The organism is Pirellulales bacterium (genome assembly GCA_019694455.1).
In the GTDB taxonomy this organism is placed as follows: domain Bacteria; phylum Planctomycetota; class Planctomycetia; order Pirellulales; family JAEUIK01; genus JAIBBY01.
Window position 1 is genome coordinate 57672 of sequence record JAIBBY010000008.1, and the last position, 49802, is coordinate 107473.

44 protein-coding genes (1 of these 44 only partly in view) are annotated in these 49802 nt (G+C 62.1%); 25 read left to right on the forward strand and 19 right to left on the reverse strand.

Translation table 11 applies throughout. The annotated features are described in order from the left end of the window. The 15 genes from K1X71_05325 to K1X71_05395 all read left to right on the forward strand — a co-directional run. Window positions 1-23, forward strand: partial view of an NADH-quinone oxidoreductase subunit D gene (locus K1X71_05325; protein MBX7072547.1) — the final stretch only. The gene continues 1186 nt to the left of window position 1, outside the view; only the last 23 of its 1209 coding nucleotides appear in the window; its start codon lies off the left edge, out of view; its stop codon occupies window positions 21-23. Between the two features lie 311 nt (window positions 24-334). Beyond that, window positions 335-1600 carry an NADH-quinone oxidoreductase subunit NuoH gene (gene nuoH, locus K1X71_05330; protein MBX7072548.1) on the forward strand — a complete coding sequence of 422 codons (1266 nt, stop codon included), beginning with the start codon at window positions 335-337 and terminating at the stop codon, window positions 1598-1600. Continuing rightward, window positions 1601-2278, forward strand: coding sequence for an NADH-quinone oxidoreductase subunit J (locus K1X71_05335; protein MBX7072549.1), 678 nt, complete (start codon window positions 1601-1603; stop codon window positions 2276-2278). Window positions 2279-2281: 3 nt separating this feature from the next. Then, window positions 2282-2626 (forward strand): NADH-quinone oxidoreductase subunit NuoK, encoded by a 345-nt coding sequence (gene nuoK / locus K1X71_05340; protein MBX7072550.1) that lies wholly within the window; start codon window positions 2282-2284, stop codon window positions 2624-2626. After that, entirely contained in the window at window positions 2626-5097 is a 2472-nt protein-coding gene (gene nuoL, locus K1X71_05345; protein MBX7072551.1) for an NADH-quinone oxidoreductase subunit L, read from the forward strand. Before nuoK ends, nuoL begins: the two co-directional genes overlap by 1 nt. Before the next feature lie 58 nt (window positions 5098-5155). Continuing rightward, a complete protein-coding gene (locus K1X71_05350; GenBank protein MBX7072552.1) occupies window positions 5156-6904 on the forward strand; it encodes an NADH-quinone oxidoreductase subunit M in 1749 nt (582 codons plus the stop codon). Between the two features lie 48 nt (window positions 6905-6952). Continuing rightward, entirely contained in the window at window positions 6953-8695 is a 1743-nt protein-coding gene (locus tag K1X71_05355) for an NADH-quinone oxidoreductase subunit N (GenBank protein MBX7072553.1), read from the forward strand. A gap of 29 nt (window positions 8696-8724) precedes the next feature. Further along, complete coding sequence (locus K1X71_05360; GenBank protein ID MBX7072554.1) at window positions 8725-9153, forward strand: hypothetical protein; 429 nt, start codon at window positions 8725-8727, stop codon at window positions 9151-9153. Beyond that, on the forward strand, window positions 9150-9926 hold the full coding sequence (locus K1X71_05365) for a TatD family hydrolase (protein ID MBX7072555.1): 777 nt from the start codon (window positions 9150-9152) through the stop codon (window positions 9924-9926). The genes K1X71_05360 and K1X71_05365 overlap by 4 nt, the downstream gene beginning before the upstream one ends. Window positions 9927-10083: 157 nt before the next feature. Further along, a complete protein-coding gene (locus tag K1X71_05370; GenBank protein MBX7072556.1) occupies window positions 10084-10980 on the forward strand; it encodes a TIGR03000 domain-containing protein in 897 nt (298 codons plus the stop codon). Window positions 10981-11043: 63 nt separating this feature from the next. Beyond that, entirely contained in the window at window positions 11044-12474 is a 1431-nt protein-coding gene (locus K1X71_05375; GenBank protein MBX7072557.1) for a glycosyltransferase family 4 protein, read from the forward strand. Beyond that, window positions 12471-12938 carry an acyl-CoA thioesterase gene (locus K1X71_05380; GenBank protein ID MBX7072558.1) on the forward strand — a complete coding sequence of 156 codons (468 nt, stop codon included), beginning with the start codon at window positions 12471-12473 and terminating at the stop codon, window positions 12936-12938. The genes K1X71_05375 and K1X71_05380 overlap by 4 nt, the downstream gene beginning before the upstream one ends. Window positions 12939-12971: 33 nt before the next feature. Next, complete coding sequence (locus K1X71_05385; GenBank protein ID MBX7072559.1) at window positions 12972-13643, forward strand: ABC transporter ATP-binding protein; 672 nt, start codon at window positions 12972-12974, stop codon at window positions 13641-13643. 61 nt (window positions 13644-13704) lie between these two features. After that, window positions 13705-13971, forward strand: a complete 267-nt coding sequence (locus K1X71_05390; GenBank protein ID MBX7072560.1) for a hypothetical protein — start codon at window positions 13705-13707, stop codon at window positions 13969-13971. 107 nt (window positions 13972-14078) lie between these two features. Further along, the gene (locus K1X71_05395) at window positions 14079-15230 is read left to right on the forward strand and encodes a PEP-CTERM sorting domain-containing protein (protein ID MBX7072561.1); all 1152 of its coding nucleotides are present in this window, start codon (window positions 14079-14081) and stop codon (window positions 15228-15230) included. Between the two features lie 60 nt (window positions 15231-15290). Here K1X71_05395 and K1X71_05400 read toward each other — a convergent pair whose 3' ends face one another. The 5 genes from K1X71_05400 to K1X71_05420 form a co-directional block, all read right to left on the reverse strand. Then, window positions 15291-15884, reverse strand: a complete 594-nt coding sequence (locus tag K1X71_05400; GenBank protein ID MBX7072562.1) for a LemA family protein — start codon at window positions 15882-15884, stop codon at window positions 15291-15293. A gap of 66 nt (window positions 15885-15950) precedes the next feature. Beyond that, entirely contained in the window at window positions 15951-16727 is a 777-nt protein-coding gene (locus tag K1X71_05405; protein ID MBX7072563.1) for a TPM domain-containing protein, read from the reverse strand. Between the two features lie 10 nt (window positions 16728-16737). Continuing rightward, window positions 16738-17460 carry a hypothetical protein gene (locus K1X71_05410; protein MBX7072564.1) on the reverse strand — a complete coding sequence of 241 codons (723 nt, stop codon included), beginning with the start codon at window positions 17458-17460 and terminating at the stop codon, window positions 16738-16740. A gap of 127 nt (window positions 17461-17587) precedes the next feature. Continuing rightward, on the reverse strand, window positions 17588-17797 hold the full coding sequence (locus tag K1X71_05415; protein ID MBX7072565.1) for a TOBE domain-containing protein: 210 nt from the start codon (window positions 17795-17797) through the stop codon (window positions 17588-17590). 91 nt (window positions 17798-17888) lie between these two features. After that, window positions 17889-18950: a helix-turn-helix domain-containing protein gene (locus tag K1X71_05420; GenBank protein ID MBX7072566.1), complete on the reverse strand. Its 1062-nt coding sequence runs from the start codon at window positions 18948-18950 to the stop codon at window positions 17889-17891. Window positions 18951-19016: 66 nt separating this feature from the next. Here K1X71_05420 and K1X71_05425 point away from each other — a divergent pair, with 66 nt between their 5' ends. Beyond that, window positions 19017-20024 carry a DUF1559 domain-containing protein gene (locus tag K1X71_05425; GenBank protein ID MBX7072567.1) on the forward strand — a complete coding sequence of 336 codons (1008 nt, stop codon included), beginning with the start codon at window positions 19017-19019 and terminating at the stop codon, window positions 20022-20024. Window positions 20025-20084: 60 nt separating this feature from the next. On the opposite strand, the gene K1X71_05430 is transcribed toward K1X71_05425, so the two are convergent. Then, complete coding sequence (locus K1X71_05430; GenBank protein ID MBX7072568.1) at window positions 20085-20984, reverse strand: right-handed parallel beta-helix repeat-containing protein; 900 nt, start codon at window positions 20982-20984, stop codon at window positions 20085-20087. Window positions 20985-21131: 147 nt separating this feature from the next. Between K1X71_05430 and K1X71_05435 the strand changes: the two genes are divergently transcribed. After that, window positions 21132-23348 carry a molybdopterin-dependent oxidoreductase gene (locus K1X71_05435; GenBank protein ID MBX7072569.1) on the forward strand — a complete coding sequence of 739 codons (2217 nt, stop codon included), beginning with the start codon at window positions 21132-21134 and terminating at the stop codon, window positions 23346-23348. After that, window positions 23348-23950, forward strand: a complete 603-nt coding sequence (locus tag K1X71_05440) for a DNA-3-methyladenine glycosylase I (protein MBX7072570.1) — start codon at window positions 23348-23350, stop codon at window positions 23948-23950. Before K1X71_05435 ends, K1X71_05440 begins: the two co-directional genes overlap by 1 nt. On the opposite strand, the gene K1X71_05445 is transcribed toward K1X71_05440, so the two are convergent. From K1X71_05445 to mdh, 3 genes are all read right to left on the reverse strand, one after another. Further along, window positions 23947-25242 carry an SH3 domain-containing protein gene (locus tag K1X71_05445; protein MBX7072571.1) on the reverse strand — a complete coding sequence of 432 codons (1296 nt, stop codon included), beginning with the start codon at window positions 25240-25242 and terminating at the stop codon, window positions 23947-23949. The genes K1X71_05440 and K1X71_05445 overlap by 4 nt on opposite strands. Before the next feature lie 175 nt (window positions 25243-25417). Further along, complete coding sequence (locus tag K1X71_05450; protein MBX7072572.1) at window positions 25418-26170, reverse strand: dienelactone hydrolase family protein; 753 nt, start codon at window positions 26168-26170, stop codon at window positions 25418-25420. Window positions 26171-26564: 394 nt separating this feature from the next. Further along, the gene (gene mdh, locus K1X71_05455; GenBank protein ID MBX7072573.1) at window positions 26565-27509 is read right to left on the reverse strand and encodes a malate dehydrogenase; all 945 of its coding nucleotides are present in this window, start codon (window positions 27507-27509) and stop codon (window positions 26565-26567) included. Between the two features lie 453 nt (window positions 27510-27962). Between mdh and K1X71_05460 the strand changes: the two genes are divergently transcribed. Next, on the forward strand, window positions 27963-31022 hold the full coding sequence (locus K1X71_05460; GenBank protein ID MBX7072574.1) for a hypothetical protein: 3060 nt from the start codon (window positions 27963-27965) through the stop codon (window positions 31020-31022). 17 nt (window positions 31023-31039) lie between these two features. After that, window positions 31040-32113: a hypothetical protein gene (locus tag K1X71_05465; protein ID MBX7072575.1), complete on the forward strand. Its 1074-nt coding sequence runs from the start codon at window positions 31040-31042 to the stop codon at window positions 32111-32113. Here the strand turns inward: K1X71_05465 and K1X71_05470 are convergent. Beyond that, window positions 32086-33645 (reverse strand): ABC transporter permease subunit, encoded by a 1560-nt coding sequence (locus K1X71_05470; GenBank protein MBX7072576.1) that lies wholly within the window; start codon window positions 33643-33645, stop codon window positions 32086-32088. The genes K1X71_05465 and K1X71_05470 overlap by 28 nt on opposite strands. Before the next feature lie 221 nt (window positions 33646-33866). Between K1X71_05470 and K1X71_05475 the strand changes: the two genes are divergently transcribed. Both K1X71_05475 and K1X71_05480 read left to right on the forward strand, forming a co-directional pair. Beyond that, the gene (locus tag K1X71_05475) at window positions 33867-34559 is read left to right on the forward strand and encodes a HEAT repeat domain-containing protein (protein MBX7072577.1); all 693 of its coding nucleotides are present in this window, start codon (window positions 33867-33869) and stop codon (window positions 34557-34559) included. 273 nt (window positions 34560-34832) lie between these two features. Continuing rightward, a complete protein-coding gene (locus tag K1X71_05480) occupies window positions 34833-36659 on the forward strand; it encodes a hypothetical protein (GenBank protein MBX7072578.1) in 1827 nt (608 codons plus the stop codon). Between the two features lie 20 nt (window positions 36660-36679). Here the strand turns inward: K1X71_05480 and K1X71_05485 are convergent, their stop codons facing one another. The 3 genes from K1X71_05485 to murE form a co-directional block, all read right to left on the reverse strand. Then, entirely contained in the window at window positions 36680-38071 is a 1392-nt protein-coding gene (locus K1X71_05485; protein ID MBX7072579.1) for an aspartate aminotransferase family protein, read from the reverse strand. Window positions 38072-38205: 134 nt separating this feature from the next. Next, window positions 38206-39369: an undecaprenyldiphospho-muramoylpentapeptide beta-N-acetylglucosaminyltransferase gene (gene murG, locus K1X71_05490; protein ID MBX7072580.1), complete on the reverse strand. Its 1164-nt coding sequence runs from the start codon at window positions 39367-39369 to the stop codon at window positions 38206-38208. 479 nt (window positions 39370-39848) lie between these two features. After that, a complete protein-coding gene (gene murE, locus K1X71_05495; protein MBX7072581.1) occupies window positions 39849-41321 on the reverse strand; it encodes a UDP-N-acetylmuramyl-tripeptide synthetase in 1473 nt (490 codons plus the stop codon). A gap of 327 nt (window positions 41322-41648) precedes the next feature. Between murE and dapA the strand changes: the two genes are divergently transcribed. Beyond that, window positions 41649-42575, forward strand: coding sequence for a 4-hydroxy-tetrahydrodipicolinate synthase (gene dapA / locus K1X71_05500; GenBank protein ID MBX7072582.1), 927 nt, complete (start codon window positions 41649-41651; stop codon window positions 42573-42575). Between the two features lie 6 nt (window positions 42576-42581). Here dapA and K1X71_05505 read toward each other — a convergent pair whose 3' ends face one another. From K1X71_05505 to K1X71_05520, 4 genes are all read right to left on the reverse strand, one after another. Continuing rightward, window positions 42582-43142 (reverse strand): hypothetical protein, encoded by a 561-nt coding sequence (locus K1X71_05505; GenBank protein ID MBX7072583.1) that lies wholly within the window; start codon window positions 43140-43142, stop codon window positions 42582-42584. Next, window positions 43139-43531 (reverse strand): hypothetical protein, encoded by a 393-nt coding sequence (locus K1X71_05510; protein ID MBX7072584.1) that lies wholly within the window; start codon window positions 43529-43531, stop codon window positions 43139-43141. Before K1X71_05510 ends, K1X71_05505 begins: the two co-directional genes overlap by 4 nt. Window positions 43532-43647: 116 nt before the next feature. Continuing rightward, window positions 43648-44436, reverse strand: a complete 789-nt coding sequence (locus K1X71_05515) for a CAAX prenyl protease-related protein (protein ID MBX7072585.1) — start codon at window positions 44434-44436, stop codon at window positions 43648-43650. A gap of 127 nt (window positions 44437-44563) precedes the next feature. Continuing rightward, window positions 44564-45706, reverse strand: coding sequence for a YihY/virulence factor BrkB family protein (locus tag K1X71_05520; GenBank protein MBX7072586.1), 1143 nt, complete (start codon window positions 45704-45706; stop codon window positions 44564-44566). A gap of 141 nt (window positions 45707-45847) precedes the next feature. Between K1X71_05520 and def the strand changes: the two genes are divergently transcribed. Together def and fmt are read left to right on the forward strand one after the other, a co-directional pair. Further along, on the forward strand, window positions 45848-46429 hold the full coding sequence (def, locus tag K1X71_05525) for a peptide deformylase (protein MBX7072587.1): 582 nt from the start codon (window positions 45848-45850) through the stop codon (window positions 46427-46429). Between the two features lie 15 nt (window positions 46430-46444). After that, entirely contained in the window at window positions 46445-47407 is a 963-nt protein-coding gene (fmt, locus tag K1X71_05530) for a methionyl-tRNA formyltransferase (protein ID MBX7072588.1), read from the forward strand. Here the strand turns inward: fmt and K1X71_05535 are convergent. Together K1X71_05535 and K1X71_05540 are read right to left on the reverse strand one after the other, a co-directional pair. Beyond that, window positions 47397-47825, reverse strand: a complete 429-nt coding sequence (locus tag K1X71_05535; protein MBX7072589.1) for a universal stress protein — start codon at window positions 47823-47825, stop codon at window positions 47397-47399. The two genes, fmt and K1X71_05535, sit on opposite strands and share 11 nt — an antisense overlap. A 54-nt stretch (window positions 47826-47879) precedes the next feature. Beyond that, window positions 47880-49802, reverse strand: a 1923-nt coding sequence (locus K1X71_05540; GenBank protein MBX7072590.1) for a glycoside hydrolase family 32 protein, incomplete at its 5' end; no start/stop codon positions are given.

Below are 49802 nucleotides of genomic sequence, written 5' to 3' on the forward strand. Positions count from 1 at the left end.
TGATGGGCGAGATTGACCGCTAATTCGCGCCATCCGAAAGACCACTCGTTTCAACGTTCGAGCCATCGGCTCACTTACGTCAGTCGCCAGTCAGTTACCGGGGGCGCAGGTCCCTGGTTCTAAATTGGCGTGAGTCCCCTGGGGCTTGAAGACGGCGCCAGCTCCTGATCCCGAAGGCGCGCCCTGCTTACTTTTTGTCCCCAGGGGCTTGTAACGCGGCTGGCCTTTGTGCCATATTTCACGATCTTGTTGGGAGCCGCCGACGCGACTCCCGCGACGATTTCGCCCCGTCGGGCCGCGCTTGCCCGTCGGTTCTTGTTGAAAGACCGAGTCTGTGGCTGATTTCTTCGCCAATTCCGTGGGGTTGCCGTGGTGGCTGGCCTATCTGGTCACCGGCGTAATCCAAACGCAGTTATTGCTCATCGTGCCATTCGTGGGCGCGATGACCTTTGTTTGGATGGAGCGCAAAATCTCCGCCCGCATTCAGGATCGGTTGGGGCCGACCCGCACTGGTGGCAAGTTCGGCTGGCTTCAGCTACTTGCCGATGGCATCAAGCTACTGAACAAAGAAGACCTGATGCCCGCTGACGCGGACAAGCTGATGTTTCGCGTGGCGCCATACATCAGCTTCACCGCGTCCTATGTGGCCCTCCTGGCCTTGCCGTTCGCCTCCGGTTGGGCGGCTCAGCGGATGAATGTTGCGATCTTCTTTGTTCTGGCCGTGTTGGGCCTGGAGGTCTTTGGCGTCATCCTGGGCGGCTACGCTTCGGCCTCGAAATGGTCGCTATTCGGCGCCATGCGCGAAGCGGCGCAAGTCGTCAGCTATGAGGTGCCGCTTGGCATGTGCGTGGTCGTGCCGGTCATGATCGCTGGCACCATGGACTTGGTGGCCATCGCCGACATGCAGCGCGGTTTGTTCACCAACTGGTTTGTCTTTCACGACCCCTTCACATTCATCACCTTCTGGGTCTATTTCACCTGCGCGGTGGCTAGCGTCAATCGCGCTCCGTTCGACTTGGCCGAGGCAGAGAGCGAGCTTGTCGCCGGGTTTCATACGGAGTATTCCGGATTCCGCTGGCTGGCCTTCTATATGGCTGAGTACGGCTCGATGTTCACCGTCAGCGGTTTGGCCACGATTCTTTTCTTCGGCGGTTGGAATGGGCCCATTCCCTTGGTCGGCTGGATCGACGCCGAGCCGGACACGTTTCTGCACTGGTTCGTCAACTTCCTCGGTTTCGTCAACTTTGTCGCCAAGGCCGTGCTGGGCGTAACTGTGATGATCTGGGTTCGCTGGACCCTGCCGCGACTGCGCATCGATCAGGTGATGAAGACCTGCCTGAAATACTGCACTCCGATCGCGGCCGTCATGTTTTTGGGCGCCACGATTTGGAATGGCTTCTTGTTTCCCGGCGGAATGCCGTGGCAGAACGTGGTGCTTGGCACGGTGCGCGAAGCCGAATTGCTCGAACCGGCGCCCGTTGCCGCCCCTGCGTCATCGCAAGACCATGTGGCTGGCGGCGATCGCAATTCAAATCGGCCGTTGTCGATCGCCGCACGCGTTGCGGCCAATGCCGGCTCTCAACTCGAGGGAGGCAAGTAAATGCTGGCCGCGATCGTTTGGCAATCGTTCTTCTTCCTGCTGTTCGCCTTGGTCGCTTGCGCCTTTGGCGTGGCGGTGGTCATCTCGTCCAATATCGTGCGGATGGCCTTTTATCTCATCTTGTCGCTTGGGGCCACCGCCGGCCTATTCTTTCTCGCGGGCGCCGATTTTGTCGGCTCCATGCAATTGATGATCTATGTCGGCGGCACTTTGGTGCTGTTGGTGTTTGGCGTCATGCTGACCGCGCAAAGCCCTTTCATTTCGATGAAAACTCGCGGTGGCGAGTGGATTCTGGCGGCAATTGTCGGTGGATCGCTGTTCGCGGTGCTTGTCAACCGCATTGTCACAGTTGCCGATTGGTACGGACCGGCGGTTGCGACAGCAGCAGCGACTCAGACTGCGGCGCGCCCAGCGGCCATGCGGCGCAACAATCAAGAGCCTGCGGAGGCTTCGCCTGTTGTCCTGCGCGACGCGCGCACAGCGACCCGACTTGGCATGGCATTGTCAGGGCCGCGTGTCGACCGGCTGGATCAGCCCAATCCGATCTTGCGCCGCGGCATGTCGAGCTATCTGCTGCCGTTCGAAATCGTATCGGTGCACTTGTTGGTTGTGTTGGTGGGCGCCGCCTATTTGGCCCGCACCAAGAAGCGTGCCCGTGGCACGCTGGGAGAAACCTAGTTCATGGACTTGCTCAGCCAACCTGTCGGGACCATGCACTTCTTGTTGGTCGGCGCCGTGCTGTTTGTCTGCGGCGCCGTGTGTATGGCCACCAAGCGCAACGCGCTCGGGGTGCTGATGGGCATCGAGTTGGTGCTTAACGGCGCCAACATCAACTTTGTCGCGTTCGCCAACGATACGTTCCGCGCCGACACCAGCTTCGCCTTGGGCTTGGACGGCCACTTGATCGCGCTCTTCGTCATCGTGCTGGCGGCGGCCGAAGCGGCGGTGGCCCTCGCGATCACCCTCAACTACTACAATAATCACGCCACGATCGACGTTGATCACGCGGAAGAGCTGAAGGGCTGATGGAAACTCTCGAGCACCTCCTGCCACTGCTGTTAGGCGCCGCTTGGCTGCTGCCGTTGGCGTCGTTCGTCATCATTCTGTTCTTTGGCCCCCGGCTCGGCAAAGCGGGTGTGTTGGCGGGCTATCTGGCCACCGGCGCCATTCTCACATCGTTTGTGCTCTCGTTTGCGTCGCTTTGTCTTTGGTTGTCACACCACCCACCGCATGCGCCGGCCGTTCACCATGCGGCGCAGCGGAGCGAGTCGCCGGCCTTGACGAATGCCGATGTGGCCGCGCCCGTAGAATTGGCCAACTTTGCCGAAGAACCGGCCCACGAGTCACATCCCGATGCGGAGCACAATGACGCTGACCAGCATGCCGCCAAGCCGCCAATCTACTATGGCGGCAGTTGGTACTCGCTCGCTACGTTTGGGCCGCTGGTGATCGAAATCGGCTACTACATCGACGCCTTGACCGTCTGCATGTTCACGATGGTCACGCTGATCGCCACGTGCATTCACTTCTTCGCCACGGGCTACATGCACGAAGAGTTGCACGACGTGACCGATCATGAGGTGACGCTGGCCAATGGACATCACCTGCATCGCAAAGGCCGCTTCTACCGCTTCTTCCAATACCTGTCGCTGTTCTGCTTCAGCATGTTGGGCCTGGTCATCTCGGGCAACGTGCTCATGACATTCGTATTTTGGGAGCTGGTCGGCGCCTGCTCCTACTTTCTGATCGGCTTCTATATCGAGCGCCACAGCGCATCGACCGCGGCCAACAAGGCCTTCATCGTTAATCGCGTTGGCGATTTCGGCATGATCATCGGTCTGATGGCGCTTTGGGGCAGCTTGGGCACCTTCTCGTTCGGCGATCACAAGACTACTGAAGGTCTGACGCCTGGCCTCTTTTCCTTGGTCCGGCCCGCGTCGATGGGCCTGTCGCAAACTATTCCCGATGGAATGGTCAAGGCGGGCGCGCGCTACGAAATCGCCGCTGGCGTCCAACCCACCGCTACGCAAATCAACGACTGGCGTTCGCAGAAATTTGGTTATGGTCTGCTGATCGTCGCTGGTATCGGCATCTTTTGCGGCTGCGTGGGCAAGAGCGCGCAGTTTCCGCTGCACGTCTGGTTGCCAGACGCCATGGAAGGCCCCACGCCGGTTTCCGCCTTGGTGCACTCGGCCACGATGGTCGCCGCGGGTGTTTTTCTCGTGGGGCGCTTCTATCCCGTCTTCACCCCCGAGGTTCTGCTGGTCATCGCGTATGCCGGCGCGATCACTCTGTTTATCGCGGCGACCATCGCTATCACCGCCACGGACATTAAACGTGTGCTGGCCTACTCCACTATCAGCCAACTCGGCTACATGATGTTGGGGCTCGGTGTTGGCGCTTGGCTCGCTGGCCTGCTGCACCTGTTTACGCACGCGTTCTTCAAGAGCCTGTTGTTTCTCTGCTCCGGATCTGTGATTCACGCTGTCCATACCAACGACATGCGCGAGATGGGGGGCTTGCGAAAAAAGATGCCCTTCACCGCCTACACCATGCTCGTTGGTTGCATGGCGATCGCTGGCTTCGGAATTCCCTTTATCGGCGCCGGCATCGGCTTCAGCGGTTTCTATTCCAAAGACGCAATCATCGCGCAGCTCGCCGCCTTCCGAAACTCCAACGACGGCACGGGCCTCAACGGCTTGCATGCGTGGTTGTACTACGCGGCCGCTGGCGGCGCCGCGATGACGGCTTTTTACATGTTCCGCTTGTGGTATCTGACCTTTGCTGGCAAGCCGCGCGATCACCACAAGTACGAGCACGCGCACGAATCGCCGCCGGTAATGTTTGTGCCGCTTTTGGTGCTGGCATTTTTCGCGATCACGGTCGCCTGGACGTTGCCATTCACCAATCTGAGCCTGTCCAACATCCTGGAGCAGGCGCGGCCCGTGGGAGCGATCGATCCGGGCTTGGTGTGGAATCAGTTGATTCATCCCGACGAGCATGCCTCGCACGCCGGCGCCGCGCATATCGAAGCTAGCCTCGTGGCCACCGCCACGGCGTTGTTAGGCTTCTTTCTGGCCACCATGTTCTATGCCGTGGGAGCGCTCAACCCCAACGAGGTCCGCGCGCAGTTTCCTCGCATCTACCGCTTCCTGGTCAATAAGTGGTGGTTCGACGAGTTGTACGACAATCTGTTCGTTAAACCGGTCCACGTTGTCTCTCGCGCGGTCGCCAATTTCGACAAACTCGTGATCGACCGCTTGATCGACGCGCTGGCGCGCGGAATTCGGACGATCGCCACCTTCGACGATCTCATCGACCGCTATGTGGTCGATGGACTGGTCAACATTGTGGCCGGGTGGATTTACTCATTCGGCCTGACGATTCGCGGAATACAAACCGGACGGCTCCGCGAATATGTGATGTATATCGTGATTGGCACGGTGGCCTTGTTCGTGCTGGCTAGCTTTGCCCTGCGCTACGCGGTCGCCGGATAGACCGCCCCCGACAAATTCCCAACGCACACCGACTTCAAGTCTGCTGGAACTTTTTGCGATGCCTACCGAATTCAGTCCCGCCGGCACTCTGCTCAGCCTGATCATTTTCTTGCCGGCATTGGCTACTTTGCCTTTGATGCTCTTCCCGCGCGAAAAGCCCGAGGCGATGAAGCTCTTTTCGTTGTTCATCACTGCCGTGGTTTTCTTGATTACGGCTTGGATGGCTATTCCCGGTGGCGGCAATGTCGACACGTTGCAGTTCGAAATCGGTCAAGCCGGCATGCAAAACGTCTATTCCCATTCGTGGATCAAGACGTTCAACATCTATTACCTGCTCGGCATCGATGGCATCAGCTTCCCGCTGATTGTCTTGACCACGCTCATCAGCATGCTCGCGATGTGGGCCAGTTGGCCCATCACAAAGAACGTGAAGGCGTATTGCATTCTGTTTCTGTTGCTTGAGACCGGCATGCTCGGCGTCTTCGTCTCGCTCGATTTCTTTTTGTTCTACATCTTCTGGGAAGTGATGCTCCTGCCGATGTACTTCCTGATAGGCGTGTGGGGCGGCCCGCGGCGGGAGTACGCGGCGATCAAGTTCTTTCTGTACACGCTGTTTGGCAGCGTGCTGATGCTGATCGCGATTCTCATGCTGTACTTCACGAGCGATATCAGTCAACTCTCGCGCGAGCAATTGACCGCCGCGCATGTGGCGCCTGCCGTGATCGACATGATCGAACAGGCTAATCCCGAGCATCCTGTCCACACGTTCAATATCTTGGCGCTGTCGCAGCTTGGCCAAAACACCAACTTGTTCAGCCAGGAACTCTGGCTCGGCAAGTCGCTGCAATGGTGGGCCTTTATCCTGCTGTTCATCGGCTTCATCATCAAAGTGCCGAGCGTGCCGCTGCACACCTGGCTTCCCGACGCGCACGTTGAGGCGCCGACCCCCATCTCCATGATCCTTGCCGGCGTGCTGCTCAAACTCGGCGGCTACGGTATTATCCGCATCTGCTACCCCATCTGCCCCGAAGCGGGCTACGATTTGGCTTGGTTTGTCACCGGACTCGGCGTGCTCAGCATGGTCTACGGCGCCTTTGCCGCCATGGCCCAAAAAGACTTTAAGCGTCTGGTCGCCTATAGCTCAGTAAGCCACATGGGCTACGTGTTGCTCGGTCTGGGAGTTTGGAGCGCCACCGCCGGCAACGAGTTCAATCCTTGGTATTGGGCGCAAGGCGTAAACGGCGCCATGTACCAGATGATCGCCCACGGCATCAGCTCGCCCGGCATGTTCTTCATCGTCGGCGTAATTTACGAACGCGTGCATCACCGCAATTTGAACGAATTTGGCGGGTTGGCCACGCGCATGCCCGTTTACTTTGGGTTGTCGATCGTCATCTTCTTCGCCGGTTTGGGATTGCCCGGCCTGTGCGGATTCATCGGCGAGGTGTTTGTGACCTTGTCGGCCTGGAAGTACAGCTACTTGCTGGCCGTGATTTCCGCCGCCGTGGTGATTCTCACCGCGGGTTACATTCTGTGGACCATTCAGCGCGTCTACCTGGGCGCCGAATACAAAGGCCCGCACGGCGAGGCGATCACCCCCATCACCCCGCGCGAAGTGGCGATCGTCGCGCCGCTGTGCGTGCTCTGCGTGTTGTTGGGCGTGTATCCGCAGGCCGTCTTCAACTACATGGAGCCGAGCGTGAACCAACAGGTGGCGCAGCTCACCGATTGGACCAAAATCAATCACCCGACCGATGGTGTGACCGTTCCCGACGCGACGACAGAAACCGCCGCGCTCTCGCGCTAGCCGTAACTCGCAAGGCGTCTCCCACACATTGGACGCAGGACAGCCGCAGTGAATTTTGTCGAACTAATTCAAAATCTGGTCCGCGACACAGTCGATGTCTCGCTGCCGTCGTTTTTGCCCGAGTTGATTCTGGTGGCGACGATTGTGGCGATGTTGTTGCTCCGTGTGCTTAGTTGGAACCGCGCGAGCGGCGCAGCAGCGCAATTCCTGTCGGCATGGCTTCCGCTGGCCGGCGCCGTGATTGCTTTGGTGGCCACCACACCTTGGTTCTACCTGAGCGGCCAGGCCAGCGATCCCAACCTCGGCAGCGAGATCTTCACCGGCATGCTGGTGCACGACGCTTTCACCATCTACTTTCGGGCGTTGCTCTTGTTGTTCGTCGTGTTGTTCGTGATCTTCACCCAGCTTTCGGGCATTCCCGATCGTGAAGACGCCGCCGATTTCTATACTTTGGTGCTAGGCGGCACGATCGGTATGTGTCTGATGGCCTCGGCGAATCACCTGTTAATCGTCTTTCTCGCCGTCGAAATGGCCAGCGTTCCGTCGTACGCTTTGGCCGGCATGCTCAAAGGTCGGCGGCAATCGAGCGAGGCGGCGCTCAAATACGTCGTTTATGGCGCCGGTACGGCCGGCATCATGCTGTATGGCATCAGCCTCTTGGCGGGCGTAACCGGCACTTGCCACCTGCCCACCGTCGCCACTCGCCTGGCCGAAATCCTGCAAGCTGGCCCGGCGATGGAAGATCGCTACATGGTGCTGGTGCTGGGCGGATTGATGACCATGGTTGGGCTGGCGTTCAAGCTCAGCGCGTTTCCATTTCACTTCTGGTGCCCCGACGTGTTTGAGGGCGCCAGCGCCGAGGTGAACGCCTATCTCTCGGTGGCCTCGAAGGCCGCTGCGCTGGCCCTCTTGGTGCGAGTCGGACTAGGACTTGGCTACGTCCCCGAATCACGCGAGCCGCGCTTGGTCGAACCGCCACCGGCGGAGGTCGCGGTCGCCAGCGCCGCCAAGGTGCATGTGGTGCGCTATGCCGAAGAAGGGGATCCCCCGGCCGAAGCGCCCGCGGCAAACGAGTCGCGCGCGGCGATCAACCAAACATTGGCGCCCGTACGACAGTTTGCTGTTTGGGTGGTTGGCTTCCTGGCGGCCCTCACGTGCACCTTTGGCAATCTTGCCGCCTACGGTCAAACCAATATCAAGCGCCTGCTGGCCTATTCCACAATTGCTCACGCCGGCTACATGATGATGCCCATCGCCGCCGCGCTGCAGATGGTCGGAACCAATCCCAACGGGGCGGCCGACGCCATCTCGGGCATGGCGTTTTACGTTGGCGCCTACTTGTTCATGAACCTGGGCGCCTTCGCGATCGTCGCGTTCTTGCGCAACGCGCTTCGTAGCGAGGAAATCGACGACTACGCCGGTTTGGTACGTCGCTGTCCGGGCATGGTGGTCGCATTCTCGATCATTCTGTTCAGCCTGATTGGCATGCCACCCCTCGTGGGCTTCATGGCCAAAGTGGCCATCTTCTATCCGTTGGTCGAATCGGGCCAATACGCCTTGTTGGTCATCGCCTGCTTGAATACTGTCGTCAGCCTGTTCTATTACCTTCGGGTGGTCAAAGTGATGACCCTCGATCCCGAGCCAGAGCATCGCTTGCCGGTCGAGTTTTCGATGCTCTCGTTGGCTGGCGCGTACGTGGTGTTCATCACCGCACCCGTGGTAGCGTTGGCAATCCGCAACGACACTTTGTTCGATTGGACCAAGGCGGCTGCGTCGTCGCTGTTGTCGTAAATCAGAAAGCAGGACGGTAGGCGTCGCTCATGGCTACCTCGCGCAACATCGATGTGTTGAACCAGCTCTTGATGCTCCAACGGTATTCGCTCCCTACCTATGTCGAGGGCGTCTCTCCCTGGAGCCGCGCCGGAGATGAGCGCGCCGCGGCCACCCTGGCTCAAATGGTGGCGGCGCAAAAAGCAATGGCCGCGCGCATCGCCGAACTGATCATCGAGCGTGATGGCCGCATCGCCAAAGGGGGCTTCCCCATGGAGTTCACCGATCTCAATATGCTGTCGCTCGAATACCTGGTGCGCGAGTCGATCGAACTACAGCGTCCGGTGATCGCCGAAATCGAAGGCTGTATCGAGCGCTTACGAGGCGACGCCGAGGCCCGTCATCTGGCTGAAGAATTGCTCGGTCAAGAAAAAGGGCATCTCGAGAACCTGGAAGAGACCACCAAAGTGCTCGTGTGACGCTCGTCGACACCCACGCGCATCTCGATCAGCAAGAGTTTGACTCCGATCGCGCCGCCGTCATCGAGCGCGCTAGCGGGGCGGGCGTTAAGCATGTCATCGGCGTCAGCGTCGGACTCCAGTCGAGCTTGGCCCTCTTGAAACTGGCCGGCGATTTCCCGGGTATGCATGTCGCCGTTGGAGTGCATCCCAATTACACCCACGAGGCCCAATCCGGCGATTGGGACCAGATCTGCGCTCTCGCGCGACAGCCGCGCGTCGTCGCGCTGGGCGAAACGGGTCTCGATCGTTATCGCGACTACGCGCCCTTCGCCTTGCAGCAGGACTACTTCGAGCGACATATCCGCCTTTCGCAGGAAACTGGCCTCCCCTTCATCGTGCATGCCCGTGATAGTCTGCCAGACATACTCGAAATGCTGCGCGCGGCGCGTGTTCGCGGCCCGCTCACGGGCGTGATGCACTCATACACCGGCGACATCCACACCGCCCGAGAATGTATCGACCTGGGATTGTATGTGAGCTTTGCTGGCATGCTCACTTTCAAGAAGTCGCAAGAACTACGCGCCGTCGCGACCGAAATTCCCGCGGATCGTTTGCTGGTGGAAACGGATTCTCCCTACCTCTCGCCGGAGCCATTTCGCGGCAAGCGCAACGAACCCGCGCATGTAGTCCACACGGCGGCCCGTCTGGCCGAAGCCCGCAGCACAAGTGTCGAAGTGATCGCGCGGATCACCACGGCCAACGCGCGGCGACTCTTTCGCCTGCCCGAGTGACGCAGGCACACTGGGGCGATCATCCCGCACATTCGGCATCGCTGTTGCACCCGTCGCCACGCCTACAGCATAGCGGTGGCAATCCGCGCCGCGCTCGAGGCAATGCAAGCCAACACCTCCGCATGAACTAGGCTCTCAACAGAAGGAGACCTCAATCATGCTCAAGACGATCCATTCTCGAACTTCGTGCGCCCTGGCGCTAGCGGCGGTTGCCGTTTTGTCGGTCGATGTGGCCCTGGCTCGCGGTGGGCGCGGCGGCGGACACCGCGGCGCCTCGCATGCTGGAGGCCATCGCGGCAACGCCCAACATGCTCCTCATAGCGGCGCCGCTGGCCATGGCGCCCAGCATCATGCCCCACAACACGCCGGCAACCAGCACGAAGCCGGAAAGAAACACGTCGCTGCCGATCATCACCCCAACGGACAGCATCAACAACTTCGCGGCGGCGATCATCGCGATGGCGATCACCGTTACAATCATTACGCCGGGGAGTACGCAGGTCGCAACTGGAATCAACACTATGGCTGGCGCGGACGCCACTACCTCGGTGCCAACAACTGGTGGTGGGGCAGCGTGCCATTGGGTTACGCGGCCGACCAGCCATACGGAGTGCCGGAATATTCCGAGGCGCCTTATGACGAATCGGCTGACTCCGCCGTCGACTCGACCGACGAGAACGCCAGCGCCGACGACCAAATATCCGTCGAGGGCGAGGGTTCTCCCGAGCAGCTAGCCAACAACGGCCCGTTGCCTGAAAACGAGAACGAAGCGGAGCCTCTTCCGGGCCAGGCCGATCGCGCGGCGATTCATGTGGTGCTCCCCAGCGCCAAGTCCGCGGTCGACTTGAATGGCCATCGAGTCTACGGCAATGGCGCCGACCGTGTGGTGATGACGCCGGTGATCGAACCCGGTAAAGAACTGCGCATTGAGCTGACGGCCACCTGGGACCAAGGGGGCGAGCCGCGTACCCAGACGCGCAGTCGAGTGCTGCAAACTGGCGACTACGTCACGATCGATTTTACCCAGCCGCTCGGAGAACCAGTCGCGCGGTAGGTCGTCGCTCCAAACCTGCGGCAATGAGAGCCCATGGGGTCGCCCGTGGGCTCTCCGCATTCCATGACAACGTACTTTGTCATGGAGAGGCCGCTTGCCTGGTGGCCGCCGTCGGCGGCCTCGTCTAAACTCAACGGCATGCGGATCGTTTACCTCGCCGCCGGCGCAGCCGGCATGTACTGCGGTAGCTGCCTGCACGACAACACGCTGGCGGCCGGCTTGCTCGAATTGGGCCAGGACGTCCTCCTGGTTCCCACCTACACGCCGTTGCGCACCGACGAGAATAATGTTAGCCTCGCGCGGGTCTTCTACGGCGGCATTAACGTCTATTTGCAGCAGAAGTCCAGTTTCTTTCGCAACACGCCGTGGCTTGTCGATCGCCTCTTCGATCAGCCGGCGCTGCTTGATTTCGTTGCCCGCCGCGGCGCCAGCACCGATCCCGCCAAACTCGGCGACCTCACCGTATCGATGCTCGCCGGCGAGTCGGGCAGGCAAAAAAAGGAACTCGACAAGCTCCTCGCTTGGCTGGCCGCTGAGGCCCGTCCCGATGTGGTTCATCTGTCCAATTCCATGCTGCTTGGCATGGCCGGCCAAATTGCCGATCGGCTGCGCGTGCCCGTCTTAAGCACCCTCTCGGGCGAGGACATCTTTCTCGAAAAGCTGGCGGAGCCACACTACAGCCGCGCTCGCGAATTGCTCCGTTCGCGAGCCCAGCATGTGAATGCCTTCGTCGCGCTCAACGACTACTACGCAGGCTTCATGTCCGACTATCTCGACGTGCCGCGCTCGAGCATCCACGTCATTCCGCACGGACTGCGCCTCGACGGCCATCACCTGCGCGATCATCGCCCCGCGGACGAGTTGACGATCGGCTACTTTGCGCGCGTCTGCCACGACAAGGGCTTGCACCTACTGGCCGCAGCGCTACCCCTGCTAGCCGCCGATTCACGGTTGCCCAAGCTCAAGCTGCGCGCAGCGGGCTATCTGGGCGCGGGTGACCGTGAGTACCTCCATCAGGTCCGACAGAGTCTCGCGGCCGCCGGTCTCACCGATCGCTTTCACTACGTGGGCGAAGTTGATCGTCAGGGAAAAATTGATTTCTTTCACTCGATCGATGTGATGAGCGTCCCTACCGTGTATCGCGAGAGCAAAGGCATCTCCATACTAGAAGCCCTCGCCAACGGGGTTCCGGTGGTCCAGCCGGCGCACGGCGCGTTTCCAGAAATGTTGTCCGATACCCAGGGCGGACTTTTGTTCACTCCGCACGATGCCGGCGACTTAGCCGAGAAACTCGCGCGACTGCTTACCGATCATACGTTGCGCCAGGACCTGGGTCGCGCTGGTCACTTTGCCATCAACGATCGCTATCACCATCGCGCCATGGCCGCTCGCACTTTGGCCCTCTATCAGCATGTGCTGGCGGCCGACACTCAATCCGACGACGCCGCCCGCGAACAAACCGCGGTGGCCGCGGGAAAGCGCGAAACGCAATGACCAAGACCTACCGCACCTCGCGCATCGTGCAGTGGTACGACACCGACGCCGCCGGCATTGCCCACTTCACGGCCGTTTTTCGCTGGATGGAAGAAGTCGAACACGAGTTCTTGCGCTCGCTAGGCATGAGCGTCTCGGCAACCGATTCGGACGGTCAGATCAGCTTTCCCCGCGTCTCGGTGGGCAGCGACTACCACAGCCCCGTCAAGTTCGAAGATGTGATCGAAATCGCGCTGTCGATTCACCGCCTCGGAGAAAAGAGTATCAGCTTTGAATACGCGGTGACGGCCGGCGCGCGCGACGTTGCCACAATTCGCGCCACGACAGTCTGTTGTCGCATTCCGCCATGCGGCGTTCCGAACGCCATCCCCATTCCCGCGCATATGCGCCAGAAACTTCGCGAGTACCTCACGGACGACGCCACAATTCCGGATGTAGCGGCGGACGCACAATCGCGACCGTGATTCTCCAGTTCCGTTTACCTTGCTGTTCTCCTCATGCTATCTGTCATCGACCTCACCAAGGAGTTCCCAACGCCTGGCGAACCCGTTGCGGTGCTGCGCGGCGTCTCGCTCGAACTAGCCGCCGGTGAAAACCTCGCTATTCTCGGTCCCAGTGGATCGGGCAAGAGCACTCTGTTGCAGATCATCGGCACGCTCGACCAGCCGACGTCGGGCAGTGTGCGACTTGCAGGGCAAGACCCCTTTGCGCTCGACGAACCCGGTCAAGCGCGTTTTCGCCATCACCAAATCGGTTTCGTCTTTCAAGAGCATTACCTCTTGCCGCAATGCACGGTTCTGGAGAACGTGCTGGTTCCGACTCTGGCCAATGGCGCTGGCTCGACAGACGCCGCCGCGCGCGCTCGACTCTTGCTCGACCGTGTCGGACTCGCTCATCGCTTGCATCATCGACCCGCGGAACTTTCGGGCGGAGAGCGTCAGCGGACGGCGATTGCCCGCGCTTTGATCGCGGGGCCGCGACTCTTGTTGGCCGACGAACCGACTGGCAACCTCGATCGCGCCACGGCCGCTAGCGTGGCCGATCTGCTGCTGGAATTGCACTCTACCGAGGGGACCATGCTGGTCGTCGTCACCCATAGTCAGGAGCTAGCTTCCCGGCTCCAGCGGCGGGCCGAGATCGACGCCGGGCGACTTGTCCCGCTCGCCTGATTCAGGCGACAATAGGTGGCTGCATTGGGACCACATCGGTTCACCCCTTGAGGCGTTCGCCATGACCAAGCAAGACATCAATTACGAACGATTGCCGGCCGGCCAGGATATGGACGAGACCGATATCAATCTCCGCTCTTACTTCAGCCGCATGTCCGACGACAAGCTGCGCGAGTACGATCCCGCCTGGACCGATGAGCAAGTGATCGCTTGGGACGACAATTTCACGAGCGAAGGCAATCTGTTTATTACCTGCTGCGAGCGCGACGTGGAAATTGGCGAATACCGTCGGGTGATTGACGAGCACCGCCAACTGCGCGGCGTTTAGCGGCCCTATTTCTGTCGAGTTGTCTGTTGCGCCTCGATGCATCGCTCGCGGGGCGCGGCGCCGTTGTCTCACTTTCTCGATTCGCTATTGCGTTCACAGTTGCGACCATGTTGCACACCACTACGCGTCGGCTGCTAGTTCTGCTCTTCGCGGTGGTTGGTAGCGCGACCCGTGCGCACGCCGCGGCGGTCTACCCCACCGCCTATGAGCAATACCTGGTGGAACTGATCAATCGAGATCGCGCCGACCCCGCCAATGCCGCCGCGCGATACGATGTCGATCTCAACGAGGGACTCGCGACCGGCACGATCAGCGCGGCGCCCAAACAGCCCTTGGCGATCAATCCGTTTCTCACCGACGCCGCGCAACAACACAGCGATTATCTGCTCGCCAATAGCATCCTCAGCCACACAGGCGCGGGGGGCACCACCCCCGGTCAACGCATGGCGGCCGCCGGTTACGGCGCGCTCGGCGCGTTTGGCGGCGGCGAGAATGTCGGCTATTCCGGCTCCACCGGACCAATCGACGTTGTCCCCACCATCGCCGAGCTAGATCGCATGTTCTATGTCGATACTGGTGTCGCAGGGCGCGGGCATCGCGTGGCCATGTTCAACCCTTTGTTCAAAGAGATCGGCGTCGGCATCTCCACCGGTCTCTTCACCAGTGGCGGTAACACATACAACACCGTGATGTCCACGGAGGACTTCGCCTACAAGAGCGACAATCCTTACCTCACCGGCGTCGCGTTCACCGACATCACCCCGGACGGCTATTATCAGCCCGGCGAAGGAATCTCTGGCGTGACGATCCAGGCCACCCGCGTTGCCGATGGCGCTGTCTTCACGGCGACCACCTGGGGCAGCGGCGGGTATTCGTTGCAACTAGCGCCCGGGACTTACACCATCGTGGGATATGGCCCGCCGTTGGGGGGCACGGTGCTGTTTAGCGGCATCAATCTCTCCACCGCCAACGTCAAGCGCGACTTTCGCCCCTCCAAAGTGCTCTCCCCCGGCGACGCCAATGGAGACTCAATTGCCAACGGCGCCGACTACACCATTTGGGCAGACCACTTTCAAACCTCGGGCCAGAACGGATCGACCGGCGACTTCAACGGCGACGGCCAGGTCGACGGCGCCGACTACACCATTTGGGCAGACCACTTTAATCCGGCTGCTGCCGCGCTTCCGGTGCCTGAGCCGAGCACAGGGACGCTCGTTGTGCTGGCGCTACTCTGCTTGGCTTGGCGCCTGCGGCGCTAGCCGAGCGGTGCGCTGGCGGCGGAGTGAGAGCAAAGCTACGCCGTTGTCTTCTCCAGTTGGCTATGCCTCTTGTTTTTCTTGCTTCTCGGAGAAGTCGACCTTGGGTCGCTGCCGCGCCGATTCGTCGATCTTGTAATACTCCGCCGCGCCAACGCCCGCCAGGCCCGCGTAAAAGCTTCCCGGGAAGGGGCGAATATACGCGTTGATCGCCTGGACCGAATCGTTGTACCGCTTGCGTTCCACAGCCAGGCGATTTTCGGTGCCCGCCAATTCGTCCTGCAACTTGAGGAACGATTCGTTCGACTTGAGCTCAGGGTAGTTCTCCACAATCACCATCAGCCGCGCCAGCGCCGACTCCACTTCGGTCGCCGCCTCGGCGCGTTCGGCCGTGGTCTTGGCGCCGGCATACCGCGTGCGCGCTTCGGCGATGTCGCCAAACACCTTTTGCTCTTGCTGCGTCACCCCTTTGACGGTGTTGACCAGGTTGTCGATCAGGTCGTAGCGGCGCTGCAATTGGTTCTCCACTTGCGACCAACTACTCTTCACCTGTTCGTCCATCACGATCACTTTGCGGTAGCCCTGATACGCCGAGCATCCGCCCAACAGCAACGCGACGAGCAGCACCGCCACGATCGCGCCAATTGTGCCTTTCATTGCTTCCTCACATGCCAGAACGCGCCGCCCTTGGCGCCAACCACCAAAATCGCCGCGCCGCAAATCCTACCAGCTTCCGCCCCCGCCGCCACCGCCCGAGTGCCCTCCGCCCCCAGAAAATCCACCGCCGCTCGATCGCCCGCCGCTGGTCCAACCGCCGCCGAAACCACCCCCCCAGTTCGTTCCCCAGCCTCCCCCGTAGCTGGGCCCCCACACCCAGGTTCCAGACCGCCGTGGTCGCGATCGTTGCTGAAGGATGACAAAAATGATCACTAGCGCGATCAATAGCACCACCCAGCCAGGGATTTGGCCTTCCGGCTCGGGCTGCACTTCGGGCATGCCGGTGAGCTTCACGCCGGCGTCGTCCGCCACGCGCTTGGCCACCGACAACGTCATTTGATATAGCCCCTCGCCATATCGCTTCCCTCGCATGTACTCGTCGATGATCCGCCGCGAAAGCGATCCGCACCAACCATCGGGCAATACCCCTTCCAATCCATAACCCACCTGGATCCACACATGCCGCTCGTCGACATCGACGATGACCAACGCGCCATTGTCCTTGCCCGCCTTGCCAAGCTTCCACAACTCATAATGCCGTTGGCCAAAGTCGGATATGGGTTCGCCGTCGGCGGTGCGCACGGTGAGCACCTTCACTTCAGCGGTGGTCTTTTGCTCCAGTTCAGTAAGCCACCGCTCCAGATCGGCGCGCTGCGGCTCAGAAAGAATTCCCGCCCCATCTACAACCACCGTGCGCCCCGGATCGGGCACCGTCACCTCGCCCCGCGCCGGCGCGCCCCAAAGCGACAAGGCGGCTAGGCAGACCGCGAAACGCCATCGCACTCGTGCGCCACTAGCGGCCATCGGCAAGCTTGCCCAGGGTGCTCACTTCGTCATACAACTGGCGCAGCTTGGGCCAATCGTGATCGGCCTCGGCCTCAATCGCCTGTCGCAAGGCGGGCAGGCGCGTCTCAAACTTCACCTCGGCGCGCTCCACCAGCCAAGACTCGGCCAGCGGCTGTCGCTCTCCGTGAACCCACAACAGTCCTCGCAGCACGCGCAGCATATTGGCCGCCGCTTGCTGCTGCAGCAGATCGATCGCGGCTGGTCTCCCCCCCGAGCCCAATATCCCTTGGTGGATGCCCGCCAAGGCGCCCTTGAGTTCCCGCTCGCACTCGAGCCGCAAATGCGCGTCGTCGAAATCAAGCGCGTTAAAGTAATCGCCCCCCCACAACATCAGCCGCGTCTGCTGAATCTCGAGCAGTTCCAGCGGAAAGCTGTCGAGCGACGCGCAGATATAGTCGGGCGTCATTGGCAGAGGCGTCGAGATGCACCAGGGTCCAAACTCCTCGCCGGCGGGCGCCAGCCGCCGAAGAATCTCCAAATCCATTTCCGATAGGACGATCACCGATTGCAGCCGATGGCGTCCCCCCGGCCGCGCCCCTTCGGCCACGCTGCCAAAAACTGTCACCCCCAGCAGTTTGCCCGCCCCGACTGCCGCCACATGCTCCACATAGCGCAGCGCCGGCCGGCGAATGATCTCGGGCAGTTTCTCGAAGTTGGGCGTCTGTAGCATCGGCGCGCAAGCTCAATCGATCGCCAGGGAAGCGTCAGCGGCACAGACGCTACTGTACGGCCCGCGCGTCGATAAGCAAGCGCCGGGGGTGACCAGATCGCGCGACCTCGCGGCGACCGTCGCCGCGTCAGTCGACCCCCAGCATCACGCTCGACGCTTTGATGACGGCAAACACCTCCTTGCCCGGCGCAATGCCCAGCTTGTCCGCCGATGTCTTGGTGATGATCGACGTCAGCTCAGTTCCACCGGGCAATGTCAGCGTCACCTCGGTGTTGACCGCTCCGTGCTGCACATTTTTGACTTTTCCACGGATCACATTGCGTGCGCTAAGTTGCATCGGTCGTGCTCCTCAATACCTTGTAACTGGTGCGAGAAACATTCCACGCGAGCCTTGAGCATAACGCAACTGGCGCCCGCGCGGCCAATCGTTACCCCACGGTCTCCAAGTCGCCCGTGCGCGCGGCGTCGTAGCCGGGCAACTCTCCCAGCCGCCGCCGATAGTCGCGGCCGCGCAGCGCCGCGGCCAGCGCCACAATGCGCGGATCGTCCGTCATGTGGCTGGCCACGCACAGGTCGTAAGACTCCTCGCGAACGGGAAGAAAATCGAGGCGCGCCTCCTCGCTCACCAGTCGCAGGCATACACCCACGTCGGCCCAACCGCATCGCACCGCCTCTGCCACACCGCGATGATCGTACGCGATGCGCTCCGGCGCACGTCGCCCCTCCAATAACTCGTCGAGACATTGCCGGGCGCCAGACCCCGCTTCTCGACCTACCCACGATAGCCGCCTTGCCCGCACGGCCGACTGGATGCTGTTCACTCCCGCCGTTGGCGTGATGGTCAAGCCGGCTTGCCACCGCGCGACCCGCAGCAACTGGTAACCACTGCCCAGTTGCGCTCGCACCACTTGCGCGTTGCCATGTGCCCGACCAGCCGCCGCCAGGTGAACGCCCGCCGCGTGGACCACCCCTTGCCCTAACAGATCGAGCGCTGCCTGACTCGAGCGTGGCACGACAATCATTCGCACTCCCGCGCGTCGAGCCAATGCAGCGGCCAATAGCCCAGCCGCCGGATCGCACCCAGCCACGACCAGGGTGTCGCCGGCCTGCGCCAACGACTTGCCGCCAGCGGCGCCCTTCTCCTGTGCTAGTCCGTCGTGCGCCGGGCTGCCCAGACTGCTCGATTCGGCCGGATATAGCCGCGTGACTCCGCCACACTCGGCGGCCCAATATCGCGCGGGCGAGCGCGCGGGCGCCCATGCCCAGTCGATGCCGCGCTCGCGACCACCAGCGAACAGTTCTTCCACGCTGCATTCGAATACTTTGGCCAATGCCAACGCAGCGGCGACCGATGGCGTTAATCGCTCTCCTTCAATGGCGCTAATGGCAGTTCGCGATAGCCCTGATCGCTCGGCGAGTTCCGCCTGCGACCAGCCGCGAGTCTCACGGCGACTGCGAACGCTGTTTTTCAGTTCATAGGGTGTTGACATGATCGTGACATTATATGCTACTATCCTGTCGTTTGCAAAACACGATCGCTCACGGCATTCCTCACCATGCGCCGCGCATTTACCTTGGTCGAACTGCTGGTCGTGATCGCGATTATCGGCGTACTAGTCGCCCTCTTGCTGCCGGCGGTCCAGGCTGCTCGCGAGGCTGCTCGCCGCGCCGAATGCCGAAATCATCTCAAACAAATCGGACTGGCGCTGCATGCCTATCACACCGCCGTCCGCGCGTTTCCGCCGGGCAGATTGCGCCACCCAGTCGCCGGACAAGGCCGCTGCTTTTCCGCTTATGCGCATCTGTTGCCGTATTTGGAGCAGGACGCTCTCTATCGCACGATCAACTTCAATGCCAATCCCGACTCGCCGCCCCAACCTGCCATCGAGCAGATGCTGCCCTTATTGCTCTGCCCCAGCGATTTGAATCAAAAGGTGCAGGCGTCGAGCGCGGTCCACAATTATCCGCTGAACACCGGAACCACGCTCCCTGTCTCGCCGCGCAATCCCGGCGGCAAGCAAATCACCGGTATCTTCTTCGAAAACTCGGCGGTTCGCGCCGCCGACATCCGCGATGGCTTGAGTCAAACCGTTTGCATCGCCGAAACAGTGGTTTCTGTCCCCGGCGAGGGAGAAAGCTCGCCCGGTATCTGGAGCGGTGGACCCACCAATGGCTTTGTCTTGACCCAAGGCAATGACAATAGCGCGAACGGTCCAGAGTTAACAGACTATCTGGCCCAGTGTCTGCCCGGCGGGCGCCTGCAACAGACGCGTGGCAGTCGCTGGCTCTACGGCGCTCCCGGCCATTCGATGTACAACCATCTGCGAACGCCGAACGATCCGCGGATCGATTGCCGTGGCGGCCTGCCGCATAGCACGCGCGACAACTACTGGTGGGATCGGTTGTCTCACAATGTCGCGGCGCGCAGCCGCCACCCCGGTGGAGTCCATGTTCTCTTTTGCGATGGCCACGTGGGCTTTGTTGTCGATTCCATTCAACTCGCCGCCTGGCAAGCGATGGGAAGCCGCAATCTGGGCGAAGCGGAATCAACCGCGAGCGAATAGCCAAAGTGCAAAGTGGCGCTTCTGTCGGCGATCCATGAGGCGCAATTCGCGCTTGTCAAATCATCGAGGGGCGGCCGAATCACCTTCAATTTGTGCCTCGCCACCGGACGACACGATCCGCGGCGCGGTATTGGCCAAGAGAGAGGTATTGATCAGTCGGGTATGCGAGTAGCCTTCGCTACGCAATTGGCTGGCGCCGTTGTCCCCCGAAACGCAGCCATCCAGCAGCACCCGAGACGCGTTGGCCACCGTGAATCCGCTACGGCCATTGCCACGAGACGTTACGTTGCTCAGCCGGCACATCGACACACCATCGTGCGCGTTGACGCCGTCGAGTTGATATCCCTGCACGACCAGATTCGACACCACCACATCATGCACGTGGTACAGCCCAACTCCCACTGCCAACGCGGCGATCGACAGCGGATAGTCTTCAATCAGCTTGCCTTGCTCGACACGAAACCAGATGTAACCATCGACGAGCGACCACTCCAAAGGCTCCAGCCGCGGCGCGCCATTTTGACGTTCCAGTGGTGGATGAAAGCGGGCCGGCCGCTCTCCCAAATAGAGCATGGCGCTGGCTTGCCGCGGCGGTCGAAAGCGATAGATATCGCCGCGAAACACGCTCCAGGCCTCTGCCGGAACCAAGGTCCGACCATCGAGCATCGCGCCATTGCCTTCGACGACGAACGGAAAATCGGGCAACCCGCTGTGACGCCCGCCAACTAGGGTGAAGCTCTCACGGTACGCCATGCCCGTATTCGCAATGACAATCCGATCGGCGGTGCCGCAAACCCGCAGCGCCTTGGCGATGGTGCGCACCGGCCCGTCTCCAGACGCGGGCAAGCGCAGTCGCCCGCTGAACTGGTCGTCGCCCAGACGATTATCGACATACCAATCGCGCGCATGAAGCTGCGCGACCGAGCAACATAGCATCACGAAAAACACGAGCGAGCGCATTTGTCGACCTCGATATCCATAGCCTGGCGCGTACCTGAAACTATACTCCCTCCCCCTAGAACACGCCGGCAGTCAGAAAAAAACGTGACTTTTACGCTCACATGTTACAATCGTCACCGTATTGCCCCCACCAGCGGAGGCGCACCCATGTCGCGCACGGTATATCGGGCTTGCACGCTTTGCGAGGCCGCCTGCGGGCTGGCCTTTGAAGTCGTCGACAATCGGATCGTGGCGGTCCGAGGCGATGAGGACGATCCCCTGTCGCGGGGCTACGTTTGCCCCAAGGGAGTCGCGATCGGCGCCATCCACAACGATCCCGATCGCCTCCGTGTGCCAATGCGCCGCACTGTCAGCGGCGCATTTGAACCTATTTCGTGGGACGACGCCTTTTCCATCACGGCCGACCGACTGCGCGCGATTCGCAGCCAATACGGCGCCGATGCGGTCGCCCTCTATATGGGAAACCCTATCGTCCACAGCCACGGCATTCTGCTGATTCGCTCTGGGTTGGTGAAGGCGCTTGGCACGCGCAATAACATGAGCGCCAGCTCGCAAGACACCGCGCCCCGCTTCGCCGCGTCGTACTACGTCTATGGCAACTCGCTGGCGCTGCCAGTGCCCGATATCGATCGCACCCAGTATTTTTTGTGCATTGGCGCCAATCCACGTGTGTCGAACGGCAGCGTGTTCACTGCGCCCGATGTTCGCTCGCGCCTCAAGAAGCTGCGCGAGCGCGGCGGCCGACTTGTGGTGATCGACCCGCGCCGCACGGAAACCGCCCGTGACGCCGACGAGCATATTTCGATACGCCCCGGCGGCGACGCGGCGCTACTCCTGGCAATGACTCAAACGTTGGTGGAAGAAAACTTGATTGACCGCCAGGCGATCAACCAATTGTCCATTGGCTGGCAGCAAGTCGAGTCGCGGCTCGGAGCCTTCACCCCGGAGCGCGTGGCGCCGCACATTGGCGTCGCTGCCGAAATCATTCGCCGACTGGCCCGCGAATTCGCAGCAGCGCCGAGTTCGGTCTGCTATACCCGCATGGGCGTTTGCGTCAGTCCCCATTCCACGCTGGCGACCTTTGCCACTGATTTACTTAATCTGGCGGCGGGCCGACTCGGGGCGATTGGCGGCTGGATGTTCAACATCCCCGCTTTCGATATTGCTCCCGCGCTCAAGCTCAATGGCGATGGCCACGCGCGTTGGAAAAGTCGCGTCCGTGGATTGCCCGAGACACTGGGCGAAGTCCCCACCTCCGTCTTGGCCGAGGAGATCGAAACTCCCGGCGTCGGTCAGGTTCGCGGTGTGGTCACGGTGGCCGGCAATCCGGTGCTGTCGAGCCCCAACGGACCTCGCATGGCGCGAGCGCTCGGCAAATTGGACTTCATGGTTTCGGTCGATCTCTACATCAACGAAACCACACGCCACGCCGACATCATCTTGCCGTCCGCCTGGGGCATGGTGGAAGATCACATCGACCTGATTTCTGGCTCGGTTGCCGTGCGCAACGTGGCACGCATCTCGCCGCCAGTTCTCGAACAGTCCCCGGGCGAACTCACCGATTGGGAAATTCTGCTCGAGTTATGCTACCGCCTCGGCGGGGGGCCAACTGGCATGCCGCTTCTCGACGCTGCTTATCGCGCCGCGCGACGCGTGGGCTTGCGTTGGCGTCCCGAGCAGATGGCCGATCTGTTGTTGCGACTCGGTCCGCACGGTGATCGATATCTCCCGTGGTCGAAAGGGTTGAACCTCAAAAAGTTGCGTCGCGCCGAGCATGGCCTCGACTTCGGGCCGCTTGAGCCTGGCCTTGCTCACCGCGTCACGCACAAAGACGGCAAGGCGCACCTCGACGCCGCGCCATTGTTGGCCGCGATGGACGGCCTTGCTCGCGAACTCGCAGACGCGCCGCCATCCGCCGATGAGTTGCTTTTGATTGGCCGTCGCGATCTGCGCAGCAACAACTCGTGGATGCACAATGTGCCGGAACTTGTCGCCGGCCGCGAACGCTGTGTGCTCTATGTCCACCCCGACGATGCCGCCCGTGCCAACGTGCGGGATGACGATCTGGCCGTGCTGGAGAGTCGCACGCACCGCGGCCATGTCACTGTGAAGCTAACCGACGAAATGCGCCCCGGCGTCGTCAGCCTGCCTCATGGTTGGGGACACGCCCCGGCGGCCGAATGGCAAAAGACGGCTGGTCAGCACGCGGGCGTATCCGCAAACGACTGGACCGACGATCAGCGCGTTGAGTCGGTGGTGGGGCAATCGATTCTCAACGCCGTGCCTGTGCGGCTCCGCGCCGCCGCGCGTGCCGCCAGCGACGAAGGCCAATCCGCCGCTGATCCGTTGGTGGCGACCACCTGATGCCGCGCGCGCCTCGCCAACTCACGCGCTGCCCTTGGGCGCGTACCGACAACAGCGTCCTCTATCACGACAGCGAGTGGGGCTTGCCGCTCTACGACGAGCGGCGCCTGTTCGAGTTTCTCATCCTCGAAGGCGCGCAGGCCGGGCTCAGTTGGGAGACGATCCTCGCCAAGCGCGAGAACTATCGCCGCGCGTTCGATCAGTTCGATCCGCGGCGCATTGCCCGTTACAATCAGCGCAAAATCAACTCGCTCTTGGCGGATGTCGGCATTGTCCGCAACCGGCTCAAGATCGCCGCCGCCATTGGCAACGCGCAAGCGTATTTGCGATTGCGCGAAGAAGGTCGCACATTGAGCGACTACTTGTGGCAATTTGTGGGCGGTCAGCCGCGGAGCAATCATTGGCGAACCATTCGCGAAGTCCCTGCCCAGACTTGCGAATCGGACGCGATGAGCAAGGAGCTAAAGCGGCGAGGGTTTCGCTTCGTCGGCAGCACGATTTGCTATGCGCTGATGCAGGCCACCGGTATGGTGAACGATCATCTCGTCGACTGCTTTCGTCACGCCGAAGTCGGCAGGCGCAAAATGCCGCCGCGCGGCTAACGCACCAGCGGTTGCTCCAAGGGCACGATCCGCCGCGCTGTGAGATTCTGCCGATCATGTTCCGGCATAAAGCCGATATTGCCGCTGATGCCAACTTCTTTGCCCAGATAGTGCCGCAGATTCACGCCCGGCGCCGGAGTCACAAAGCAGCGGATCTGTCCTGTAGTGTCGGTGAGCGCATACCCCGGCATACCGGCCGGCGGCGATTCGATCCGCGCCAACCGTCCCACTCCATCAAAATCGTCGCGCGTTTCGCCCAGCAACGTCCCAGCGTCCATCGCGCGCGCGCGGCCACGATCGTTGGGCGGCGCTACGGCGATCGAATCCATCCGGCGTTTGATCTCGGCGAATTTCTCGATCTTGTTGATCAATAGCCGTGCGCGCCCGCGTTCCAAGCCCGATGCGCCGCTCGCCAACAGCGCATTGGCGCGGGCGAGCGATTCGTCGAATCTCCACACGCTTGGATCTGCGACCAACATTGCCGACAAATCGAGTTCGATTGCCGCCAATTCGCGTTCGCGTTGGTCGTCACTTGAGGCGCCGATGACCTCACTCGCTGCTTCGGGCGGGGTCGTCGTCGCTGTGTCCGCTAAATTGGGAGCGACATTGGTGTCCGCTGGACTTTGCGGCGGCCTACGGCTGCGCGCTCGCCAGTCACCGCCGTCACCCTTGGCGGCGGCGCTGTCTTGAACGGTTGCGGGTATGCGCTCCGCCTCTTCATTGAACTGAGGTTGCCCAATCGTCGCCACGCGCCCCGGAATAGTCTCTTCCAGATCGCGCGCCACGAATTGCCCATGCACCCAGCGGAACTCCCCCGCCGGCGGCGCCACCTTGTACCAACCCGGCGCGTTGGGGATTGATCGCGCCGGCTCGTCATCGATCAGTTCGACCTCGTCGCCAAGCCCCAGACGCAATTGAATCACGTCGCGCACGTCGGAGAACTGACTGCCGACGCGCACGATCACGCGATCGCCCAACACCCGCGCCAAGCCGCTGTCGTCGGGCTCCAAAAACTCTTCCGAAATCCAACAAAAGCTCTTTTCGGGCGGCCGAATGGCGAACCATCCTCCCGGATCGTGGCGGTACACCTCGATCCGCGCGCCGCGCTCGAGTTTCTGCGTGGGATAGAAATTCTTGCCCGGTCCGCTGCGCACAAACACCTCATCGGCATTGATGTACGCCACGTATGGCATGCCGTCGTCCGCGCGCGCTCTATCCGCCCCCGCGCAACTCAACAACGCGGCGATGAGGATCAAGAGCGTGTTTCTGACGCTTTCCCTGCGATGCAGCACGTGCGACTCCGCAACGATGCAAACCCTTGGCCATGCGGCAAGAGCCCAAGCTGCGAGCTTCTAACGTATCCGCGCATGGAGAGACAAGATCAATTCGCCGATAAACGACGGAGCGTGTGGCGGCGGGGCAATACAGACAAAGGAGGCTAGCGCCGCCATCGGCTGATTGAGGCGGCTACACGGCGCTGGCCGCTGTTTGTGGGCCCAATATCTGCTCCATCATCCAGCGATCCATATCGGGCAGCATATGGCTGCAAATCTCGTCGCCGCCCGGATAAACTCGCAACGAGACAGTCATGCCGGCGGTGTGGAGCAACCGCAAATCCTGGCAAACCTGATCTTGCGCGTAACGGGGCGCCTCCTGACCGCACGCCAGAAAAATTGGCACGCGGCGGGCGCGATCTAATCGACTCAGCGGATTGCCCCCCTGCGGAAACGATCCGCACAAGCTCAAGACTCCGGCAAAGCGCTCCGGAAACCGCATCGCCAAGCGCAGCGCGGCGGTGCCGCCGGTCCCGAATCCGCCAATGAAGATGCGTCGCTTGGAGATGTTGGCTCGGCTCCGCGCTAGCATGATGCCTTGCCATACCCGTTGTTCCAAGCTCGCCTCGGCGCCAGCGCTAGTGGGCCACGACCATCCCTGCCGGTTCAGGGGCTCAGTGGTCACGCCGCGCGGCGCCACGGCCACGTAGTTGCGCATGCTCACCAGCGGCATAATTCGCTTGAGTTGCTGCTCGCTCTCGCCCGGGCCGTGCAGCCAAACCAATAGCGGGTAGGCGTAGTTAGGCTCGTAGTGCAGCGGCATGAAAAGCGCCGCCGGCGTCTCACGATCGGTGCTGAACTTCGCCGAACCCACCTCGCCGGCATGGGGCGCGGCCGAGGTATCTACCCAATCGGTCGATGACAAAAGCTGCGGCAATCGATTCACGGTGTATTGATCTCCTGGCGCCTACGGCGTTGCGAGAAAGGTCGAACGATGAGCGCCACGAGTTTTCGCGGCGTCCCCAGCGCAAGTTCCGCCGGGGAGCTCAGACAAGATTCTGATCTCATGCGATTCGACAATCACGCGAGGGTGTTTCCCACTTCCTGCAAAACTTGTTGCAACAGCAGGTTCCACCTCGCCGTCATCGATGCTCGAATCCATGCGTTGCCTGCCATGCGCGGCAACGCCCAATTTGACTCAATCGGTGATTCTTCGGTTTCAATCATATGGCGGCAGTCGGGCCGGACTTTATTCGAGAGCCAAAGTCGAAGTCAACGTCAGAAACCGACGATCGCGCCAATCAAGGCGCGTGAGAAGCTGGGCGAGCTACGCTAACACGCTAGGTTACCAGTTCCGCCATCTTGGCAACCAACGACTTGACCGCGTCCACGCTCTTCTGAAACGCGGCTTGCTCGCTGTCGGTGAGTTTCAATTCCACGATCTTTTCGACGCCCCCGGTTCCCAGCACCACCGGCACGCCCACATAGTAGCCGCCCACTCCATACTCCTTGTCGCAGTAGGCGGCGCACGGAATCAACCGCTTCTTGTCGCGCACAATCGCTTCCACCATCTGCGTGGTCGCCGCCGCCGGAGCGTAATACGCGCTGCCGGTCTTCAGCAGCCCGACAATCTCGGCCCCCCCGTCGCGCGTCCGCTGCACAATTTCCGCCAACCGCTCCGGCTTGATCAACTGCGTCACCGGAATGCCGCCCACCGAGGTGCAACTGGGGATCGGCACCATCGTATCGCCGTGACCACCCATGAGTAGCGCCGAAATATCTTCGACGCTGACCCCTAGTTCCATCGCCAAGAAGGTGCGATAGCGCGCTGTATCGAGCACGCCCGCCTGGCCAAGCACGCGCTGCGGCGGAAAACCACTCACCTGCAGCGCCCGCTGCACCATCGCGTCCAGCGGATTGCTGACCACGATAATCACTGCCTTGGGACTGGACTTCTTAATCTCGCTCGCCACCGAGCCCATGATCTTGGCGTTAGTCGCCAATAGGTCGTCCCGGCTCATGCCCGGCTTGCGCGGGATGCCGGCCGTGATCACCACCACATCGCTGTCGGCCGTCGGCTCGTAACTGGTGGCGCCAGTCACCCGCGAATCGAAGCCCATGATCGGCGACGCCTGCATCAAATCGAGCGCCTTGCCGGCGGGCATGTTCTCTGTCTGGGGAATGTCGACCAGCACAATGTCGCCCAGTTCCGCGGCAGCGCACCAGTGGGCCGTGGTCGCGCCGACGTTGCCAGCGCCTACAATCGTGATCTTCGCTCGCCGCATAGTTGGCTGGTCCTCTCAATCGCTGCTTGCACGGTCGTCTCGGGCTATGACGACGACTTTGGCAGCTATAGGGGTAAAGAGCTAAATATCGGCGCCTCAGCCCTGTCGTCAAGTGCCGCAAGGCTGCGATCAGACCATTGATGGCCTGTGCGCATAAGGGTTTACGCTGGCAAATGCAGGGATTCATTCCAGGCCAGCATTGCGGTCATGTCAGGCCGCTCCCGGCACGCAAGCGCTTGCCACTCCCCCGGTTTGTGCAGTTTGTGCCGAAAGTGACCAGCTCACTCGGCCGATTGCGCCTGCGTCCGCCGACCGATTGCTTGCCCCTAATCCCATGCGCCGATACCGTAAACTTTGTGCCCCTTTTTATTTAGTTCGTTCGCAAGCAAATCGAATATCGCGCGGCAGTCGGCTGCGCCTCAAAGGCTTGCGAAACCTCTACGGTACAAGCCCATGGGTTTCACGCTGGCGCGGTTGGCGATTGGGGCGGGCCTGATGCTCGCCTGTTGCCGAACCACCGTTGCTGGCGAGCCGTTTCAAGCCTTTGTCGATGGGCTACGCCGCCGCCAACTGTACGACATGGCCATGGCTTATCTCGATCAGTCGAGAACCAATCCGCGGGTCAGCGAAGCGGACAAAACTCGCATACCGTTTGAAGAAGGACGTGTGCTGCTCGACGAGGCGGGCAACCTCCGCGACTCCGCGGCCCGTAGCCGCAAACTCGACGAAGCACAACAGCGCTTAGACGCGTTTATTGCCGCGCGGGGCGATGACCCATTGGCCAGCGAAGCGCGACTGCAATTGGGCAATGTCTATATCGAACGCGCCCGCAGCGAGATCGCCGCAGCCAACCGTCCGTCGCAGGTCGCCAAACGCGCCGAATCGATGAAGCGCGCTGGCGACTGGCTACTCAAAGCCCAGCGAGTCCTTGGCGAGGCGGAAGGAAAGTTTGGCGCCGAGTTCAACAAGTTCCCCAAGGCGATCGATCCGGCCGATCGCCCGCAGATTGATGCTCGCGATCGCGCGCGCGTCAATTTGATCCAAGCGCAGATGTTTGCCGCCACCGTACTGGCCGAGCAAGCCAAGACGCAAGACTCCAAATCCGAGGCTGGCCGCAAACTGCTGGAACAGGCCGCTCTCAAGTACGGCGAGATTCACAAGAAATTCAACCAATATCTGGTCGCGCTCTACGCGCGACTGTATCAAGGCCAAGCGCTGCTCGAACTGGGAAAGCAAGCCGAAGCGCTGGCCTGTCTGGAAGAAGTGCTCCAGCAGGCGGCCACCTCGCCCGAACTGCGTCCGCTGGCAGACAAGACGCTGCCCATTGCGCTCGCCGCTTGGCTTGGCGACAAAGACCACCAGTTCGACAAGGCGATTGAAGCAAGTCAGAGATGGCTGCAGCAAGCCAGTCGCGCCGAGCAACACACCAGTGACGGGCTGGCAATCGCCTGGTATGCGGCCGACGCTCGTCGGCGCCGCGCTGCCGCGCAAAAGAAGAACAAAGACTATGCGCGCGCCAGCGACGACGACTTGAAAGAGGCCGCTCGGCTTGCCGCCGACGTTGCCCGTTATCCCGGCGAGCACCAAGACGCGGCGCGACAGTTATTGACACAACTGCGCAAAGTGGCGGCCCCTGAATCGCCAACCACGTTTGCGGATGCCCTCAACGAAGGCAGAGCGGCGCTCGACGAAGCCGGCTCGCTCGAACAACAAATTCACGAGGCGCAATCGGGTGATGCCGACGCCACCAAGCTAAGCGAGCTCCGCCGCTCGTTCGCCAGCGCCGTCCAACGCGCCGAAAGCAACTTGCGCCGCGCGCTGGAACTGCGCGACGCCGACACCCAACCAGACGGCATGGCCGAAGCCCAATATTTGCTTGCCTATAGTCTTTTTTTGGCGGAACGCCATTACGACGCTGCCGTAGCTGCGGAGTTCGTCGCGCGGCATCGCACCGACTCGTCCTTGGCTCGCTCGGCGGCCAAAATCGCGCTGGCATCCTACCTGGAAGCGTACAACGCGCAGCCAGCCAACCAGCGAGAGGCGGAACTACGCTATATGACCGCCATTGCCGAGCACATCGGCGCCACCTGGCCGCAAGAGCCCGAGGCGGCCGAGGCATGGATGATCCTCTCCGAGGTGGCGCTGCGGGCCGGCAATGTCGAAATGGCCAACACCTATCTCGCTCGCATCCCGGCCGATTCGCCCGGTCGCGCCGAGGCCGACTTAAAGCAGGGCCAAGCGCTTTGGGGACGCTATCTGGAACTGGCTGGCAAGAACGACCCGCGTTCCGCCTCCGCCGCCGAAATGGACAAGCTCCTCGCCGACGCTCAGTCGCTACTCGACAAATCCGTGACTCAAGCGCGCTCGCGGGAGGGCGCGCCGAGCTACAGCTTGCTCGCTGCTGAGCTGACGCTGGCTCAAATTCTTAATGTCCAAGGCAAATACGATCAGGCGCTGGCGATCCTCGAACGAAAAGAGACTGGTCCGCTGGCGCTGGTCGCGGCCAAAGATCCACTGGTCAGCCGTGGTCCCTATGCGGGCGAAGCGCTCAAGACGGCGCTTCGCGCATACGTCGGCGCCGAGCGTATTGAGCAGGCCGAAAAAATCATGTCGCAGCTCGATGAGCAATACGCCGACAAGCCCGACGCGGAACAATCGCTCACTGCGATCTATGTTGGTCTGGGACGCGAACTGGAGCAGCAGGTCAAGTCGCTCGAAGCGACCGGCGACAGTGTTCAACTCGCCAAAGTGTTGTCGGCTTTCCAGCTCTTCATCGACCGCGTGGTTAAGCAAGAGGCGAAGTCCCTCGCAACTCTCAACTGGATTGGCGAGACATGCAATCGACTAGGCGACGCGCTGGCGCAGAATCCCAAGAAGAGCGCCGAGGCCAAGAAGTACTATGAGCGAGGCGCCATGGCCTACGCCAAGCTGCTCGATCGCGCCACCAAGGATGACAAGCTGGCGTCCAGCATCCTGGCAATTCGGCTGCGCCTGTCGCGCTGTCTGCGTGGCGCACAGGAATGGGAAGGCGCCATCACGCAATTGCGCGAAATCCTGAAGTCCAATCCCAGCGTGCTCGATGTGCAATTCGAGGCCGCTCGCGTCTTTCAGGCCTGGGGCGCATTCGACGGCAAGCGCTATCAACAGGCGATTCGTGGAGACAAATCGCCCAATGTCCCAGAGATCTGGGGCTTCAACGGCATCGCGAGTCGTTTGCGACGCCTGCCCGCGCAAAAGGAAGCGTATGAGGAGGCGCGCTACCTTGTCGCCGAGTGCAGCTACCGGCTGGCGCTTTCGCGCACCGGCGCCGAACAGGCCGACGGACTGCTCGCCGTCGAACGCTTAATTCATTCCAACTACAGTCTCGACGCTGAACTGGGGGGACCGAACTGGCGCCCCAAATACGACCAATTGTTGCGCGATGTGCAACGCGCCGCCGGACGCACTCCAAGTGGGTTGCCGTCGCTTCCGCCAGACAGCACAGCGCGCAGCCTGCCACAATCCGCTGAATGACGATCAGAGGAACGATCATGGTGACGCGTACTACATTGCCGAATGCTCGACGAATCGTGGTCGCAACTGGTTGCGCGCTGTTGTTGGCCATGGCAAGCACGTCGCCGTGCCGCGCCCTCGACGCGATCCGCACCACCAAAGGCAACACAATCAACGGTGTGATCGAAGGCATGTCGCCGCAGCAAGTGACGATCAAGCCCGCCTCCGGCGAGCCGCAGACGATTCCATTGCACGAGATCGATTCGATCAAATTCAACGCCGAACCGCCGCAGTTGAACGTGGCCCGCGCAGCGGCCCGCGGCGGCCGCTTCGACGAAGCCCTGCGCTCGCTCGACAAGGTGCTGGCCGACACCAACCTGGCGGCAAATCCGCATGTCGAGCAAGACGCGCGCTTCTGGCAAGCCTATGCTGCTTCGCGCCGCGCGCTGGCTGGGCAAGGAGATCTGTTGGCGGCCGGAAAACAAATGCGCGACTTCGCCCAGAAATACAAAGACAACTACCACCTTCTCGAAGCGCACGAAGTGCTGGGTGATTTGCTCACCGCCATCGATCGGCCCGATTTGGCCGCGCAGCACTATTCCATGGTCGAAAAGCTGGCGACGTCCAACGAGGCGCGCATGCGCGCCCGCATCGGCAGCGCGGGGTCGCTCTTGGCTCAAGGCAAGTGGTCCGAGGCGCTGGCGGCATACGACGCTGTCATCGCGCTGGCCGTCGACGCAACTCCAAGCGTCGCGCGGCAAAAGCGGATCGCTGAACTTGGCAAAGCGGTGTGCTTGGCTGGTCTCGATCGCGCGGACGAAGGAAGGCAACTCGCCGAACAGATCATTGACCAAACCAACCCCGACCAGACGGATGTCTTGGCCCGCGCGTACAACGCCTTGGGCGCATGTCTGCGCAAGGCGGACAAACCCAAAGACGCGCTGCTCGCATTTTTGCATGTCGACGTGCTCTTTGCCGCCGAAAGCGTGCCGCATGCCGAGGCCCTCAAGAACCTCTCTGAACTCTGGTCGGAAGCCGGTGATCCGGCGCGCGCCGCCGAGGCGCAAGAAACGCTCAAAAGCCGCTACGCCAACTCGCGCTGGGCTCGTTGACTTCGCTCAGCGGTTCGCTGTCCCATCGGCGCGCTCAACAAGCGCGCCACGACCCAGCCCGCCAGGCCCACCAGGCCCACTAGCGCCAGGCTGATTCCCGCTACCTGGTCCTCGGCGCCGTAGTGCAATCGCTCGAACATCCGCAGTGCGATGGTTTCCACGCCGGGCGGCAAGACCAGAATCGTCGCGGCGAGGTCGCCCAGCGCCAGCACCATCGCCGCGATCCAGGCCGCGAGCAGCGCCCGCCACGCCCGCGGCGCGATCAAGCGAGTCAGCACCGTCCAGCGGCCCAAGCCATCTAACGCGGCTTGTTCCCAAAGCGGTCGTGGCACGCGCGCCAGTGCGTGCCACAGGATCAGCGTCACGATGGGCGTCTCCCGCACCACAAGCGCCAGCGTGGGCGGAGCAATGCTTTGATCGTACAGCCAATGCACTGCCGCCCAGCTCGGCCAGTTGAATAGCCAGATGATCGCCAGTCCCGCGGCCGGCGCCGGCGTCGCCAGGCAAATGGCCACCACGGCCAGCACGGCCCACCGCGCGCGCGGACGCCGAGCGGCCCACCAAGCCAGTGCGGCGCCCAGCGCCATCGAGATCACGCTGGATGCGATCGCCAACACCATCGACCCACCAAACTCGCGCCGAAATTGCCAGGGACTGGAGACGATTAATTGGGCACATTTCCAGGCCGACCAGCCCCGTATCCGCTCGCCAGTACTTCCCGCTTCGATGGTCAATCCGGCCTTGATCAACAAGCTCCCAAGCGGCACGCCAATCAGCAGCAGCAAGATCGCCAGCATCACCGCGGTCAACCCGCCGCGTGCTCCCCCCACGGGCCACAAAAGCGGCGTGTTTCCGGTCGCCAGCAGCGCAGGCAGCAAGCGTCGCACTGCCCACAATGTCGCCACCACCAGCGCCGTTGTGACGAGCAGCACCGGCAGGCCGGTCAGCGCAATCTCTCCCCATCCTTCGCCCAGCGACAGTTGTGTATACAGCTCTTCGCTAAAAACCCGCACTTGAAACAAATTGGTCACGGTCATCTCGCCGGCCGTGGCGATCATCACCCACAACAGTGCGATCAATATGGCTGGCCATGCGCGCCGCAGCGTGACCTGCATCACCACCCGTGTTGCCGGCATATCGAGTAGAGCGTCTTCTTCCAATTCGCGCTCGACCGACAGAAACCCGGCGCCCGCGATCAATGTCACCCAGCCCACACCTGCCACCGCGTGAATCCAAATTGCGCCAAACCAACCGGCAATAAGTGGCTGGCTCCCCACCAGCGGTAACAGTGCGCCCTGCACTCCCCATCCCGCTTGCCAGGCGGCGGCATGTAAATACAGCGGCATAAACAATAGCAACGCCGCCAGCGCCAGGCCCACACGCCGCAGCGGCAGGTCAATCCGGGTCAAGAACAACGCGAGCGGCACGCCCATCGCGCCGGCGATTACCGCGCTGCTCGCCGAAAGCGCCAGCGTGTTGATCGCCAATCCGCGCAGCCGCGGATCGGTAATCCAGAGCGGCCAGACGGCCATGGGCGCAAACGTCAACGTCAACCAAATCAATCGCCGTGATAGATAAATTGTGGTTCGCCCAATTACGTTCTTTTGTTCGATCGCGCATCGCCGACTTGCGCCGTTCCCCCATTCTGCCATATAGTCGGCCTCGCGCGCCGCCGATTCTCACTTGGCCGCCACCGCCACGATTGTTATAGTCCGCCCGCTTTTTTCTCGCAGGCGCCAGGGAGATTCCGCGCGTGGTACGCGGTATCGCATTTCGATTCACTTCCATCTCGCTGTGCGGTGGCGCGCTTTGGCTGGTTGGCTGCGCCGGCGCCGGAGAGAAATCGAATTGGAGTCTGCCTTTTGCCAAGACCTCCGATCAGGCGCAAACCCCCACCCCCGCCGAACGGATTGAGGAGCTGCGCAATCTGGCGAAACAAGCCGCCGAGATGCCGGCCGCCGATCAACAGCAAAAGTCGGAAGAGCTGGTCCGTGTTCTCAACCACGAACCCGATCTACTCGTGCGGATTGAACTGCTTCGCACGCTAGGCAACTTCCCCACGCTCCCGGCCGGCGCTGCGCTCTATGCGGCGATGCAAGATTCCGACCGCGACATTCGCATGGCCTGCTGCGAGGCCTGGGGGCGCCGTGGCGGTCCCGACGCAGCCAAGGTGCTGGGAGATGTCATCCGCGGCGAGCAGGATTCCGATGTGCGCCTCGCGGCCTTGCGCGCCCTGGCGCAAGTTAAAGACCCCGCGACAGTCGCCGCTATTGCGCCAGCCTTGGAAGATCCCAGCCCCGCCATGCAATGGCGCGCCGTGCGCTCCTTGGAGAGCGTCACCGGCAAGAGCTTTGGCGACGATGTCAACGCCTGGCGCAGCTTTGTGCAGGGAGGCGCGCCCCGAGAGGAATCAATCGCCGGTCGAATCCGCCGCTTCCTTTATTGATCTGGCATGGTGCGGATTTCGTCGCTTGCGGGGAGCTTGAGGCCGTTTCCCAGAAAAAGTGCTGTCAAACCATGACGGCATGCCCGACTGCAAGGAGCAGTCGCCGCTCAATGGAAAAGCGACGCTGGACTGACCGATACCATTGCTACTTCGGATCAATTGGTCGGTCGGGCGCCGCGACTGCGGCAGTCGTAAAGTACGGCCAAACTTCGCAGCTTTGACAGTTTCTCCATGTCGCGCGTTCGTCCGCGCGGCCAACCGACAAAATCCATCATGCGCAAGCAGCATCGCGTGTTCCGATTGACTCTAATTTGGCTGGCGGCGTCGCTTTGCCCGCTGGCGGTCGTGGCCGAAGTGAGCGATGCGGACCGCATCACGGCCCAGTCCGACGCGGTGGGCGGCCTGATCGCGCCACACATCGTGCGTGTGGCCGCGCTGCCGCCGGCAAAAGAAAACTCGGTTGGCGAACAGCTTTTGGAAGCTGCGCCCGACATCGGCGATTCGCTCGCCCCGTTGGCGTTGGAAGCGGTGGCCGAATCCGAGTTCACTCCACTTTCTGCGCCCGCCGCTGTCGATCCAGAAGATAATCTCCCCTTAGCGCCCCTCAGTTCACAACAAGAAGCGCTCCGCGAACGCGTGCGAAATGTGCTTGGCCGCTACTATTTTCGGCGGCTGAACACGCGTGATCACACTCCCTGGGAGATGATGCACGCCATCATCGCCTATGGCGACGCCACCGAGGTGCTTCACGGCGGTTCCCGGACTCGCACTACGCCTGCCATCCCTTATGTTTGCCACAATGGCGCCTGCAAAGGCCTGACCCTCTTGTTCAACGACCGCGGCCGCGTCAACGCTCGCAAGGGTCCCTACGTGCAGGGTCATTACGCGCAATTGCTGGCGATTCTTGCGCAGTGCGAAGTGCCGCTCGCACAACCGCTCACCGTTGGCGATCGCCAATACACGCTCGGCGACCTGATGGAGACTGAGAAGTGGACCTGCGACAACGGTATGGAGTTGACCTTCAAGCTCATCAGCTTCGCGCATTATTGCGACACTGACATCACCTGGAAGAACTTTCGAGGCGACACGTGGTCGCTGCCGCGCATCATCCACGACGAGATTGCATCGCCAATCTTGAGCAACGCGGCTTGCGGCGGCACGCACCGGCTCACCGCACTGGCGTACGCGGTCCGCAATCGTCGCCGCGAAGGCAAGTCGATCGACGGCGAGTGGGCCCGCGCCGAGAAATACCTCAACGACTACCATCATTACACGCTCGCGCTGCAGAATAGCGATGGCAGCTTTAGCACCGAGTGGTTCCGTCGCCGCGAGGCCAAGAACGACCTTGATCGCCGCCTGCAAACCACCGGCCATATTCTGGAATGGCTTGTCTACTCGCTCCCTTCCGATCAACTCGACCATCCGCAAGTCGTTCGCGCGGTTCACTACCTCAGCTCCATCCTGGCCGCTGGCGAGCAGCGCCAATGGGAAATTGGCCCCTTGGGCCACGCCATCCATGCGCTGGTGATCTACGATCGCCGCCGCTATAAGCCGCTCGATCCACCTTCTCAGATCGCCGGCGCCGATGACTCCATCGCGCCGAGCGAACCCGCCCCCCTCGCGGCCGAGAAACCCAGATCGGTTCCGCAAGTGGCCGCCAAACGCCGCCAGGTCGAAGCGAACAAGGCCGAAACCCGACCCAACCGCCGTGCGATAGACCCCAAACGCAATCGCCTTCGCGCCGCCGAGCAACCCCCCAAGCAGCCATCCGCTGCCGAGGCGCGAGCACGGCAATGGCAACAGCGCCGCTCGCTCGGCGCCATGTTGGAACAACGTCGTCGGCAGGATTCGGCCAAGCGCCGCGCCTCGGCGCCCGCCGATCCGCTTGTTAACCCAGCAGAATCGACCGCGCCTGAGCTAGATTTCAGCGCGACGCCAGAGAATCATATCACTCCCCATTCGGCGCCCGTAGTTGAGCCGGCGCCAGAGTTCGATTCGGTCCCCGCTCGGCGTCAAGCGCCAGTAGTCGAGCCAATCGAAGACTCGCCACCGGCAGCCGATGAGGGCCCACACTTCGTCGCGCCACAAATCGACGAGTAGGCGGAGTCCTCGCGTGCGCGTCAGCCGCGCGAGCCCGATCGCAGTTCGTCCCCGATAGCGGCATCGAGCACGCCGATCATCTGCGCAAGCTGCTCTTCGGTGACCACCAGCGGCGGACCAAACGCGATCCAATGCGGATCGAAGCGGCACAATAGTCCATGTTCCAGTGCCCGCCGTCCCACGCGCACCCCGAATGCGCGCTCCGCTGCGAACGCACGCCGCGTCGCGCGGTCCTCGACAAACTCCAAACATTGCAACAGTCCGCGGCCCCGAATGTCTCCCACTACCCCATGCCGCGCGGCGATGCGTTCAAAGCCCTCGCGCAACTGAGCGCCGCGCTCGCGCGCGTTGGCGCACAGATCGCGTTCGACGATCTCGCGTAACACAGCGATCCCGGCGGCGCATGCCACTGGGTGTCCTTCGAAGGTGTGCCCTTCGACAAAGCCCGGATTCGTCGTCGCCGGGCCCCAGAACGCGTCGGCGATCGGCCGCCGCACGATCATCGCCGACAAGGGGATAAAGCCGCCGCTCAGTCCTTTGCCCGTGCAGATGACGTCCGGCACGACATCGAACGTCTCGGCGGCGAACATCTGACCGGTGCGGCCGATGCCGGTGATGATCTCGTCGAAGATCAAGAGAACTCCATGCCGATCACAAATGTCGCGCAACATCGGCAAATATTCTTCGGGCGGATCGATGACGCCGCCCGTGTGGCCAATCGGCTCCACCATCACCGCCGCCACGGTGGCCGCGTCTTCCTGTTCGATGACCTGTTCGATCAATTTGGCGCAGGTGATGCCGCAGCCGGGATGCTGCTTGTCAAATGGGCAGCGATAACAAGTTGGCGGAAAGACGTGAATGAATCCCGGCGCCAACGGCTCGTTGACGGTCTTGCGCGACTTGAGCCCCGAAGCCGACAACGAGCCCATTGTCGAACCGTGCCACGATTGGTATCGGCTGATGATTTTATACCGTCCAGGTGAACCAGTCAGCCGATGGTATTGGCGCGCCAACTTGATGGCGGCCTCCGTCACTTCCGATCCGCTGCACTCAAACTTCACAGTCGACAAGTCTCCCGGCGCCAGCTCGGCCAGCAGATTGGCCAGTTGCACCGCCACCGGATTGGTGCCGTGCATCGGCGGACTGAAGTGCAGTGTTTGCAACTGCGCGCCGATCGCCTCAATCACGCGCGGGTTGCCATGCCCCACCGAGACGACGTAGATGCCTGACAATGCGTCGAGGTACTGCTTGCCGCTCAGATCCCAATAGTAGACATCCTCGGCTCGTCCCATGATCAGCGGCGACTTGACCCATTCGGCCATCTGGTCGCGTACGAAGATCTGTCGCAAAAACTCGACCTCGGTCGTTTGCGCGTACGAGATCAATTGCGGCGGGCTGATGGTCGACGCCATGACGTTGCATCTCGGGGGCGTTGAAGGATAGCGACAACGTCGGTTATAGCACGAAGACTTGTGCGCCGACCTAAGAAATGCGTCGGCTTGAAGCTCGGCGACTCGCCAGCCGCGGCTTGTCTCGCCCCGTGTCGCTATCCTGCCCGGCGCCGTGAGCCGCTGGCGACCAACTCGCACACGGCCCCGGCCACTTCGCTAGCGGCGTGCGGACGCGACAGCTTCCGCATGGCGGCGGTCATCGCTTCGAGCGTCTTGCGGTTGGCCAGGACCCCCCCCAACACCTCAACTAGGCGATTGTCCAGCCGCCCCTTGAGATGCCGTGTGTCAATCACCCGCGCCGCGCCGGCTGCCTCCAGCGCCTCGGCATTGCGCGTCTGATGGTCGCGGCTCGCATACGGGTAGGGCACGAGCACCGCCGGCACGCCCGAGGCGGTCAGTTCACCGAGCGTTGTGCCGCCAGCGCGGCACACCACCAGAGACGCGCCCGCGAGCACATTTGGCAAATCGTCGATGAACGGGCGCACATCGGCCTTCAGCGCTAGCTTGCGATACAACTCGCGCGTGGTCTCGCAATCGCGCTGTCCCGTCTGATGCACGATCTCCAGCTTGCGCGCCGCGGGGCCCAGCTTGTAAAGTGCCTTCGGAACCTGATCGTTCAGGCTTTGTGCCCCCTGACTCCCGCCGAGAACAACTAGCCGCCGTTTGCCCGATGCCGTGGCGATCTCCGATAAATGAAACTCGCGGCGCACTGGGCTGCCGACAACCTGCACAGGGCATTCGACCTTCCATGGTCGCTGCGGTTCAAAGGCCGTGCAGATCAACGCGGCCGACGGCGCCAGCCATCGATTGGCTCTTCCCGGCACCGCGTTCTGTTCCAATAGGACAAGCGGACGCCCCTGCAGCGCGGCAGCTCGCGCCACCGGTAGGCTCGGATAGCCACCCAGGCCGATGACCGCGCTCACCGAATCGCGCTTGAGCAACCGCGCGGCTTCACGCACGCACGAGACGTGGCGAGCCACAAACCGCACCGCATCCCAGGCCTTTTGAGGAAATGGTCGCGCGGCGATGTTCACAAACCCGTAACCCGCTTTGCTGATTTCAGCCCGTTCGTACGCGCTGCCGCGCCCCACAAAGGTGATCCGCGCCTCGGGAAGGCGCTTGCGAATTTCAGCGGCCACGGCGATTCCGGGGTACAGGTGACCACCAGTGCCGCCTCCCGTCAGCACAAAGTGGATTGCGTCGGGGCGGAGCGAGTTCTCTCGCGCTGGAGTTCGATTTTTAGCCTTTGTGGTAACCATGATGGACAAGACTCCTGTGGCCAAGGCGGGTTCGCGCCTGACCGCATCGTATGACAATTTCGCGATTCGTATTCTGTATTCGTTGAAAGGTTTTGCGTCTTGCGACGATTCGGCGGGGCCTGGTACTTAGCGGGCAAGCTACGGTCGCCGCTGCTCGCGCTGGCGTCGAGAACTGGGTGGTTGGTTAACGGCAGGTGCGGAACGAGTGGGAGGGTAGCCATGGCTCTAAAAAACGGCGGTCGCCGAACGCCTCGTCCGACGACCGCCGTCGTGTTCCCTGAGCGCCGCAGGCGGTTGTACACCGCCTGGGCGCCCAGTCAAAACTCCATCACGAAGCACTCACCGGGACGGTTGACCCAGAAACCGCAATCCAGCGAGCTTAATGCTCCAACCCAGGAGGGTGGGTAGTGCCGAGTTCCCGCAAACGCGACACTGGTGATGGAGTTCAACAATAGCTGCTCTGTGTTCCCTTTCATGTCTCAGGCCGCCTTCGATGCCCGCGTCGGCGCGACTTGCGCATACAGCCAATCGCGCGCCGCTTGGCGATCGTCGTGCGGCAATGGTTCGTCCTCAACGAGTTGGTAGTCCTCGTTGCCTTTGCCCGCGATCAGCACGCAGTCGCCGGTGCGGGCATGCTCCAGCGCCCAGGCGATCGCCATGTCGCGGTCGAGTTCGACATGGGATCGGTCGCGCCGTCGGACTCCGGCTAACATGTCGCTCGCGATGTCGCGCGGCGACTCGTAGCCGGGGTTGTTCGTGGTAATTACCAATAGATCGCTGCCGCTGTCGGCAATGCGTCCTAGTTGAGATCGAGTGTGTCCGTCCGTGTCGCTGTCGGCGCCGCTGACTACGATCAGGCGTCCGTTCACCAGCGGCCGCAATGTGTTGATGGCCATCGCTAGCGCGGCCGGCCGGCGCGCGCGGTCGACAAACACCGAGAACGGCTGGCCGCACTCGATGCGCTCCATGCGGCCCGGCACTACGCTCACCGCCTCCAGACCACGCACCATCGCGGCCGGATCGATGTGATACACCTCTCCCAGCGCCGCGGCCACGAGGCAGTTGTGAATGTTCGCGCGGCCGATCAACGAAGTCCGAACGGGCGTTGAAAGTTCGTCACCCACCGACAGCAGGAAAGTCTGTTCGCTGAGGCACTGTTCCAACGGCACGGCCGATAACTCGGCCGCTGAATCGATGCCAATGGTGACCGCCGGACCGGAGTAGTCTGCGGCTAGCGCGGCGACGCCCGGATCGTCGAGGTTAAAAATGGCGATCCCCTCGGGACGCATCGCGTTAAACAATCGTCGCGTGTTGCTTACCGCCTCACCGGCCAAACTCGTCACCACCACGGCGTCAAGCGGAATGCCATTCAATCGATCGGTGGCGACCGCCAGGCGCGACGCCTCCAGCACCGCATGCTGGCAACCATTCGCCACCATTTGCCGCATGATACGGGCAAGTTCGGCGGGATCTGGCGTCGCCCACGATGTTGGTCCCACCGATTCGCCGTCGAAGTAACCCAAGGCGCCCACGACGCCGCTGGGGCGTCCCCCCGCTTCTAGCACGGCGGCGGCTAGAAATGAGCTGACCGTCTTGCCGTAAGAGCCGGCGATGCCAATTGTTTGTAGTTGCTCCGCGGGGTCGCCCGCCAAAGCCTGGCAAAGCCGGGCGTACGCGGCGCGCACGTTCGGCACGATGCAGGCCGTGAGCGGCAAATCGCTTAAGGGCTGTTCAGACAACACCCCTTTGGCGCCGCGGGCCATGGCATGCACCGCAGAATCACAGCCGTCGAATTCGCCGTCGTCCAGCGCTACGAACAGGTCGCCGGCGCGGCACACCCGCGAATCGCTGGTGCAACTCGTGACGCGAAGATCCGCCGACCCGATAAATCGGGCCTGTGGAAACAATTCGCGAAGACTGACCCCGATCGCCGGGGCAGACGACGAGTGCATCGGTCAGGCCTCCTTGCCTGCGCGACGAGAGTTAGTAGTTGAATGACTATCGGCAGCGCGGCCGACCTGCGGTGTCGATCCGTCGACTTCAGGCCAAGCCGCGTGGTTGGGGATGACGCAATCGGCAAGTGCCAACGCCTCACTTCCGAACCAAACCGGGCCGGGATTGTCTCGATTTCCGGCCAAGTGTCAAGGTAAGTTTAACCAGGGCGTCGCGGGCTGCAGCTGCCAATTTACAGCCACTAGCCTGTTGCTCTATGATGGTTTGGCGCAACAGTTTGCCGCCTGACGATCGCCAGGCGGGAGCGCACTATTCAAGGATTCAAGATGCGAACACGAGGCGAAGATTTCGCTGGCCTTTCCGTGGCGTTGACCACCCCCTTCTGCGGCGGCGATGTCGACTACAAGCTGCTTGCGGAACAGGTCGAATTTCAAGTCCGCGCCGGCACAACCTGCGTCTGCCCCGTCGGTACCACAGGCGAGTCTCCCACCCTCTCGCACGAAGAGCACGAGCGCGTCATTGCCACTGTGGTCGAGGCCGCCGCCGGCCGCATCAAGGTCATGCCGGGCACCGGCTCCAACAGCACCGCCGAAGCCCTGCGACTCACCAAATGGGCCGCCAAGAGCGGCGCTGATGCTGCCCTGGTCGTCGCCCCCTATTACAACAAGCCCACGCAAGAAGGTTTCTATCTCCACTTCAAGGCGCTGGCCGAAGCGGTCGACATCCCCATTTGCGTCTACAACATTCCGGGGCGCACCGGCAAGAATATCGAGCCCGAAACCATTGCCCGTATGGCGGAACATCGCAACATCACGATGGTTAAAGAAGCCACCGGGTCCATGGATCAAGCATCGCAAATCGTGGCCCTCACCGACCTCACCGTGCTCAGCGGCGACGACAGTCTCACCCTGCCGCTCTTGTCCATCGGCGGGCGAGGCGTCATCAGCGTGGTCGGCAATATCGTTCCGCAAGACATGATCGAACTGTGCGCGGCATTCGAGTCGGGAGACTTGCAGGCCGCGCAGCGCTGGCATCACAAGCTTTTCCCACTCTGCCGCGACATGCTCGGCTTGGCCACCAACCCCATTCCGGTCAAAGCCGCGATGAAGCTGCTGGGCCGCGACACTGGCGAGTTGCGCATGCCGCTCACTCCACTGACCGGCGACCTGGAGGCCAAGCTGCGCGGCACGCTCAGCGAGTATGGTCTGCTGTCCGCGGCGCCACGGCAAAGGCCCTTGCAGACTGCCCGCTGATCGCGCTTATTGCGCCCCAGTCGGATTCTGCCAAGGCAGCTTGTCGTCGATTGCTTTAGCTTCGTAGTCGGTGAGCAGCCACTCGTCTCCCTCGCTGCGCAGCTTCACCGTAAATCGCTGCATGAAGTGATCGTATGGAAACTGTCCCTTCGTGTCATTGGCGCTAATGATGCCCCGAAAGCGCGCCTCCGCGCTCGGCGGACTGGTGAAGCGATTGATCGTGACCGTGAGATCGCGAATCTTAGCCTCGGTGAATTTGACGCGCGGCATGTTTGTTTCCGCCACGGCCCGCAGTTGACTCGCCTCCGGCGCGATGCGCGCGAGCACCGCCGTCAGATCGTTGGCCACCAACCCCGCAGCCACGTCGTCGAGTGCCGCTTCGACCTGCTCGCGATCGGTGACGACATATCGTTCCATCGCCAGGCCAGCCAGCGCCAGTACGGCCACGCCCGCCATCAGCGTGAGCACAATCCCCCGGCCAGTCCGTACAAACGCGACTGCCAAGACGGCCTCAGTCACCACGGCCAACACCAACATCCACGTGGGATTTTCCACCAGCCAGTTCATGGCTTGCTTCTCGCCGTTTCCGTGGGCATTACGTGTTGCCGCCAGGCGAACGCCAGTCCCACATAGCCAACCACCGCCATGACGCCAAATAGCGCGAACAGCGGCGTGAGCGTCGCTTTCGGTTGCGCCGTTTGCTCGGAAAGCGGCGCTTCGACCTCGTCAGCGTGCTTCGGCTGACCGGCGGCCCGCGCCGCGCGCTCGGCCTGCGATTGCATTTGATGCGCATAGCGCATCTCCAGCCGCATCTGTCGCTTGGCGTATTTCTGCCCCACGATAGCCAATGCCACCACCGCCACCGTGCCGAAGAGCGCCAGCCAAAACCACGGCGTGTCGGCTACGCGAAACTCCGCCCGCTCAGGCGGTTCGGCGTTGGCGGAGCGATTTCTCAAGATGTCATCCTCGCAGTGCATGCGAAATGAGGCCGCAATTCGCATCATATCGCAGACGCGCGCGCCGCTGCTAAGCGCGACGCGGAAAAAAGGCCCGATTCCCGCTGTGCCGTCCGCTACCAGTACCGCCAACTACCAGTTGCCACGACGTACAAACCCAACAGCAGGTTGGTGGTTCCATGGGCAACAACGCAATCGGTGAGGTTCTGCGTGCGAAACATGAGCCAGGTCACCAGCGAAAACCAGGCGATGGCCGCCAACAATTCCGCCGGATGGGCCGATGCAAATGCCGCCGTCGCCACGGCCACGCCGGTCCAACTCACCGCCACCAGCGGCAATGTCCACCATCTCTGATCGGTGATGAAACGCATCAAAAATCCGCGCCAAAACAGCTCTTCGACGATCGGCACGATCACCACCAAACCCAAAAAGCGCACCGCCAAGAACGTGTACGCCAAGAGCGGCCGATCTCCCAGTTCAGCCAGCGGGTTGTAGGCCGCGCGAGCGCCAAGCCCCAGATACGATGCGAGCCCCAGTGGCGCGAGTAGTCTTTCCTCCAAATGCAATTCACAAATTCCAATCCACACGGCCACCCCCACGATCCCCACGCCGATTGCCCTGGGACTGACCCGCCAGGAGAGCCGCGCCAGATCGCGCGCCACCGCAATCAAAAACGCCGCCGTCACTGCGATCTTGATGGTGTAGACCAGCGGATAGTACTGATATGGAATCGCCAGTATCCCACCCGGCGCCGCAGCCTGTGCGTCGGGCTTGGCCGGGTCGGGCGGCCCCGGCTCTAGCGTATTCAGTAGCATGTAGATCGCAAACGGCGCGACATAAACCAGCCACGGTCGCCAACCGGGGGAGTCGTTTTCCGCTGCGACATGGGGTGAAGATTGCGTCATACGGCGGCCTCAATGCTAACGCGATGGGAGCGGCAGCAGATTAGAACGCCGCGCGCCGTAAGTCAAACAGCGCGTCTGTCCCGCCGCCATAGTGGCGGCCGAACCTGCATGACGAATTCGGCCCCGCTCACTTTTTGTCCCATTTACCAAATAGCGTCACAACGGCGATTGCCAGCGCCAGCGCCATCCACTCGCTCCGCTCGGAACTCGAAACGGAACGCGCGGCCGTTACAGTCGATATGGGCTTCTCTTGGGGCTGGCTGGCGGCGGCATTCGTCCCGCGTCTCGCCGCATCTTGCCGGTCGAGCTTGCGGCGCGCGCTGGCCTGCTCTCGCATCTGTTCGGTCACACGCACCGCGCCGCGGCGCGTGACGATCGTCGTCCCTTGCTCGCGCGCGTAGACTTGGGTGAACTCCGCCCCAAAAAAGAACACCTGCGCCGAGTAATAGGCGAACAACAGCAAAATCGCCAACGATCCCGCGGTGCCGTACGCCGAGCCAATGCCCACATAGCTCACGTACAGGGCGAACAACTCCTTGCCGAGGATGAATAGCGCGGCGGTAATGGCTGCCCCCACCAGCGCGCTGCGCCACGGCAACACAACGTCGGGCAGCAACTTGTAGATCACCGCAAACAGCAGCGTGACCATCACCAACGACACCAGCCAGTTGACGACCTGCGCCGCCGGAAGCGGGATCGGCAACTGATGGTGGGCAAAACGAGCCATTGACCACAACACGGCGGTTAGCACCGACGACGCCAACAGCAGCACCCCTACGGCGAACACGATTACCAGCGACATCAAGCGGTCGCGAAGCGTCGACCACCAGGGGGCGTCCATCGGCTCCATCACTCCCCAAATCGTGTTCAGCGCGTCCTTGAGCGCCACCACCGCGCCGGTGGCGCCGAACAACAGGCCGGCAATGCCCATCAAAGTGGCCAGCGTGCCCGCGTGCGATCGATCGGCCGCCTTCATCAGTCCTTCAACGCTTTCCGCCGCCGCGGCGCCGACATAGTTGGCCACCTGGGCGCGAAACTCTTGCCGCGTCGATTCATCCTGGGCGCGATCGCCATACACCGCCCCGGCAATCACGATCGCGATCAAAAGCAGCGGCCCCACCGAGAAAAAGCTGTAGTACGCCAGCGCCGCACCCAACCGCGACACCTTGTCGTCCCGCCACTCCACATAGGTTTCGCGCAGCATGCCCCAATAGCGCGCCCCGCGGCCCGGGGGCGGCACGGCGCTTTCATCGTGGCCGATCGGCGACATGACGTAGGCCCTTTTGACAGGCGAATTGATCTCGAATGCGGTGATTCACTGAAAGTATGTTGCCAGTCGCGGTCTCCTTTCCGCTCGGCGGTCGTCTCTTATAATCTAGGTTTCGCCGCAGACCTCGGGAAATCTCCAGCCGTGCGCATTATCCAATACCCGCATCCCACCTTGCGACATCCCTCCAAGCCGCTGCGCCGTGTCGACCCCGAACTGCGCGAGATCGTCCGCGAAATGTTTGGCCTGATGTACCAGGCCGAGGGCATTGGCCTGGCCGCCAATCAGGTCGATCTGCCCTATCGGCTGTTTGTCATGAACGTGTCGGCCGACGCCACCAAGCCCGAAAACGAGTTGGTCTTCATCAATCCCGTCATCACCAATAGCAAAGGCAGCGCCGAGGCCGAAGAAGGCTGCCTCAGCCTCCCGGGCATCTATGGCCAGGTCAAACGACCAGAGAAGGTGACCGTCAACGCCTACGGTCTCGATGGCCGCGAAATGCGCTTGGAACTCGACGGACTGGCGGCCCGCGCGGCGCAGCACGAGATCGACCATCTCGATGGGGTGCTGTTCATCGATCGCATTTCTCCCACCAGCATGATGGCCATCAAAGAGGCGGTCGCGGAGATGGAACTGCAATTCGCCAGCCAGCGCGAGCGCCGCGAGATCCCCGGCGACGCCGACATCGCCGCGCGGTTGACCGAACTGGAAAACGCCCGCACCTAACGCCGGAGGCAAGTCATGCGGCTGGTCATGATGGGTACCGGCGCCTTTGCCGTTCCCACCCTTCAAGCGCTCTACGATTCACCGCACGAAGTGCTGGCTCTGGTCACCCAACCTCCCCGCGCCAGTCGCGGGCGCCCGGCGCCGGTCAATCCCATGCGCGCCTTGGCGGAACAAAATCTCACTCCGATCTACGAATTCGAGCAGGTCAACTCCGACGAGGCCCGCGCCACACTGGCTTGGCTACGGCCAGAGCTATTGATCGTGGCCGACTATGGGCAGATCCTTTCGCGCGAGACACTGGCCATCGCCCCGCATGGTGGCGTGAACCTGCACGGTTCGCTCCTCCCCAAGTACCGCGGCGCCGCTCCGATCAACTGGGCGGTCTACCAGGGCGACCGCCAGACCGGCGTGACCACCATTCACATGACGCCGCAGGTCGACGCTGGTCCCTGCCTCGCACAGGCCACCACCCCAATCGACCCGGACGAAAACGCAGTCGAGCTTGAAAACCGGCTGGCCGCGCTGGGGGCGCCCTTGGTGCTGCAAACCATCGACATGATCGCCGCCGGTTCTCCCCGGCCGCTGCCGCAAGATCCCGCGCTGGCCACCAAAGCGCCGCGACTTAAAAAGACAGACGGCGCCATCGACTGGTCGCGCTCCGCCCGCGATATCAAAAACCAAATCCGCGCGCTCGAACCGTGGCCCAAGACCCACACGTTTTGGCTGCGAAAGAACGCCGAACCATTGCGACTGATCTTGGAGCAAGTCCGCGTCGTTGAGGGAGACGGCGGCGCGGCGCTCCCCGGAACGGTCATCGCAGCCGACGAGGGCGATCTTTACATCGCCACCGGGCAAGGCATCTTGGCCATCGATCGCGTTCAACCGGCCGGCAAACGCCCGCTCGCCACCGCCGAATTCTTGCGCGGCTATCCCGTCCAACCGGGCGACCGCCTGGGGCGGGAGGTCCCTACCGCTTGAGCACCAGCACTGGGCAGTGAGCCAACCGAACCACGCGCTCCGCCACTGAGCCCACCAACAGCCGCGAGAGGCCCGTGCGGCCGTGCGACGGCATCACAATCAAGTCGGCGGCGATCCGCTCGGCATAGCCGGCGATCTCGTGTCCCGGATCGCCAAACGCCACCTCAAAGCGCAGGCCTTGATATCGTGTGTCGGCGAACCGCTCGGTCAGCGCCAACTCGACATGATGCTTGCGCGCGGCATCGTCCACGGTGTTCCAGATCACGCCCGGCTCGGCTGGCTCCAGCACCGCCAGCACGTTGACGATGTACACATGCGATGGATCGGCGACCAACGACAGCGCCGCGTCGACCGCCGCCGACGAGGCCTCGGAGAAATCGACTGGCACAACCACCTTGTCTTTCGGGAGCCAACTCATCGTTCACCTGGCTTCAGGGACATCGAGCCAAATCGCCGCCGCGAAGCATTGAGTTTACTTTCGCTCGTCGCTTTTGTCGCTGTCTGGTCGCCCTGTTTGGCCCGCCGCCAGTTTCCACACGCGCACCGACTGAAACGTCCCCTGCCCACCGTCGGCGAACAATTGCAAGCGATCGTCACTGGCCGTGCTCCGAACGACCTTGGTCACGCACACATCGTCGCCGGCAAACACCTCCACCAGCGAGCGGTCGACAAAAATCCGTAGCCGCAGCGGTTCGCCTGGATCGAGTTTCGGCAGTGGCGCGCGCTGTCCGGCCACTTCAACGCCGTCGGCGTCCACCAGCACCACCGCGCCTCGCTCTCCATCGGGCGAAGCGAGCAGTTTGACGCCAACCCGCTCCGCCGCGCCGCGATCGATCGTCAACTCCAATTCCAATTGATTGCCGACGATGTCGAGCCAATGTGTCCCTTGCACGGCCAACGACCCCACTTCTAGCGGCGCGCCTTGTCGCAGCGCCTCCAATTCTCGCGCGGGCGTTTGCAGCAGTCGCCCATCGTCGGCCACCCGCGCTTCGCGTGGCAAGGCGATACAGCCATTCCATCCTTTTCCCTCGGGAAATCCGCGCGCCCAGCCCCACACCAGCCACTGGCCGTGCGCCCCGCGACACGCGCTGGTGGCGTAGTAGTCGCCGCCGAAATCGACATGCCCCTGCTGCGCGGGCGTAAACCGCGCCGTCGCTAGGTCGAGTTGTCCGGTGAAGTACCGCACTGGTCCATGCGGCGAATACAAAAGCACCGCCCGCTCTCCATCGAGGAACAGATTGGGGCACTCCCAATTCGGCTCTTCGCCTTCGTAGGCGATGCCAAGATACTTCCACCGCTCCAGACGGTCGTCGACCGCTTCATACAGACATGCGCATCCCTGCCCTCCGCGCCGGTGGCCACCCACCACCATCCACTTCTTGTCTCCCGCGTCGAACACAAACGGATCGCGCCAGTCGTCGATCGTCGTCGCGCCGTGCGCTGCTGCGGTCAAGATGGGATTGCTCGCCAGCCGCCGCCACAACCGCAACTCATCGTCGATCGCCACCGCTCCCCATTGTTCGGGCTGTCGCTTGCCGATGCTGGTGTAGAACAACATCACCTCGCCGCGACCATTCACCGCCGCTGAACCAGAAAAGACGTGGTCCTCCCCTTGTGTTTTGGCCGGCGCTAGCGCGATCGGCAGATGCTCCCAGTGCGCCAGGTCGCGGCTACGGGCGTGCCCCCAGTGCATGTGCTCCCAGCGGTCGCCAAACGGATTGTGCTGATAGAAAACGTGATACCAGCCGTCGTGAAAGATCGGTCCGTTGGGGTCGTTACACCACAAGGCTGGCGGCGCCAAGTGGTAACCCGGACGCAGCGGATCGGCCTGCGCCAGCGGCATCGCCCCCGCCACGCTGGCCATCGCTCGGGCAATGTCGGCGTCGGCATGCCGCGCTGCTCGCGGCGCATCGCTCTGCGTGATCGCATCCACTAGCACATGTCCCCAGCCACCGGCTTGCTCGTCTAGGATGACAATCCGCGCCGCATGGCCGGCAAAGTCTCCTACATCCCACGTCCGCCAAGACAGGTGCTCGTTGTCGGCGCCAGTCGACGCCGTACCCGTCTCGCTGGCGACAAGTTTACCATCGATCTGCAGATTCACGCACGTCTCACGCGGATGCTCGCCTCCCCCGACCAACAAGTTGATGTAGCGCCGTTCAATGACAAACTCAGGCGAAGTGAGCCGCCCGCGCGACGCATCGCCGCCATGAAACGTGCTGACGAGCCCCTTACCTTGAAAGCCGCTGACCCGCTGTTGATTGGGCAATGTCCCCCGCGCTGGACCCGAACCGAAAGCGTCGCCTTCGACTTGCCACGCGCCATAATTGTCCCCTTCAAAATCGGCGATCACCACATCGGCCCGCCGCGCCGCAGGTTCGGCGGCTACCAGCGC

Coding starts and splice junctions, on each gene's coding strand:
- K1X71_05335 (MBX7072549.1), top strand. CDS start 1,601: ATGCTGGCCGCGATCGTTTGGCAATCGTTCTTCTTCCTGCTGTTCGCC.
- nuoK (MBX7072550.1), top strand. CDS start 2,282: ATGGACTTGCTCAGCCAACCTGTCGGGACCATGCACTTCTTGTTGGTC.
- nuoL (MBX7072551.1), top strand. CDS start 2,626: ATGGAAACTCTCGAGCACCTCCTGCCACTGCTGTTAGGCGCCGCTTGG.
- K1X71_05350 (MBX7072552.1), top strand. CDS start 5,156: ATGCCTACCGAATTCAGTCCCGCCGGCACTCTGCTCAGCCTGATCATT.
- K1X71_05360 (MBX7072554.1), top strand. CDS start 8,725: ATGGCTACCTCGCGCAACATCGATGTGTTGAACCAGCTCTTGATGCTC.
- K1X71_05370 (MBX7072556.1), top strand. CDS start 10,084: ATGCTCAAGACGATCCATTCTCGAACTTCGTGCGCCCTGGCGCTAGCG.
- K1X71_05375 (MBX7072557.1), top strand. CDS start 11,044: ATGACAACGTACTTTGTCATGGAGAGGCCGCTTGCCTGGTGGCCGCCG.
- K1X71_05380 (MBX7072558.1), top strand. CDS start 12,471: ATGACCAAGACCTACCGCACCTCGCGCATCGTGCAGTGGTACGACACC.
- K1X71_05385 (MBX7072559.1), top strand. CDS start 12,972: ATGCTATCTGTCATCGACCTCACCAAGGAGTTCCCAACGCCTGGCGAA.
- K1X71_05390 (MBX7072560.1), top strand. CDS start 13,705: ATGACCAAGCAAGACATCAATTACGAACGATTGCCGGCCGGCCAGGAT.
- K1X71_05395 (MBX7072561.1), top strand. CDS start 14,079: ATGTTGCACACCACTACGCGTCGGCTGCTAGTTCTGCTCTTCGCGGTG.
- K1X71_05400 (MBX7072562.1), bottom strand. CDS start 15,884: ATGAAAGGCACAATTGGCGCGATCGTGGCGGTGCTGCTCGTCGCGTTG.
- K1X71_05410 (MBX7072564.1), bottom strand. CDS start 17,460: ATGCTACAGACGCCCAACTTCGAGAAACTGCCCGAGATCATTCGCCGG.
- K1X71_05415 (MBX7072565.1), bottom strand. CDS start 17,797: ATGCAACTTAGCGCACGCAATGTGATCCGTGGAAAAGTCAAAAATGTG.
- K1X71_05420 (MBX7072566.1), bottom strand. CDS start 18,950: ATGTCAACACCCTATGAACTGAAAAACAGCGTTCGCAGTCGCCGTGAG.
- K1X71_05425 (MBX7072567.1), top strand. CDS start 19,017: ATGCGCCGCGCATTTACCTTGGTCGAACTGCTGGTCGTGATCGCGATT.
- K1X71_05430 (MBX7072568.1), bottom strand. CDS start 20,984: ATGCGCTCGCTCGTGTTTTTCGTGATGCTATGTTGCTCGGTCGCGCAG.
- K1X71_05435 (MBX7072569.1), top strand. CDS start 21,132: ATGTCGCGCACGGTATATCGGGCTTGCACGCTTTGCGAGGCCGCCTGC.
- K1X71_05440 (MBX7072570.1), top strand. CDS start 23,348: ATGCCGCGCGCGCCTCGCCAACTCACGCGCTGCCCTTGGGCGCGTACC.
- mdh (MBX7072573.1), bottom strand. CDS start 27,509: ATGCGGCGAGCGAAGATCACGATTGTAGGCGCTGGCAACGTCGGCGCG.
- K1X71_05460 (MBX7072574.1), top strand. CDS start 27,963: ATGGGTTTCACGCTGGCGCGGTTGGCGATTGGGGCGGGCCTGATGCTC.
- K1X71_05465 (MBX7072575.1), top strand. CDS start 31,040: ATGGTGACGCGTACTACATTGCCGAATGCTCGACGAATCGTGGTCGCA.
- K1X71_05470 (MBX7072576.1), bottom strand. CDS start 33,645: ATGGCCGTCTGGCCGCTCTGGATTACCGATCCGCGGCTGCGCGGATTG.
- K1X71_05480 (MBX7072578.1), top strand. CDS start 34,833: ATGCGCAAGCAGCATCGCGTGTTCCGATTGACTCTAATTTGGCTGGCG.
- K1X71_05485 (MBX7072579.1), bottom strand. CDS start 38,071: ATGGCGTCGACCATCAGCCCGCCGCAATTGATCTCGTACGCGCAAACG.
- murG (MBX7072580.1), bottom strand. CDS start 39,369: ATGGTTACCACAAAGGCTAAAAATCGAACTCCAGCGCGAGAGAACTCG.
- murE (MBX7072581.1), bottom strand. CDS start 41,321: ATGCACTCGTCGTCTGCCCCGGCGATCGGGGTCAGTCTTCGCGAATTG.
- dapA (MBX7072582.1), top strand. CDS start 41,649: ATGCGAACACGAGGCGAAGATTTCGCTGGCCTTTCCGTGGCGTTGACC.
- K1X71_05505 (MBX7072583.1), bottom strand. CDS start 43,142: ATGAACTGGCTGGTGGAAAATCCCACGTGGATGTTGGTGTTGGCCGTG.
- K1X71_05515 (MBX7072585.1), bottom strand. CDS start 44,436: ATGACGCAATCTTCACCCCATGTCGCAGCGGAAAACGACTCCCCCGGT.
- K1X71_05520 (MBX7072586.1), bottom strand. CDS start 45,706: ATGTCGCCGATCGGCCACGATGAAAGCGCCGTGCCGCCCCCGGGCCGC.
- fmt (MBX7072588.1), top strand. CDS start 46,445: ATGCGGCTGGTCATGATGGGTACCGGCGCCTTTGCCGTTCCCACCCTT.
- K1X71_05535 (MBX7072589.1), bottom strand. CDS start 47,825: ATGAGTTGGCTCCCGAAAGACAAGGTGGTTGTGCCAGTCGATTTCTCC.